Source organism: Bacillus cereus group sp. MYBK15-3, from assembly GCF_051916765.1.
In the GTDB taxonomy this organism is placed as follows: Bacteria; Bacillota; Bacilli; order Bacillales; family Bacillaceae_G; genus Bacillus_A; species Bacillus_A cereus.
In genome coordinates this window covers 461373-519043 of sequence record NZ_JBQAHG010000001.1, presented here as the reverse complement: position 1 = coordinate 519043, position 57671 = coordinate 461373, and the positions used below count along the sequence as shown (strand labels likewise).

The window sequence follows — 57671 nt, the reverse complement described above, 5'->3', positions numbered from 1 at the left end:
TAATATGCAGCAAGCGAAAAGTGTTTTATTACAATCTATCGCATCTGTAGACATTATTAAGAAAAATAATGAAAAGTTAACAGAGGCAATTCGTAATGCAATTACGATGACGCAAAACGTTGTAACGGTTTCAGCTGCTATTCAGTTAGCGTTAACAAATCAACGGAAAACAATCGATGCAGTGAATGCGACAAATGAAGCAATTGAATCGATGGTATTAAGTAATTCTCAAGCGTTAAAACAAAATACAGAAGAAACGACAAAATTGCTTGAAAACCCTGCTATTAGCATGGATAAATTACGTGAATCATTCCAAAATGTGTTCGCTGCAATTGAAGCATCTGAAAAATCGTCAGAACGTATTATCGAGTCAAGTAAGAAGTTCGTTATTGAACTAGACACATTTAATGATGAGATGAAGCAGAAACTCATTCAGCGTCCAAGGAAATAAAGGATTATTAGAGGAGGTGAACAAATGAGTTTCATTCAAACAGTATTATTACTACTCGGTACATTGCTTTTAATAGCATTTACTGTCGTTGTTTTAGTCGTATATTTCGGACGGAAGCTGTATTTTTCATGGACGAAGCCATATAAAAGAGCGCAAGATTCTTTAGACAAGTTATCAAACAAATCAATACCGTTTCTACAAGAATTTACACAACATCCACTGTTTTATCGCTGGATTCGCACTGAAGGAAAGAAAGAACAAAATACATTAAATACTCTATTTTGTGCATCAGGTCAACGTACGAGAGAACAAGTCTTCTCGATGTTACCGAAAGAAAAGCAGAAAAAAGTGCATGTAATGGCAAAAACTACGAAAAAGCTTACGAATGAAGATATTGATGTAGCTGCGATGAAAGTGAAAGATTTCTTAAGACAAGAGACACAGCAAACTGTAAAACCGACAGACTTATCATTTTACAAATTGTATTTTTATGACCGTTATCCAGACGCATTAAATACAATTCAAGCGTATAAACGCTCAATAAATCCTTCATTACAAAGAACGGTTGATGATATTACAATTTCAGTATTGAATGCACTTCCGTACTATCAAGAGCAACGCATGTTTGAACAACAACATAAACTTGAAACGTTCTTAATGAAAGATTTAACGGCCATGTTATCGTTGGTAGTACAATTACCACCTTCACAAAGACCAGAGAAAGAAGAAGAACTGAAAATCTACTTGGAAAATTTCCAAAAAGAAATGGAAGTAGTAGAGCGAGATATTCGCGACTCAATTGATCACGATTTAAATGTGAAGATGAGAGCAGCGACTGAGAAGTTTAAGAATAAATAACAAAAAGCGCCTTAAAAGCTAAGTATCACAGCTTTAGGGCGCTTTTTGTTATGAGATTTTATTTTGCACTAACGGTAGTATGACTAGAAGCCACACTTTCATTATGCAATCGATCAACTGCAGTTACGACATACGTATACGTTTCTCCAGAAATAGCGGTTTTATCTACATAAATTTCTCCAAGTGTTGTTTTTCTTACAGTAGTAAGTAAATTTTTCGGATTTTGTATATCCACTTCATTTTTCCCATTCGTGCGGTAAATAGCGTAATAAGTAGAATCATTATCTCTATTGTCAATGATACCGATTGCAATACCTTCATCTCTTGGAATGGCACCTTTTAAAGTCGGTTGTTTTGGTGGATCATGATCAAGCCAAGGCATAGGCGGAATTAATGCAGGATATTTATATATGTCTTTTGAGAGTCTATCTTTAGCTCCAAGTGGATTGTTATTAATATCTTTTAAGCTAAAATGCATACTACCTTTTATTTCAGGATATAGCCGGTTTAATGCAATTTGTCTTGGATATTCTTCTGGATCAGACCAAGCAGGGACGGAGTTATTATTAATTTTATAGGCCGCTTGACCGATGTATAGGTGAATCGGTTTGTTATTTGTTTCTTTAACCCACCAATCTACTAATATGTCATATGCAGCTGGGGTGAAACCTATATTCCAATATATTTGCGGTGTAATGTAGTCAATATATCCTTTTTGTATCCACTCACGTGTGTCAGCATAAAGGTCATCATAGTTTCTTTGGCCTGCGGTTGTGTTAGAGCCAGTCGGATCGTCAGCTATATTTCTCCATACGCCGAATGGACTAATGCCAAACTTTACATATGATTTTTCTTGTTTTATAGCAGTATTTAAATCTTTTACAAGTTCATTTACATTGTTACGTCGCCAATCTTCTATATTTGTAAATCTACCGTTATTATATGTTTCGTACGTTTTCTGATCTGGAAATTCTTCACCGGCTACTTTATATGGATAAAAATAATCATCCATATGCAGCGCATCAATATCGTAATTTTGCACGATTTCTAAAGCACCTTCTGTTATAAATTTTTTCACTTCTGGAATACCGGGATTGTAATATAACTTTCCGCCATAAGGGACAACCCAATTGGGATGTTGCCTTGCAGGGTGATTATTTGATAATCGATTTATATCGGTGTGATTCATCGTTATTCGGTATGGGTTAATCCAAGCGTGGAATTCTATATTTCTTTTATGAGTTTCTTCAATCATAAATGCAAGCGGGTCATAACCAGGATCTTTTCCTTGTGTTCCTGTAATGTATTCAGACCAAGGACCGTAATTTGAAGGATAGAAAGCATCAGCGGTTGGTTTAATTTGTACAACAACTGCATTCATACCAGTGCTTTTTACATCGTCTAATAATCTTATAAATTCTTGTTTCTGTTTTTCAATGGGTAAGCCAGTTTTTGAGGGCCAATCAATATTCAGAACAGATGCAATCCATACAGCACGTAATTCATGTTTTTTGTATGCAGTATTTACTTCAGCATAAGTAGAGTGAGGGGGAATGAAAGAGAAAGGGATGAACAAGATGACGATACAACATATCATTAATAAACGTTTAACGATCATTTATACGCCTCCCTATCATATGATTATTTAAAATAATATAGGAGGCGAGGTTGACTTTGCAATAGAGAAAATTGCATATTGAAACATTAATTTAATAGGAAAAATATTTTTAATGAAATTTACTTTCATTATAACTAAATTCATTTACTACTTCATATGCTTGTTAGTAAAGTGAAACTTCCTTTCATTTGAAGGGTAATAAATTATAAGTATAGGAGGATTAATAAATGAAAGTTTTGTTCGTCTGTTCTGGAGGAATGTCCAGTGCAATTGTTGTAAACGCTTTAAAAAAAGAAGCGGAGAAAAATGGTGTGAACATGGAAGTGCATGCAATTGGAACGAATGAGGTAGAGGAAGAAGTAAAGAATGGCTGGGATGTCGTAATGGTGGCACCTCAAATAAGACACCGATTTGACTCTGTAAAAAAATTTGCAGAGGAGGAATCTATTCCGTGTGGCATCATTCCACCGCAAGCATACACGCCACTTGGAGGCCCGACTTTATTAAAAACTGTAAATGAATTAATTAGTTAGGAGGAAGCGTTATGAATAAGTTTGTCACGTTTCTTGATAAAAACTTATCTGGCCCGATGGCAAGGCTTTCTGAGCAGAGGCATCTACAAGCAATCCGTGATGGAGTTATTTCGGCGTTACCATTTATTATAGTAGGAAGCTTTTTTTTAATAGTAGCATTTCCACCACTGCCGAAAGATAGTTTCATATCGGTTTGGGCATTAAAGAATCAAACAAGTATATTGATACCATATCGTTTAACTATGTTTATTATGTCCTTATATATAGCATTTGGAATAGGATATAATTTAGCGAAAAGTTATAAATTAGATGCTTTATCAGGAGCACAGCTTGCGGTATGTTCACTACTTTTAACATTAACGCCTGAGTTAATTGATAAAAAAGGATTCATGCTTCCGATGACAAATCTTGGAGGTCATGGATTATTTGTGACGATGATCGTCTCTATTTTATCAGTTGAGATTTTAAGGTTTTGTAAGAAGAATAACGTAACGATAAAAATGCCAGAACAAGTACCACCGTCAGTATCACGTTCATTTGAAGCACTTATACCTGCAGCATTCGTTATTATTATGATGAGTCTTATTACAGTCGTTTTTAAAGTTGATTTACATTACGTTGTAGATAAACTAGCCGCACCGTTAGTAAAAGCTGGTGATAGTTACTTTGGCGTTATTATACCTGTATTTTTAATTACGTTTTTCTGGTCTTTCGGGATACACGGAGTATCAGTTGTAGGTACTGTGGCAAGGCCACTTTGGGATGTGTATTTAGGAAAGAACGGTGAAGCTGTAGCAAGTGGAGCGAGTCATTTTCCGTTTATTGCACCAGAACCGTTTTATCAATGGTTTATTTGGATTGGTGGTTCGGGTGCAACGTTAGGGCTTGTGTTAGCTATGATTATATTTGGTCGATCAAAATATTCAAAAGCATTATCGAGAACATGTATTGTCCCTGGGATTTTTAATATAAATGAACCGGTTATATTCGGTTTGCCGATTGTATTAAATCCAATTTTAATTATTCCTTTCGTCATTACCCCGTTAGTAACAGCTACTATAGCGTATGCTGCAACCGTAATGGGATTTGTAACACCAACGCATATTATGCCGCCATGGACATTACCTGCTCCAATTGGTGCATATTTAGCAACAGGTGGAGATTGGCGTGCGATTGTATTAGTTTTTATAAATATAACAATATCGTTCCTTATTTATTTACCATTCTTTAAAATGTACGACAAAAATATGCTTGAAATCGAAAAGAATGGTGACGGAGAGTCGGTTAATCCTTAATCTACATGCTGTTATTTTGAGTGATAGACTTTTTGTCTATCACTTCTTTCACATTAAAACTAGAAAGGGGGAAATAGAATGAATATAAAATTTAGTTATAAAGGTGTGTTTTTATTACTATTTGGAGTGATTTGTGCAAATTTACTTTTTGTCCCTTTATTAGGCATGCTAAATTTATCACAAATGCATAGTATTTGGCTCGTTACAAGTATTGCGGCAAGCGTTTTGCTTACGGTAGTTGTTTCTTTCATTGATGGATCGTTTGCATCGAAAGCTCAGTTGTTTTTTAGATTTATATTGTTTTCGATTGGTTGTACGTTCGTTACTTACATGATTGTTTTTTAGTAAATAGGAGGTCATGCATGTTATGTATGTTGCAGGGGTAATGTCCGGTACTTCGTTAGACGGAATAGATGTAGCACTCGTTCATATAGATGGAAGCGGTGTAGATTCTAAAGTTGAACTCATCCATTTTACTACTGTGCCATTTTGTAATGATATGAAAAATGACATCCAGCAGGCATTATCAATAGAAAATTCAAATGTACAACTTATATGCAGTTTGAATTTTAAACTCGGTTTACGCTTCGCAAACGCTGTAAAGGAAGTTTGTAAAGAGGCCAATTTTCCTTTGAGACAATTAGATTTAATTGGTTCTCACGGACAAACGATTTATCATCAGCCACAGCAAGATGGAGGTATGATTCCTTCTACATTACAAATTGGAGAACCAGCAATTATAGCGTATGAAACGAATACGACGGTTATTTCTAATTTTCGAACGATGGACATGGCAGCTGGAGGACAAGGAGCACCACTTGTACCATATTCAGAGATTATTTTATATCGTCACCAAACTAAAAATAGACTACTACAAAATATCGGCGGGATTGGTAATGTGACTGTAATACCAAGTCAACTAAGTGAGAAAAGCGTTATAGCATTTGATACAGGTCCAGGTAATATGGTAATGGATGAAGTATGTCAAAGGTTGTTTCAGTTGTCATATGATCAAAATGGTAACATTGCAAAACAAGGAGTAGTTGTAGAAGAGGTTTTGACATATTGTATGAATCATCCATTTTTGAAAATGAATCCACCGAAATCAACTGGTAGAGAACAGTTTGGAGAAGCGTTTGTGACTGGATTATTGAATCGATTTAAAAAGCATAGTAAAGAAAATATATTGACAACTGTCACGATGTTTACAGCATGTTCAATTGTTCATCATTATAAGGTGTTTATTTTGCCGTATTATGAAATTGATGAGGTGATTTTAGGTGGTGGTGGAAGTTATAATAATACACTTGTTGAAATGTTACGGAATGGATTAAGAGAAGAGAAATGTAGCATATGTATACAAGAAGATATTGGTCACTCTTCAGCAGCGAAAGAAGCAATTGCGTTTGCTATTTTAGCAAACGAAACATATCATCGTAATTCAAGTAATGTGCCGAGCGCAACAGGTGCTAAGAATTCCGTAATTTTAGGGAATATAACATTCCCTCCATACGCAGATGAAAATGAGGCGAACATATGAAGTATATGATTGGAGTAGATGGCGGGGGAACGAAGACAGAGGCAATTGTATTTGATCAAGATGGAAATGAAGTTGTAAGAGGTACGAGCAGATTTGGAAATGTATTAATAGATTTTGATCAGGCACTTTTGCATATTATGGAAGCAATTAATCAATGCCAGAAGAGTTTAATGAATGAGCATTGCGTTTGTATTTGTTTAGGATTAGCTGGTATAAGCGGAGGGAATACAAATGAATTAATATTACGTTTAAAAAAGAAATACGGAACAAAAATTGAAATTTTTAATGATGCAATGATCGCGCATGCAGCTGCTTTAAAAGGTAAGGAGGGAATATTAACTATAGGTGGTACAGGTGCAATTTGTATAGGAAAGAAAGGGGAAGTATATCAGTATAGCGGTGGATGGGGACATATTTTAGGAGATGAGGGGAGCGGATATTGGATTGCATTACAAGCTTTAAAGAAAATGGCAATTCAGTTCGATCAAGGAATCATTCTTTGTCCATTGAGTTTGAACATTCAAAGGCAGTTTCAACTTTTGACACCGTCTCATATAAAAAGCTTAGTATATACTTCTTCTAAAGATAAAATTGCAGCAATCGCGCCATTAGTTATTCAGGAAGCGAGAAATGGCAATGATGATGCGCATGAAATTATGATGCAAGCTGGAAAGGAATTGGCAAGGATTACAGTAAGTGTTTATAACAAGTTGAACTTTAAGCACTCAACGCCAATTGCAGTAAGTGGCAGTATATTGCGTTTAGTTCCTGAAATATTTGCTGTATTTAAGAAATGCTGTGAAGATAGTATGAAAGAAATTACATTCGTATCACAAGCAGAAATGGCAGTGAAAGGAACATATTATTTAATGAGGGATATATATTTTTAAAAATAGTGTATGAGAATTTTTGTATGATTTGTAAAAATATGATGTTAAAATGTATAAAGGGATGTATGTTAAAAACGTACAATATACGTAGTAATTGAATATTGTATATGTAATCCCATGTAGAAAGTGAATGATTACATGATTAATAGTATGCAGTTTTTATATTTGGTGGCTTCTTATTTAATTGGAAACATATTGACCGCTTATATAGTAACAAAATTGAGACATAACGTTGATATTAGGGATGAAGGAAGCGGAAATCCTGGCGCAAGAAATATGGGGCGCGTATATGGAAAAGGGTATTTCATCGCTACATTTTTAGGTGATGCGATTAAAGGGGCAATCGTTGTTGCTGTAGCAAAATATCTTTTTGAAGATCCTACATTCGTAATGTTAACATTATTGGCCGTTATTATTGGACATATTTATCCAGTTTTATTTAAAGGCAAGGGCGGTAAAGGTATTTCAACATTTATAGGAGGACTAATCGCATTTGATTATTTGATAGCGCTTACCCTCTTAGGCATTTTTATTGTATTTTATTTAATATTTAAAGGGTTTACGAAGCCAGGACTAATTACAATTGCTTGTTTACCAATTTGTATGATTCTTTATTCTTATTCTATTGTTACCACTATATTAAGTGGAATGATTATTGTACTTATTCTATATGTGAATCGAGAATAAAATGAATGTTTAATAAGTGGGGATAATCTCCACTTATCATTTTTTATTAAATAGATAAAGGAGATAAGGCGTGGGGTTAATTTATAAAGTTGCTGATCAAGATTGGGAATTTGAAAGTATACATAAATTAAATTATAAAACTTTTGTGGAAGAGATACCACAACATGAAGAAACGAAAGACCGGTTTCGTATAGATCGGTTTCATAAAGAAAATACATATTTAATTTGTTTAGATGAGGATAGATTAGTAGGTATGGTCGCAGTGCGGGGAAAACGACCATTCTCGTTAGATTATAAAATCTCAAATTTAGATGTTTATTTGCAAGAGCATGGAGAAAAAATGTATGAAATTCGTTTGCTTTCAGTAGAACGTGAATATAGAAATGGAAGAGCGTTGTTAGGATTAATTCGTTTTCTACATCGTTATTTGCTTTTAAATGGATATGAATTAGCACTCATTTCTGCAACAACAGGTGAACTAGCTTTATATGAGCAAATGGGATTCAAATCTTTCCATACGTTAGTTGGTACAGAAGAAGCAGCCTTCCAGCCAATGTATGTTACCCCTGCTATGTTTGAAGAGTCGAGTGTTGGGGGGATTATGACGAAAGAATATACGTTTTTACCTGGTCCAGTAGATATTGAAGAGAACGTTCGAAAGGCATTTTCTACGCGGCCTATTTCGCATCGCTCTAAGTCATTTCAAGTGATGATGGGCAATGTAAAAAAACGGTTACTTTACATGACAAAAGCAAAACATGTACAGCTTATGTTAGGAACAGGGACGTTAGCAAATGATGCGATTGCTTTACAGTTACGTTCTTTAAAAGGGAAAGGACTAGTATTAACAAATGGGGAATTTGGTAATAGATTAGTTGGACATGCAAAACGAGCACGGTTACATTTTGATACGTATAAAAAGGAAATGGGAGATCCATTTATTTATACCGAATTAGAAGAAATCATGACAACTGGAAATTATGAATGGATTTGGTTTGTTCATCATGAAACATCTACTGGAATGTTAAACGATTTAAACGAGCTAAATACTCTTTGTAACGAGAATCAAATAAAACTATGTGTAGATTGCATAAGCTCAATTGGAGCAATACCATTATCCTTGAAGGATGTGTATTTTGCAAGTGGTGTTAGCGGTAAAGCGATTAAATCATATACAGGAATTTCTTTCGTTTTTCATAACCACATTGTAAAAATAAACGAGGCTGTGCCGGCCTATATGGACATTGGTATGTATGAAGAAAATGAAAGCATTCCATACTCACAATCATGGAATTTAATTTATGCATTACAAGAAGCGTTGAAGCGATTTGAAGATGAAAAGGTATTTGTAAAAATTAAAGAGACATACGAGTATGTTGAAGAAGTTATTACTGATATGGGCTTAAAGCTTGTTTCACCTAAAGAACATGCCGCGCCAATTATACTTACTATTGTATTAAGCGAAGACCATTCTTCTAAAGTAGTAGGCGATGCATTAGCATTACAAGGATACATCGTTCATTATGAGTCATCTTATTTACAAAAGAATAATTGGATCCAAATTGCATGTTTAAATCATTATAAAGAACGCGATATGAAAAGGATGTTAAATTGTTTGCAAATGTGTTTATTTCAGAGTGGGGTACATATATAAAGATTTTTTCTTTTCGTATAAAGGAGCTACGACTTACGAAAACTTAGAAATAGAACTTTGGAAGAGGTGTCAGTATGATAACTAGAAAACTACCATTACATATAGACGATATTAAAAAAGCTCACAAGATTCTAGATAGAAATGCTCGTAAAACGCCATTAGTAAAATCTTTTTATTTGACTAGTAAAACGGGCGGAGAAATACATTTGAAATTAGAAAATATGCAATTAACGGGTTCTTTTAAATTTCGTGGCGCATTTAATAAAATGTCACGGCTCACGGATCAAGAAAAAGAAAAAGGTGTAATCGCATGTTCAGCAGGTAATCATGCACAAGGAGTTGCATTATCTGCTCATTTACTCGGTATTAAGAGTAAAATTGTTATGCCAATTTCTGCACCGCAGGCGAAAGTTGAAGCAACTAAAGGATATGGATCTGAAGTGATTTTACATGGTGAAACCTTTGATGATGCAAAGGCAAAATGTGAAGAAATTATAAGAGAAACAGGTGAAACATACTTACATCCATATGATGATGTAGAGGTAATGGCTGGTCAAGGTACAATTGGATTAGATATTCTTGATGATATGTGGGATGTAGATACTGTCATTGTACCAATTGGTGGAGGCGGAATTATTTCTGGCATTGCTGTAGCATTGAAATCTTTTAATCCATCCATTAATATAATTGGTGTCCAAGCAGATAATGTTCATGGAATGAAGGCATCTTACGATAAAGGAGCAATCGTAGAACACTATGAGGCGCCTACTATTGCAGATGGTTGCGCAGTTAAAATACCAGGTGAATTAACATTTGAAATTGTAAAAGAATTAGTAGATGATATTGTAACTGTATCAGAAAAAGAGCTGGAAGTAGCGATGAAAGATTTATTACAACGTGGGAAAGCTGTTGTAGAAGGTGCAGGTGCATTAGCAACTGCTGCACTTCTTGCAGGAAAAGTTGATAGTTATATAAAAGGGAAAAAAGTAGTGGCTGTTATATCTGGTGGGAACGTGGACTTACAGCGCATATCAAGTGTATGTGAGCACTTTTTTGTCGCTAATGAAGTGAAATAGTTTTATGAAAGAAGAGCTAAGAGAAATAGTCTTAGCTCTTACTTTTTGTCTACTGTTTACTGTAAGTAGCAATAAACTTGCAAAATTTGCTGTTTAAAAATTATTTTATTTAAGCGCCTATTTTTACACATATCTTTAATGTTACAATAATTATTTCAATATTGTCGAAACATAAGCAGAAATTTAATATAATAGTTTTAATGTGCTAATGAGCGGTGAGGAGGGCAGATCATGAATAAAGAAGAACAGGTCATGAACGGTTTCAGGGAATTATATAATAAGCTGGTTTGGCTTAATAAAGATAAGATGGAAGAAGGTCTTAAAGGTTTTAAGTCTTCTGAAGTCCACTGCATTGAATATATTGAAAACAATGCAAATTCTAACGTGACGCAACTCGCAGAGGCTTTTTATGTGACTCGCGGTGCTATAAGTAGAATGACTAAGAAGCTCATACAAAAAGGCCTTGTTGAAAGCTACCAAAAGTCAGAAAATAAGAAAGAAATTTATTTTAAGCTTACCGAACAAGGGAAAGAAATTTATAAAATCCATGAAGATCTGCACAAAGAGTTTCAAGAGCGGGATAAAGCTGTATTTGAGCAAGTAACTGAAGAAGAATTCGACAGTATAATTAGCTTTGTGGAAAAGTATAGTAGACATTTGGATGCAGAAATAAAGAAACAAGGTATACATATTAAATCGTAATACATTTTAATAATAAAATGGCAGCCTTACTCTAATATGAGAATAGGCTGCTTTTTTATTATTTTATCTTTGTTGACTAATCAACAAAACAGGGTTATCATTTTGTTGACAAAGCAACAAAATATTTTAAGGAGAGAAGTTAAATGTCTATATTTAGATCACAAAATGAAAGGGAAACTGAAAAAAGCATAGATAAACATGCTTTACTATTCGGACTTATTTCTGTATTTCTTTGTGGTATAGGTTTCAGTATCATCATGCCTGTAGTCCCATTCTTAGTACAGCCATATACAAGTAATCCGGAAGAACAAGCATTAGTTGTTACACTACTAACTTCCGTATATGCGGCCTCCGTGTTTTTAGCTGCTCCAGCACTCGGGGCTTTAAGCGATAAGTATGGCCGTCGTCCATTACTTTTAATATGCTTATTTGGTTCTGCAATTGGGTACTTAGTTTTTGGCATAGGAGGAGCTTTATGGGTATTATTTGCTGGACGCATAATAGAAGGTATAACAGGTGGGAGCATAAGTACTATCTTCGCATATTTTGCAGACATCATTCCGAAAGAGCAGAGAACGAAATACTTTGGATGGGTGAGTGCAGTTGTAGGTGTGGGAACTATTATTGGACCCACTCTTGGGGGCTTACTTGCAAAGTTTGGTCATTCTGTACCTTTATACTTTGGAGCGTTCATAACTTTATTAAATGTTTTATATGGTATGAAATACATGCCTGAGAGCCTTGACAAAAATAACAGGTTAAAAGAGATTACTTTTGTAAGGTTAAATCCTTTTGCACAGCTAGCAAATATACTTTCCATGAAAAATTTAAAATGGTTACTTATCTCAGCGTTTTTACTTTGGATACCTAACGGATCTTTACAAGCAATTTTCACGCAATTTACAATGGATACTTTCAGTTGGAAACCTGCATTAATCGGACTTATGTTTTCAATTTTGGGCTTTCAAGACATTGTTTCACAAAGTTTTATAATGCCAAAGCTTTTAATCAAACTTAGTGATAAACAAATAGCAATTCTTGGGATGGTTTCGGAGATTATAGGATACAGTTTTATTGCAGCATCAGCTGTATTTTCACTCTCTCCACTACTTATCGTTGGAATGCTAATGTTTGGTTTTGGGGATTCAATTTTCGGGCCTTCATTCAACGGGATGCTTTCAAAGTCTGTCAGTTCTAATGAACAAGGAAGGATTCAAGGTGGAAGCCAATCTATTCAAGCTTTAGCAAGAATGATTGGTCCGATTATTGGAGGACAAATCTATGTATCACTTGGTCATGCCGCACCTGCTTTTATGGGTATGATTCTTATAGTAGCGGCAATAGCAGTTTTGTATAAGGGAACGTATGAAACTGTATAACAGATAGATATAAGAACAAATAAAAGGGAGTCAGAACTTAAGAACAAGTGCTGATTCCCTATTTGTTTACGGTTTGAGAGCTAAGAGAAATGCTTTTGTTTAGGAATTTATTCTGCTATGCTCTCATGGTGAAGGGTAATATTCAGTGAGGTGGAACTATCATTAATTACAGTTAGCTTTATTTGAAAGTAAAAAGGTAGGTAAATGACTAGATAATTTCATTATGCTTGTGCTGAAGTAAATAATGACTCCATCTTTACTTTGCTCTTTTCTCGAATTTCAGCATCTGCGTGTCTCATAACGTATTTATGCGCTACAGCGATTGCTAAAACATCATCTAATAACCCAATCCCAATAATAGCAGCTATATCTGGAATGAAATCGATTGTTAATACGTAATAAGATAAAGCGGCTAATATTATGAATTTCGCCTTAGTAGGTAATTCTTTCTTTTTCATTGTGTAGAATAAAATAATACTTTCATATACGCTAGATTTACCGAGGTTTACAGAGCTTTTTTTGAACTTTTTCCAAAGTGTCTGTTTCTCCATATAAACACTCCTTTTACAAAACATAGATTTTTTAAAAGGATGGACAAAGAAGTGAGAGATTAATCAATTTTATTGTTTTTCTTAATTATATATTTCCATAAAAATAGGGGATTACCTGTTTAAAATAATATAATGTGGATTATGTAACGATTCATAGTGTTCCGTTACATAGTATATATATTGTAAAATGTATGTGGATGATTTAGTTATTATTATGCATTTTATAAGCGGTATGGGGGAAGCAAAATGAAAATAATAGAACTACCAATTGAATTCGAATTTAACGGGCAAAAACAATGTATTTATCCAAGTTTAATTATATTACATAATGAATTAACGTTAGTCGATACAGGATATCCAAGTTTTTTACCTTTAATTGAAAATGCAATATTAAAACATGGATATGAGATGAAAAACTTAAAAAATATAATTATTACTCATTATGATGATGATCATCTAGGGTCTGTATACGATTTTAAAGTGAAATATCCTCAAATTAATGTTATTGCTAGTGAAATTGAATCTAACTATATTAGTGGTGATATAAAATCAGAGAGGTTAGTTCAAGCTGAAGAAATGTTAGAACGTATGCCAAATGAAGAAAAAGAATTTGGTAAATGGTTTATACAACAGTTAAAAAATATAAAACATATTTCCGTCGATGAAAAAGTGCATGATGGTCAAATGATTTTGGATAATGAATGTCAAATAGTAGCGACGCCAGGACATACTTCGGGGCATATTTCATTATATTTTCCGAATTTAGATTGTGTAATTACGGGAGATGCGGCTGTTCAAGAGAATCGTGAGTTAGTAATAGCTAATCCGAATTTTTGTTTGGATATAGAAAAAGCGAAACAGTCTTTAAACAGGATTAAAAGTTTTAAAGCAGCAGAGTATTATTGCTATCATGGAGGAAAGCTTACTGTATAAATTAATGAAAACCGGTCTTTCCTAAATCGAAAAGATCGGTTTTTTAGTTCATATATTTTGCGATTTCAACCAAATCAGTAACATTATATTTCGGTAAAATTGAAATATATATGTAAAGAAGAATATATATAATTTGAGCAAGGGTATAGGGGGGAGAAGATGGGTTCGTTATTTGATGTAATAGCAAAATTAAGAAGTTCATTTTGTCTTCTACTAACATGGAAGCATTAATAAAATCTGAGAAAAAGCAAAAAGATTTTGTTCATCTAGTACAGGATGAATATAAAAAAAGAAGATAAGAATTTTTTTATTTTTCATATTTGGCGAAACAAATGGTACAATGAAAGCTAATGTGAAAAATAAGGAAAAGAAGTGGTCTATTTGAAAAACTTTTTAGAATTAGGAATTAGTGAAACTTTTAATCATACATTACGTGAAAATGGAATTACAGAAGCAACACCAATTCAAGAGCAGGCAATTCCTGTTATTATGTCTGGTAAAGATATTATTGGGCAGGCAAAAACAGGTACGGGTAAAACGTTAGCATTCGTGTTACCGATTTTAGAAAAAATCGATCCAGAGTCTAGTGATGTTCAGGCCTTAATTGTTGCACCAACAAGGGAACTAGCTCTGCAAATTACAACTGAAATTAAAAAAATGCTTGTTCAAAGAGAAGATATTAATGTACTAGCGATTTATGGTGGGCAAGATGTAGCACAACAATTGAGAAAATTAAAAGGTAATACACATATTGTTGTTGCAACACCAGGACGATTATTAGATCATATACGACGTGAAACAATTGATTTAAGTAATCTTTCAACGATTGTACTAGATGAAGCGGATCAAATGCTTTATTTCGGTTTCTTATATGATATTGAAGATATTTTAGATGAGACACCTGATAGTAAACAAACGATGTTATTCTCAGCAACGATGCCAAAAGATATTAAAAAATTGGCGAAACGTTATATGGATGAGCCGCAAATGATTCAAGTACAAAGTGAAGAAGTAACGGTTGATACAATTGAGCAGCGTGTCATTGAGACGACAGACCGTGCAAAACCAGATGCACTTCGTTTTATTATGGATCGTGATCAGCCATTTTTAGCTGTTATTTTCTGTCGTACAAAGGTTAGAGCAAGTAAGCTTTATGATAATTTAAAAGGATTAGGTTATAATTGTGCTGAACTTCATGGTGATATACCTCAAGCGAAACGTGAAAGAGTTATGAAGAGTTTCCGCGAAGCTAAAATTCAGTACTTAATCGCAACGGATGTAGCAGCTCGTGGACTTGATGTAGATGGTGTAACGCACGTATTTAACTATGATATCCCTGAAGATGTAGAAAGTTACATTCACCGCATTGGCCGAACAGGACGTGCAGGTGGATCAGGTCTTGCAATTACGTTCGTTGCAGCGAAAGATGAAAAACATTTAGAAGAAATTGAAAAAACGCTTGGTGCACCAATACAAAGAGAAATAATCGAACAACCGAAGATAAAACGTGTAGATGAAAATGGAAAACCGGTACCAAAGCCGGCTCCGAAGAAATCAGGTCAAAATCGTCAAAGAGATAGCCGCGAAGGTTCAAGAAGTGATTCAAGACGTGATTCCAGAAATAGCTCAAGAAGTGATTTAAGAAATAGTTCGAGAAATGAAAATAACCGATCATTTAATAAGCCAAGTAATAAAAAAGGTAGTACAAAGCAAGGTCAGCAAAGACGTGGTCGTTAAATGGTTATAATTGTAAAAGAGTCGCAAAATATTGTGGCTCTTTTTTTGTTTGTATACAACAAGGATGATGGCAAGAAAAAACAAAAATTTCATTCACCGTATTTGAAATTTATAAAGGAAATTTTATAGTCCAAAACCATTAGAGCAAGGGTATTACTATCATTCAGCAGAACACTTTGATTAAAAGAAAAGGTATTGAAGCGAGCGAGTATTTTCATTACACATTCCGCAATTATCGAAATAGAACAAGAGAAGTTTATGAAGGATTAAACTCGTATTGGTGTACGATCGTTGGAAACTGGAAAACTAATTTGTTAGTTTTGATCAATGAGGAACTCGAGAAGCACCACTGCCATCCTTATGGGGAAATTGCTTATGACGATGAAGGTAATGTAGTGATAATATGCGAAATAAGAAAAAAGGACTAGCAGTCGTACCTGCCGTCCTTTAATAGGAGAAAAAGTAATCTTGTTTAGAACTACGCATAAACAGAAAATCTGCTTGTAATTAGTTTTACCCTAAATATACATGTCTATACAAAAAAGGGATAAGTAAAAGATACTTATCCCCGGAAGGGAAATCCCAAGCACCAAAATGGCTCGTATTGGTCTGCAGGTTCAAAAGTAGTATATGTAAAACGAAAAATCTCATACAAAAAGCAGACAACGATTTTGGTTGTCTGCCAGTGAGCTCAATGAGTTAGCTAATTGTGATAATTTGCATCCCCATTGCGAGAAGAGTGAAGCTGCTAGTTCAAACAGCTTGTTGGTATTATTTTCGATTTCTTAAAAAATATACAGAGAAAGCAGATAAGTGAAGAGCCTACCTGCTTTTGCTGTAACAAAAGATAAGAGGTATTAGCCGTGGACACGGCGGCTTGAAAATAGTATGTATTTTTATTTGAAAAATATTCAAGGGGTGAAGAAACATGGAATGTTTAATAAAGTTGTTTGTTTTATTAATCAGTTAATTAATAAAACAAAATAGTTATTTGGGAGAAAGGGAAAATGAATATGAGATGAATTGAAGCTGTTGAAGAATTACTTGAAGTGATGAAAGAATGCTTTTGGAACGGAACATCTTTAAAGGGTGAAGCTAATGATTTTAATATTGTATCTTGGCTGATTGAAAAAGCGACGCGTAAAACAAAATAAAGATTTCATTTTGTAGCAATGGAGAATAGATATGTGTACTTATTGGGGGAAAGTAGATAAAGAGTTCTTTAAAAGGCAAGAACCGGAACAAAATAAAAGAGCGGCTAGCAAAAGCTAACTGCTCAATACAAGGAGATACAGAGAAGACTACTTTAAATGAATGTTGGCATACAGCCTACATACAGTATTGACCGAATATTTATTTTAAATTCAATTTATTTAAAGTAAACATCCCAACAGATAAAATGGTTGCGCCTGCTACAGAACCTAGCCAGTCTCTCCAGCCTAATGTATTTAAAGATGCATCTGTTAAATCCGTAATTAAGAAGATAGCAAACATTAATACACCAAATGCTAAGCATCCCCAAAATGTTTGCAAATATTTAATCATCTTCTTTCGGAACTTGCTCATATAAATCACCCTTATTAATAATTTATATTTTTATAAATAAATTATCACATATACAAAAATTAAAAGTGCGAAATATACAATATTACATATTGGAACTCAACAAAATACTCCATTGATAAGTACATAGATCGAACGGAGGCATCGTTCTTTTCCTAAAATGAAAGGTGACGATAAGAAACATGAGATACGTTTTAAACAAATTGAGCGGACGTTAAAAAATAAAAATTTATAAAGGAAATAGAAAGTATGGTGTTGTATATGTACGATAATAGGAAACTTTTTGCAAACTAAACATATAATTTTAATAGACCGACAGTCGGTCTGATGGGAAGGAGAACTTGAATGCGAATTGTAAAGGAGTATGAGGAGCGTAGAAAGGAAATTTTAGAAACAGCTGAGCGTTTGTTTCTTACGAAAGGTTATACGAAAACAACCGTGAATGATATTTTAAAAGAAATTGGTATAGCAAAGGGGACGTTTTATCATTATTTTAAGTCGAAGGAGGAAGTAATGGATGAAATCATTATGAGGATTATTAAAGAGGATGTCACTAAGGCGAAAAGGATTGTCTCCAATCCCGATATCCGCGTTTTAGATAAGTTATTTAAAATTTTAATGGAACAATCACCAAAATCAGGAGATGTCAAAGAAAAAATGATTGAACAATTCCATCAACCAAATAATGCAGAAATGCATCAGAAAAGTTTAGTGCAATCCATTATACATTTATCTCCTGTATTAACGGAAGTTTTAGAGCAAGGAATAGAAGAAGGCATATTTTCTACTCCATACCCACAAGAAACAATTGAATTATTACTCTCTTCAGCACAAGTCATATTTGATGATGGTTTATTCCAGTGGAAACCGGAAGAAATGATGAGAAGAGCTAAGGCTTATATTAAAATGATGGAAGTATCTGTTGGAGCGAAAGAAGGGTCCTTTGATTATATGATCGAGGTTTTAATGAAACAGAAATAGCTTTTTTCTGTTTGAGTGTTATAGACCGGCAGTCGGTCTAGACTAAATGAAGGATGTGATGAAGATGCCAGCAAGTATTCAATCTTCCTTGAAAGATTTTCACTTAATGGTAAGTGGTCAAATTATTACTATTTTAGGTTCAACACTATTACGTTTTGCACTGTCTTTATATGTGCTAGATATAACAGGACGTGCCGATATATTTGCAGGGTTATATGCCATAACGAGTATCCCGTTTTTGTTAGCTCCTCTTGGCGGAGCGATAGCAGATCGTTTCAACCGCCGTAATGTAATGGTCATTTTGGATTTTATAAACGCTGCTATTGTATTAAGTTTTATAGTTTTGTTATTAACTGAATCGGTATCTATTTTATTGATTGGAGCAATTATGTTTTTACTAGCAGTCATTAGTGCAATGTACTCACCAGTTGTTATGGCAAGTATTCCGCAATTAGTTCCAGAGAAAAAGTTAGAACAAGCAAACGGTATCATAAATGGTGTGCAAGCATTATCTAATATAGTTGCACCTGTACTAGGAGGAATATTATATGGCATAATTGGTTTGAAAATGCTCGTAATAACAAGTTGTCTTGCTTTCTTTTTATCTGCAATTTTAGAAATGTTTATTACAATACCTTTTATAAAAAGAGCGCAAGAAAGCCATATCATACCGGCAATTGTAAAAGATATGAAAAAAGGTTTTCTTTATGTTTTAAAGCAACCTTTTATTTTGAAGGCTATGTTACTTGCAGCTTTACTAAACTTAATTTTGACACCGTTATTTGTTGTTGGAGGACCTATTATGTTACGAGTAACTATGCAGAGTAGCGATACGATGTATGGAATTGGAATGGGATTAATTGATTTTGCAACCATATTAGGGGCATTGTCAATCGGTTTCTTTGCTAAAAAGTTACAGATGAAAACATTATATAATTGGATGCTTATCATAGCTTTATTAGTAATGCCAGTGGCACTATCAGTTACACCGTTTATTCTTAATTTAGGATACTATCCACCATTTATCCTCTTTATACTTTCTTCTCTTCTAATCGCAATGATTATGACAATTGTATCCATTTATGTGATTACTGTAGTCCAAAAGAAAACACCAAATGAAAATCTAGGAAAAGTGATGGCATTTATAACAGCGGTATCTCAATGTATGGCACCAATTGGGCAAGTCGTATATGGTTTTATGTTTGAAGGATTCAGTACGAAAATTTATTTACCTATATTTGCTATTAGTTTCATAATGATATTAATAGCTATAGTGACGAAGAAAATATTAAGAAATGAAGGGAACTAGCTTCATATGATTAGGAGAATGTTAAAAAGAGATTTCTCTAAAAATAAAATGATAATTATCATTTTATTTATGTTTATCAAGTTATCAAGTTTTTAATGGCTAGTGCTTCAAGTAACGTTATAAATCTATGATCGATTGTTTAAAGTATCAAGCGCACCGCACGTCGTACAGATTCATACCGGAGAAATAAATCAAAAGTCAATGGATTCATTTGTAGAAAAAACTCCTTTTGTAAAAAAGTAGCAAACGGCAGAGATGATCCAAGTACAAGTAAACGGGTATAACATTTTTATACAAAATAAAAATAAGGCGAACATAATAGCGTAATAGATATTAGTTCCGTGAAACAAAACGCTAATTTTAATTTTTTATTAGATTTAAATAATAAAGTGATACAGATTAGTAAAGGGGAAATAGGTGTACCGATTTATTTTATGCAAAAATACAATCTGCATATTGGAGATGAAATATGGATTATAAAAAATAATATAGAACAAGAATTTACGATATCAGCATGTGTTCGTGATGTTCAAATGAATCCATCAATCGTTAGTTCAAAGCGATTTGTAATAAGCAATGAAGACTTAGAAAGATTAAAACGAAATTTGGGAGAAAGAGAATATCTTATTGAATTTCAGTTAACAGATGTAAATTAGATAAATGAATTTGAAGATTTATACCAGTCATCGAACTTACCTCAAAAAGGTCCCTCTATTACTTATCCTCTTTTTAAAACACTTAATTCATTAACTGATGGAAGAATACTATCGGGAAATTAGTGTTATGAAAGCTATCGGCATTACAAGTAAAGATATTCAAAAACTATATGTAACAAAATATGTTGTTATTTCAGCTGGCGGATGTATATGTGGATATATTCTTTCACGATTTGTTACAAAAGTATTCACCTCAAATATCGCTCTTTATATGGGGGCAGGAAAAAGTGATATACGGATAGATTTACAGCAATCTGAAAATATAGAGCAACGATTTAAGGGCGTTATATCAAGAATATAAGATGATAGGTCAAACAAACCTTGATATGACAACGTTTTTTTGACTTTTTTTGATGAAATGCAAACATTTTGCAAACATAGGTTATCCAAAGATACTTTTACCGAAGTTTTTAACTGCTTCTTCTTGCATATTCGGTAAAACATGAGGTTACCGTATCGTTTAATTGGTTACTGGTTAGGATTGCAAATGGCAATTGAGCAATTAGAGAAAAATAAACCTACAGCAGAAGCAGTTACTTTATAACAAAATAGTTATTTTAATCAAAAAGAGCACCATTTGCCCTAAGGGTGCTCTTCGACCAAGAACTATATTTTTTATAGTCCGTATAAGTATATGTTGTTGCTAATAAATAGTGCGATAAAAGAAACGCATACTGTACAAATTAACTTGTGGGTTAAGGAAAGAAAATCACATACCAAATTGATAATAATGCAATCTATCCAATAGTAAGGGATATGTATTTTAAAATTTTCATAAATGCTCCTTTTAGATATAGGGTGCACCAAGCTAGAGAATGTTATTAATTTTTAAACAAAATTCTTATTTAACAACAAATAAAAAGAGCGCTGATGGAGAGCGCTCCTTATACCTCATTATAACGAAAGTGACAAACTCACATTATGCAGAAAGGTAGTATTAAAGTATGTAAAAGTATGAAATTGGTGAATGGGTTCAACAAAAATTTTTATTTAGTTAAAAAGAGGCCCTAGGAAACTAGGACCAAAATCGAAGTATCATCTTTAAAGTGAAAGTAAAAAGATTGATATGTGCTTATTCTATCACAAATCGAAATTTTAAAAAATTAAACGATTAAAAAGTGACTTATAAGGATAAAGTATAGTTGCTTTATAAATGATTACTCTTTAACCTAAGTAATTACCCTACCTGAAAAATACTTATACTTGCAGATACATTTGTTAAAGAGCCCCCATCATTATTAGATAGGGTGATAGTACCTGCTGAAGAAGTATTATTTATTAAAGTTAATGTTGAAGGAACAGTTGTTACTGTGAAAGCAACAGTACCTTGATTTATAGAATGTGGAGACCCAGTTCCATAACGACCGCCAGGAATCGGTGTACCGTTTAGTGCAAAGGAAAATTGGTTTTCACGAGCAGCTTCTAACTGGAATTCTGCTACATATGTTCCTCTGGTGTTAATTGTAATATTTCCAGTGCCCGCTATATGGGTAAAAGCGCTACCTATTATAGGTCCATTGGTATTAAAAGTGACACTGCCACCTACTACAATTGACTGATTGGTAGTATCAAAAATATATAGATAGTTTGTTAAACCTACACCAGCAGGACCAGTAACACCAGTCGGTCCAGTAATGCCAGTAGATCCAGTGTCACCAGTCGGTCCAGTAACACCAGTTGGTCCAGTAACACCAGTCTTTCCAGTAACGCCAGTCGGTCCAGTAACACCAGTCCTTCCAGTAACGCCAGTCGGCCCAGTAATACCAGTCCTTCCAGTAACACCAGTCGGTCCAGTTGGATGGTGGGGGATGATAATAGGTTTAATATCTGAAAAAGAAAATGTATTGAATATATCTTTATTTTTATATTCTATCAAAATCACCTCATCTTTGTGTTTAGAAAAATAGTAGCATAATCTTTTTTATTAATGTTTCATTTATATATTATTAGTTTAATTAATTTTGGAATCAGCAAATAACTACCTTTGCACTTTTGTTTTAATAACATTGTTATTTCGTGTTAATGAAAAGAAAGGTAGATTACTATGAGTGGATGCCTCTATACAATAACATATGCTTGTCCAGTTAAAAGGTGAATAGATAAAAGAACCCGTTTGTTTTAAACGGATTCTTCCCACAAGGTTTGCAAGAAATTCAAGGCAACTAGACCGGAGCACTTATTGAATTTCTTGTGATAATATTGTATGCAAGGGAATTAATAAGGTTAAAGAAATTTAAACAAAATCCTTATTTGAAAACAAGAAGCCCTAGATTTAGGGCTCTAGGGCTTCTTGTTTTGGTATTCTCACATGGTTTTTCAAAAAGAATAGAACATATTGAAGATAACATGTGAATGTTTCATAAATGTATCAAAAAAGTGAACAAAATCGTTATTTTATTAAACAAAAATTGTGTATGTATAAGAAAAAGCTATGTTTTGTCTATTTAAATATATGCTTAGTTTATATAAATCGTAAGTATGTTTGAACAAAAGGGTTATTTATTTCAAATATAAAGAGCGCCATCCAAGGCACTCACGGATAAAAACTAATATTGAAAAAGAATACCACATGATATCGTATGTATGCTTCTAAGGGGTGTGCGGATTTAAAATAAAATAGTCATTGGAATGAAATGAAGAGTAAACAACGGATTATTAATGAATATATAGTGAGTGGAGTCAAGGTTGAGGGGCAGATTATGGTGATTTCAAATATGAAAAGAGAGCTAGAATGCTCTCTTTAATAGTTATTGAATTCGCCAGTAAACGAAAATCTTTAAATACATTAATATATTAAAAATTTTGTGAACATGAAGTGCAAGGTCCACCAGTAGGTTGGAATACAACATTATCAACAAAAGCTGTTGCGCCTTCTCCACCCGTAGCTAAGTTTTGGAAACTAATACATGCTGTAGTTACATCAGCAGGTATACACACAACAAGGGTATAATGTTGGAAGCCAGCTTGTTGTTGATTTGCAACAGGTACAATGTGCGGAATGTTTAATGGTCCAAGTGTTGTAGGGTTAGGAGGACATCCTTGACCAAGTTCTGGAAACGATACAGAAGCAACAAGGAGTGCTCCATCTCTTATATCCCCAGCAAAAGAAAGGGTAAAGCAACAACCTGCGCCCACATCAACAGATTGGGTCATAATTCCTCCAGGTCCAATAGAAACAGCTAAAGCACTCAAGATTCCATTTGGAAGAAAACGACCGCTGTGCGCATTTGGAAATCCTACTTCTGAAACATTTCCCGTTACAATCCATCCTGGAACTGGAGTACCTGGTGTTGCAGGTTCATCGAATCCAGGGTTATCAAGAACATTCGTACATGGGCAACATGCCGTAGCAGCTGGTCCCGTAGGTCCTGTAACTCCTGTAGCCCCGGTTGGTCCGGTCGGCCCAGTCGCTCCGGTCGGCCCAGTCGGTCCAACTTGAGGTGGAGGTACAGGGGGGAGAAAACAATCACATGGAATATGAAATTTCTTTTTAAATTCACTCATTTTTACACCATCCTTATCATTCACCCACTTACACACTACAACTTATGAATTGGTTAACAAACAAGTATAAGAAAAAGGCCCTTGAAAATTAAAATAAATAAAAAAATAAGCCCTTATGTCACAAATATAAACCCATTCCATAATATATAAGGAACATGGGTTCACTCCAAAAAGCTTTTAATATATAAGGAAGTCCGCTTCCTAAATCAATACCGTTGAACCTGTTGCTCCTGTTGCTTCTGCTGGTAAAGTGAATGATGAAAAATAGATAGGAGTATTGAATCGATTAAACTTGATTTAATAGCAGTACCATGTAAAACAATATTTTCTTCATTCATACCTTTACCTCTTATGATTGCTCGTCATAGGAGGTAAAGGTAGCAAAAAGCAATTATATAGAAGTGTAAGGATTGTTAAGGCGAATTAAAGAATATATCGAAGTGAATGGAAAATGTAAGAAGAATTATACGATTATAGTAGTTAGATAATATTCAATGGTGAATGGGTTGAAGTGGACAAGCATTTTTATTTTAAAACCAAAAAAGAGCACTTAGTAAAGTGCTCTCGTGACGAGTCTCATTTTATAACGACTATTTTATAGAGAAAGGAACTCAGAATATTATATGTGAGTCCAGTTAATTGAGTGCTTCTTACAAGTAAAAAGCAGCTAGCAAAAGCTAACTGTTAGGTTCTCCAAGGGGGAACAAGGAGAAAATCTGATTTCAAATATAGTATTGACGTAATATTTAGTTTTATTCACAAGGAATGACGTTTAACTTAATGCATAGCCAATGATCAAAGTTAGTGTTAAAAACACTGATAATAAAAGTGTTAGTAGAACTGTCGCTATGCTTCTAAGCATAGCAACCCAATTATCTATTTTAGAAAATCCTTTCATACCAGCAAAAAAAGTTCCTATTGTTAAAACTAGTAAAAAAAATAAAGGATGGATAGGTAGCGAATTCATAATAAACAATTTCGTTTCAGATGAGGCTATCGAACCAATTTCAAGATATAAGAGGAATAAACCAATGCAAATAAAAGAAAAAATAAAGGACCATAGATTAATGTTATGTTTCATTGCTTTCTCCTATGTAATTAAAATATTTACATTTGATTTTACTGGAAAATTAAAGAAAAAGATAGCGATTATAAATTGAAATGAATTTTTTAATAAAATAATCCTTTTGTTTATAAAAAAACAAGTTACCACGTTTCATTACATTCCTATCAACTTAAGAATTCAGGATTACCCCAAAACCAAAAAATAAGCTATTTTGTTACAAGCTAGCACAAAAATTCGTTTTTGGGTTACTAAAAAATTTTAACTTGATAACTATGTGGTGAGGGGCTACCTCCAGCATTTCGGAACCCCTCACGCTAAGCAAAAAATACAATAAGTCGCAATTCAATGTATCTAGAAATTTATAAAAATGCTTTCCAGATTGCTTAACTGGAGGGCTTTTTTTATTCTCATGATTCTCGATATAGAAAGTCAATAAATAGGATCTACTTAACATTAGCTCCCGTTATCAGTTATTGGATAACTACTTAAAACCAAAAAGGAATTTGCCAATTTTTTTGCAAAACTCAATGGTGGTTCAATAGATTGGATATGAATATACATAATCAATGGTTTCATATATAACCAATGATTATGTAAGGCGCTAACAATAATCCCTTGTTGAACAATTGATTGCATAAATAAAGGAATTTCTTCTTGTAAAATAGCGATTTCTCCAAGGTTCAACGCATTGCCATTTTGATCTAGCGATTCAAAAGATATCCCAACCGGTATCACTGAGGTGCTTGGTCGTCCTTGAACCAGCACTTTAATATTACGACGCAAGGAGACAGAACAAACACCTTGATTTATGTTGCTTTTTCCATTAAGAATTTTAGCAAATTGTTCACAAAGAAAATTAAGGTTGTTCATAAATCTTATACCCCTTTCTTATCAGATAAAAGTTACTATATAAGTATTAATACTCGTCCATTAGCTTTTATATAAGTAATTTAAGTAACTCTATCATTATATTTCCTCTTACATTCATGTCTCTTTTTAGTTCTTGAGAAACTTGACAACAGAACCGAGATTAATTCATCTACAAGAACTATTTAATGTCATTGAACAAAATATATTCTTTTACAATGATACATACTATCCTTATGTAAATCGTTATAATACTAACACGCAATCTTAAGAGGAGGAGCTACTTATGTCTGAACATATAGAGATTATTTTGAGAACACTGTTATCTTTCTCGATTTTATTTATCGGAGCTAAAATATTAGGAAAGCAGATTATCGCTGAAATGAATACCTTTGATTTTATTGGTGCTATCTCTATCGGAAGTATTATTGCAAATTTAGCATTTAATTTAAATGTAAAAACTCATCATGCAGTTATAGCTTTTCTTATTTTAGTATTTGTCATTTTAATGGTTAGCTATATATCCATGAAAAGTCGGATAGGCAGAAAGGTATTTGCTGGAAATCCAACAGTCATTATGGAAAACGGAAAAATTTTAGAAAATAATATGCGGAAAATGCGCTATTCTCTAGATTATTTAAACCAACAATTAAGAGAGAATGGTATTTTTAATATTGAAGAAGTTCTTTATGTCGTAGTTGAAACAAATGGAAAAATATCTGTTTTGAAAAAACCTGAATATCGTACTGTTACACAACAAGATTTAAATATACCAACAAAAAAAGAGTGTAAACTTCCCATCGAGCTAATTATGGATGGAGAAATTATGACAGAAAACCTAAGGCAAAACAATCACACGGAGTTAGAATTACAATGTGAGCTAAAAAAACGTAACCTTAGCTACAAAGATGTTACGTATGCTGTACTTGCAGCAAATGGAAACATTTATATTGACACATATAAAGATAATATTACTTCCCCAATGGACCAAGAATAGGCTATTTCTTAAAAACACAGGTGAACATATATTAGCTTATCTCCAAGTAATAAAATCTCTCCATAACAAAAATTCTATGCAGTATTGACTACTGATAACGATAATTATGTAAATAAGCTGTCCACATGGGCAGTTTATTTTATTTTTGTCTTAGCTTGTTTTTCAAAATGTTAGTGGTATCTCTATACGGTTACTCATAATTTTCGCACTGTGTAACTCAAAAGAGAAAGTGAAATGAAATCAATGATATCAAGGGATTCAACGAAGAGTTCAGTTACACACAATATAAGATATGGGTAAGTCATAGAGAACTTGAAATAATATATTAATTACTTAGTGAAAATAGTATGGATTAAGAAGATAATGATTTCAGATCGTCAAAGTAGAGAAAAAGATACGAATGATTAAATTTAAATGTGGGTTATAAAATTATTAATATAAATATAACGATTTTAAAAATGGTCAATGACATTTTCCTCAAAAATGGAAAAGTTGATATAAAAGCACATAACCGTTTACAGCCCAAGACATATAGTGTCAGTGTAGTGATAAGCAAGTACAACATGACTGCAATGAAAAATTATTTTTCTGTTAGCTTGTTTTCATTACGAGTTAAATTAATAGAACTTCTGTTAGTTATTATGAAACGCATCTTTGTTATAGGATCGGGGGGGAATATCTTGGCTGCAGAAAAAGGATATAGAAGTGGTTGTGGTTATGGCGGAGGATTTGCATTACTAGTCGTATTGTTTATCTTGCTTATTATCGTTGGCGCTGCTTGTTTTTGCTAGTTTATGAACTTCATTTTTTTCTAGAGAGGAGGAGTGTATCTTGGCTGCAGAAAAAGGATATGGAAGTGGTTGTGGTGGTTATGGCGGAGGATTTGCATTACTAATCGTATTGTTTATCTTGCTTATTATCGTTGGTGCAACTTGTTTTTGCTAGTTTATGAACTTCATTTTTTTCTAGAGAGGAGGAGTGTATCTTGGCTGCAGAAAAAGGATATGGAAGTGGTTGTGGTGGTTATGGCGGAGGATTTGCATTACTAATCGTATTGTTTATCTTGCTTATTATCGTTGGTGCAAGCTGGTGCGGATATGGTGGTTTTTAAGTAACAACCTTCTTATATCACCAAGAATAAATAAAGGGTTGCTTCACGTAGTGTGAAGTAATCCTTCATTGATATAGTTTAATATATGTTTAGAATATATAATGTGTTCGTTATGAAAGGAGAAAAAAATGGGATCTAGCCCATATTTTAATAAAAATGTTTCGTATCAAACTTCATCTATTCCAATAACCGAAGTAACTCAGAAGAAAAGTCGAATAATAGCGGCCGAAGCTGTTACACTTTCCAAAACGAATAATGAAACAACCAATGAAGCAATCAATGGAACGACTGATGAAACATTAAAAAAACAGAAAAATAATTCATCTGATTATTCGCCATTCCAAATTAATATTCCTTATTTTAATATAAAAATAACTTCGACAGAGATATTAGGTGTTGCTAAATCCGTATTTATGCAAGCTCTTATTCAAAAGGTTCAAGATCCGGTATTTTTAATGAATCTTTTGAATAGTGAAGGTGGAAAGAAACTACTTAATTTAGCAGGTGATTTTTTTAAAGATACTGCTACGAAATCAGAAAATGATAAAGATGAAAACTAACATCAGCCTTTATTGATATACATCTCTTTGATAGCTCTAATTTCATAAATACTACAATCACAAAAGATAGGGATTAAAAATAATCCCTTCTTTTGTGAGCATAATTGCATTTTTCATTGTAATTATATGTAAATCAGATAATAAAAAGTGAAAGGGTTATGGCCGTTTTTTGGCAGGAAATGTGCCGGTCTTTTTGGAGTTAACGTGATATATTTGTATTGTGAGAAGTGGCGGAAAACACAACTCATAATATACCTTTATAATCTATAAAATCAATTAATGGATAATATGAGCCGTATGATGGCTACTTCCGCAAGCCAATTAGGAGGATTAAAGACCGTCATGAGTGGTGTATATGGAAGTATGTCAAACAGTAGACAAGCCATGACAAATAGTGTATCAAATCAAGTCATTAATAATTCTTTCGGATCATCTGGCGGTGGAGTTATTCCAATGCTTGGTGGAGATTTATTGAAGTACCCGTAAATTTAGAAGGAAGAGACGTGGCACGCGGTACTTATCGGCTATACAACCGAGTATCAAGAAAGAGAAGAAAAGAGAAACTCAGCCTTTTAGGTTTGGGTTTCTTTTATTTTATAAAAAAACGGAGTGTCAAAATGAGCTCTTTTACATTCAACAATCAACGAAAAGAATATATCCAACTAGAAAGAGGATGGAGCCCGCCAACATGGGAACCTCTAAAACGTAAATTCTTAAACACGCCTGGATATCCAGGCGCAAGATTATTAGGAATGGAAACAGATCCTCGTCGACTTTCTGTCCCTGTGGGAATTATCGTTCCAGATGGAACAGATTTAGAAACGTTAAAAGAAGAAATAGCGACATGGTTAATTACTGAACAAGCAACCGAGCTAACTTTTGATACAAAACTAGATAGAACATATATAGCTGTTATTGATGAAGATTTTAATGTTGATAATTTTATGAGTTTAGGAAAAGGCACCTTAAAATTCATTTGTCCAATGCCTTATAAACTAGGCCCAAGGAGAAAAATAGATTTCAAATTACAAGGAAGTAGATTAATTACAAATATATCGAATAATGAGAGTAAATATTCTGATCCTACGTTCATAGTTAAGGTAGAAACTCCCTCTACTTTTATTGATATTTCACGAAAAAAGGAAGAAGAAATTCAACATTTTCGTATGGGATACCCTGTTTCTGTGGAAGAACGAACAGTCGAGAAAGAACAGCTTGTTATGCACGATGAAATGAAAACAATGGTTGGTTGGAATCAAAATGGTCCAAACACTAACGAAGGTGAAAACACAGGAACTCTAAAGTCAGATAGTGAGCGCTTTGTTATAGATAACTTTGGTGCAGGTAGTACATGGCATGGCGGAGTGGCTAGGAAAAGTTTAAAAGAACCGCTACAGGATTTTACTGTTGAAGCAAACGAAGAAACAGGTGAGTATCTAACTTTTGAAAAGATTAACGGTGGGAAGTTATACGTCGCTGATGCAGATGCCTTACAACGTTGGACAGAAGATGGTTCACACAAATATGACATCTATAGTCCACAAACAGAAGATCAAAATATGTCAGCCGAAAGATTAAAACAACTAACGGAAGCGGAACTAAAGAAACGTATTAATAGCACTGTACAGTATGAAGTAACTCCAATTGCATTAGAAAAGATATTTGGTTTATCTCATGAAAAAGTAAATAAGGGCGATATTGTCCATTTCAAAGATACAAAATTTACGCCACCTTTGTTTTTAGAAGCACGTCTTATCGCAGCGGATGAATGTGATACAAATGCGGCAAATGATAAATATTATTTTGGTGATTTTAAAGAAGTAGAAGATACGAGAAGTCTGTTAGATCACATGTATGCCCAAGTTATGGGCAGTCTAGCTGGAAAAGCAAATAAAGGCTTGTTAGATAAGTTGGAAGAACTTGTGAAAGAGACAAATGAACAAGTTGATGTTGTGAAAAAGGAATCAGAAGCAGCAAAAAAGTTAGCAGAAAAAGTACAAGAAAACCTTAAAAATTATCAAACAAAAATTATTGAAAGCGCAAAACCACCGACAATCGGTTTAGAAAATGGAAAAACCTTATGGTTAGATATTTCAAACGGCAAGCCTGGCATCCTCAAATTATGGAAGAATGGCAATTGGGAGTCGGTTGTTCCTGATATGGACAAAGTAAAGGAAGATACCTTAGAGCAAGTCAACAAAGATATTGAAACCACAAAAACAGAGTTGAATAAAAAAGTTCAAGAAGCACAAAATCAAGCAACAGGACAATTTAATGAAGTGAATGAAAGATGTTGAAGATTACGTTGGTGGAATTGGTAACCAAACGGTTTTACACAATGTCTTGTAGAAGAACGACACGAAATATTGGCAATTAACTTCAAACGCAGTAAGAGATACACAAGTCACTTATAAGAGGTGCAATTCACTTAGTGTTATTACTACAGGTAATATGACTTATTCTTTATCCTGTTTCTTTCTTAGTTGTATCTAGCGCGTTTTTATAATTCTTTATTTAATTCCTAATTTAAAGAACAAACTATCCAAAATAACATGATTTATATGACTATGTATACTCTTTTTGAAAAATATTGTAATTAATTAACATTTGAAACTATAACACAAATTATTTAAATAATATATCTAAATTTATCGTTATCACAATGGTGCTTGTCTTTAAATTTTCAGCAATCATTATTCCAGGAAATCTTTTATGCCTCCCTTCAATTAGGGTCAGTATTATTCTATGTTTTAGTAAAAAAACTGCTTGTTTATTAACCTATTATTATACTTTTATATGATAGAGAGCTTTCTACTAGATATAGAATTCATAAAAACTATGCTAATTTTTAAGGGAGAGTGGATAGAACTACTGATTATGAAATTAATCAACACACATTTATCAAAGAAAATATTCTAATTTAAAATAATTTCTTATTTTGGAGTATACTGTTTTGAATGTATATTTCAAAATTGAATAGGTAAAAGATTTTATGTAACAACAAATAAAACTTCAGTATATGTAAAGCGATTTTTTACGAATATATAGCTTGATAAAAATAAAAATCATCATTTGGTAACCATGTTCATATCGTGATATCCAAAATTAAATTCAAGATAACTCATGTAATAAAGACTTCATAATTTTACCGAATATGCGAGATACGTTGAAAACAGAATTTGTATTCCTCTAAAAATATTAATTTTCAGAATTTTCAATAAAAATGATTAGATTATACTAACTTAATGATAATGATTAAAAAGGCTACTATAGAACCCAAACATTAGTAGAAGAAAGACATATACAAGTATTATGAGTTTGAAAATTTCATAAACTCTAAAATCTTATAAAAAGAGGAGCATAAAACATGAGCGAACAATGTCCAATTAATGTACCATGTCAGGTAGCGGGACAAACCCAAACACCATTAAGTGATGAGACTGCAACACCAATTGTTACTCCAGGAGCACCTATTGTAAAGATTCCAGTTGTATTAGCTGAAAGAACGCTTCAAATTGTTGTAGAGTCCGATATTTCATTAGAGCCTCCAGCAGTCGAAATTAAACGCATCTTAAAAAACGTATTTTTAACACAATGTAAGTTAGTGCCTGTAGCATTCGTACCAGTACCAGGTACACCTTACCGACGAGTTACAAGAGCGAAATTATTTGTACAAGGCTATATTCGTAAAAATATTGAATATGCAAATGACGAGTGTAATGGAGTTCTATATGATCGTATTGCAAATGTTCCATTTTCTGGTTTTGCAGATCTGACAGAAGGTGATTTTCTATCATTAGCTTTAGTAGCTTCTTCTTCGGACACTACTTCTCATTTTATAAATCCTAAAAACGGTGATTTACCACGTCTAGACAAATATTTCTTTGAAAATGCAGTTTTTTATAACGAACAACCATATTGTGAATTAGTAAGCGCTCAATTTTTTGAATTAGACTTTTCACCTTGTCCTACAAACCTAAACGAACCATTTGATACGCTTCGTGAAAAAATTGTACTAGATCTTACTTTAAAAGTTTTACAAGTACAACAAGTACAAGTAGCACTATAAAAATAAAAAGAAATTGTCTTTGTTAAAAAGACAATTTCTTTTTTATTTTTATACAACATATATAATGATGAAATGGTCACATACAAAAAACAAATTTTTTGAATTTCATCAGACGGGGGGATGGTGATGAAAAATCCATGGATTGGTAAGGGGATATGGGATGAAATTTACAAGTATAAAAAACTGAATATACAAGATAATTTACACGAAAAAAGAGGGGGAAAAGAAGAAATACCACATGAATTAAAGGGAGAATATGTAGCATCAAAATTAGAGAAAGAAGGTAAAGCGTCTGGATCACAAATAGGGCCTTTAATACGCTCACTGGTGGTCAAAACTCCATTTTCTATTTTTTCAGAAGTAACTAGTTTTAAAATATTTCCAAAAATAAATGTTAAAAATCAAGAAGCATTTGTATTTAGGAATGAAAAAGGTGTAGAAGGGCGTGAATTAGATTGTAAGTTATTAACTACAGTGCAACAATATTATTCGGATAGTTATTGTAAATTAGTTTCTTTAAATCTTCATGAGAAGAGAATTCATTTTGAATTATATAACCAAAAAAATAAAGGGAATAAAGAAGAGAATAAGGTAGAGGCATCTTCATGGATTCCTATTCACAGTATAATATTAGAGAGTGAAAATGGGGGAGACGTAAATAATTTTATTACAGCGAAACTACCAATAGAAATAGGAAGATATAAAGGTGAAATTAGTTTACGAGAAAAGGTTGTATTTAAAGAAAAAGTCATAGGAATAAAAGAGGTTGAACAGGAGATTATTTTGACAAAAACCGAATTTTTAATACCAAAGGTAAAAAAGAATGAGCAAAATACACTTACAGTTGAAAAAGGGAGCTTATTGGTAGAAGGGTATATATATCAATGTATTGAATACATATCAGAACAAAGTAAACTTCATGATAATGAGCATCAGTTAATACAAAATATTGTATTGGAGTTAATCATTCAAGTAATACAAGAACAAGAAGTACAAGTGCGAATTAAATAAAAATAATTATATTCCCTCGATTAGCTGATTATTTTTATTCGTAGTGTATCGATGGGTATTCTTTTGTAAATCATTCAGTGCTGCAAACTATTTGTTAAATGGTTTATCCTTGATAAATTCAATTTTACATTGTTACTAAATTGTATGAATCTCCTCTGGTTTAAGTTTTAAAAAAGTGCTAACAAGTTTGCAAGCGATCTTGCTAACACTTATACAGAATAGACATAAATTATCGCTGATATGTCGTTTTTAAAAATAGTCTTAATCAGTTAAATCACACTTATACGAAATGCTTATAAAAACCGTCTTAGTATCAAGAATATAACATGTTAGGTCAAACAAACCTTGATATAACAATGTTTGTTTAACTTGAATTTGTAAAACATTTACATTTTATAAATGCAAGTTATCCAAATCAACGTAATTATAAACATAAACATGATTAACACCAATCGGTTTACGTGACATTCGTATATTTTAAGTCTTTGATAAATAATACAATTTAAATTTTGCAGATCAGTAGAATGAGGAAATATGCTTAGAGTATTAGCGAAACCCAACCCTAATCAATTCTTCATCATTTATTTCAATTACGAATCTATATTCTTTGTCTAATAGCCAGTAATAAAAACTGACTGCATCAACGTCAACTAGTGATTGGAATACTTTATCAAGATTTGTACTTACTACAGGGATTTCATAGTTATCCCATATTATAAAAATCTGTTCGTCAAAATCTAGTTGGTTTGCTCTAATAAGGGAAATTATTTGTTCTTTGTTCGAAGCTATGAATTGGTTATCTATCTGTTCCCAATCTATTCTTCCCGAGACAGTTATAGGAAATGAATTCATTAAAATAGTAGCAATCTGCTGGCTTTTTTCTTGGGAGAAAATGAGAGTTTCGTTTCCTAGGGATTCAAGGCATTCATTAAACAAAGGGTTTGTATCATTTCTGTTTTTTGTTTTCAGTGCTCTTAACTTTTGTCGCAATTTCCATTGTCTTGACGATCTATCATCCATTTTTAACATTCCTTATACAATTATTTAAGAATGAGTATAGCATATAAGGGAAGTCTTTATGAAAAGGAACTTTTTAAATATAAATTAAACAAAAGTGTTATTTGAAAAAAGGGCCTTTTACGGAAAGATAAGAGGCCCTCAAAAAATATAACAACATAAAAATTTTATATTATGTATATACAATTTGAAAAGTTTACTGGAAATAATAAAATGTATAAAATTCTTATAAAAAAAGCCCTAGGATTAGGGGGGCTAGGGCTTACTTTGTTGGTATATCTCACAAGATATTATAAAAAGAAAAAGAACTTAATGAAGATAACACATGAATGTTTCGTAAATGTATCAAAAAAGTGAACAAAAGCGTTATTTTAAGGACCATGATATATTATCAAGGGCTGTATAAATATAACTATACATTAGGTAAAAGAGATATTTCGGATTGTATTTTTGTTTCCAGTTCATAATAATCACCTCTCATACAAATAGTTTAATTATATTATAAGGTTATTAAAGAGAATGTTAAGAAAACTTGCTATGAATTAAGGTGAATTTAAACAAACTAGTAATTGTCATTAAAAAGCAGTTAGCTTTTGCTAGCTGTTTCACTCACTGGAAGTTTTTTTATGTAATTTAGATAAAGAAACTAGCCATTAAAAATATTGCTCCTATCAAAATTAGAGAATCAACTAAAATCAAGAACTGTTTTTTCTGTGGCTTTTGAAATTCCTTTATTAATCTAAAAACTGAACTTACTCCGAAACAAATGTATAACAAAATCATTATTATTTTTAGCATTACTAACACTTCTAATATATTAATTATGTATTGGAGAATATATCCATATAAGTTTTTAATAAAATTCTTATTTAAATAGAAAATGCCAGCTGAAATGTCAAGGGCGTATCAGCTGGTACTGAAATAGATATTAACTTTTAATATTAGGTTTTTTAGTTCCTACTTTTGCTCTTATTTTTAGAAGAGATTGTACCAAATATTGCTCCGGACATTGCTCCAATCAAAGTCATAAAAATTGCACTCCATGCTGCAAATGACATAATTACACCTCCTAATAATAAAATGCTACAACTATATTAATTATTATATATGAATTTAATAATTTAAAGTGGGGGAAAAGTTAGAAAATTATACAAAAGTGTTAATTCAATTGAAAAAAGAGCCCCACTATAATGGCTGCAAGGCTTCATAAGGTCGAGTTGTGTCGTACTCACAAGGGATTTTAACATGAATGTTGTGGTAAACATACTAAATGTATCTAATTTATTTAGAGCAGTTATTTTAAACAAAAACAATATTTGGTAAGTATATTATTTTTAACAAAAATTTAATTTTATGGAAATTAAAACCCTAGTTTCCTAGGGTAATGGTATAACAGCCAAATATATTTTATTCTTATATATCTTAACTTAATATTACGCTAAAAACATCAGGTAAGTGTAACCAATTGCAGAAAATAAAAGAGCAGCTAGCAAACGCTAACTGCTCGGTTCTCCAAGGGGGAACAAGGAGAAAATCTAATGTCATATACAGTATTAACGGAATATTGAGTTTTATTCTATTTAAATCAAAAAAATGAATTTAATAATTACGATGCGATTAAAGATACTAAAAACACACTATTAATATTAAGTACAAAAGTAAGAACAATGTAAGTGGGATTGTAATTATACTTCTAATCGTTGTTTTCGCAGTAGTTGGCGTATTCATTCCTATAAGGCCACCAATAAAGGTCCAAGCTGTTAATATCAGTAAAAAAATTATTGGGTCGGTAGAACTCCAATTCATCGCTGTATTAATAGATTCATTTTCAAAGTATAGGATAAGTAAGTCAATACAAATAGTAGGAGTTTTTCCTTTGTTTGAAAGTTCAAAAAGATATATAATAATTTTCTGACTATTAATTTGTGGAGGGGTATTAATGAAAAATGAAACGTTACACACACAAGAAGACATTTTAAAAATGCTTGATTCATTATTAAGACCTGCAGAACCATTTTGGAATGAATTTTATGAGAATAGAGAAAAGGATGTTCCATTTTTTGAAAATGTTCCAGATGAGAACCTAGTTTCGTATATACAAAAAGAGAGAGTTTCAAAAGGGAAAGTATTAGAACTTGGGTGTGGTCCAGGTAGAAATGCCATTTATTTAGCGACTCAAGGATTTGATGTAACAGCAGTGGATTTATCTGTAGAAGGCATTAATTGGGCTAAAGAAAGGGCATTGGCAAAAGAGGTAGCAATTCATTTTATTTGTGATTCAATTTTTAATTTAGAGGTTCAAAACGAGTTTGATTTTGTATACGATTCGGGCTGTTTGCATCACATTCCACCGCATAGAAGAATAAATTATGTGGATTTAATTAAAAACTCATTAAAATCGGGTGGTTATTTCGGATTAACATGTTTTGCGGCAGGCGATTTAGATGAGCGAAATGGATCAGAAATAACAGATTGGGATGTATATAGAGGGTGGAGTCTACAAGGTGGTCTTGCATACTCGGAAGAAAAGTTAAGAGAGATATTTAAAGAATTTGAGGTAATTGAGATTAGAAGGATGAAACAAATGAAACAACCGAATGAAATGTTTGGAGAATCATTTCTTTGGACAGCATTATTTAAGAAGAAATAATAAAGTAGATAATTGACAAACTCATCGTTTTTATAGACAATATATTAAAAGGAACGTACGTTTGGTTTTGTTGACGTATGTTTTACATAAATACATAACAAGGGGCTGTCTCCATATGAGTAACACAAATCAAAAAATTACTACGTTTTTAATGTTTGAAGGCAAAGCTGAGGAAGCAATGAATTTTTATACGTCGCTATTTGATCAATCGGAAATTGTAAGTATTTCTCGCTACGATGAAAATGGACCTGGTAAAGAGGGAACTGTAATTCATGCAACTTTTACGCTAAATGGCCAAGAGTTTATGTGTATTGATAGTTATGTAAATCATAATTTTACATTCACTCCAGCTATGTCTCTTTATGTAACTTGTGAGACAGAAGAAGAAATTGATACGGTCTTTCATAAACTAGCGCAGGATGGAGCAATTCTTATGCCTTTAGGTTCCTATCCGTTTAGTAAAAAGTTTGGCTGGTTAAATGATAAGTATGGTGTATCTTGGCAGTTAACTCTTGCTGAATAAAAAAGAAAAAGCGTAGCTTATTTGTTTGTAAAAGATGTTCATCTTGTATGGAATGAAGTTTCTAGGGTTTTAAAGAATAAAGGTGTTCTTATTGCTGGATTTACAAATCCGTTACTATGGATTTTTGATGATAACCAAGAGCAAAAAGGTATTCTGGATGTTAAACATTCAATTCCTTCATCAACATTGGATTATTTACCACAGGATGAAGTTCAAGATTACATCGATTCAAATCAAACAATAGAATATGCGCATACTTTAGAAGACCAAATCCAAGGCCAAATTGATGCTGGTTTTGCTATAACAGGTTTTTATGAGGATGATTTTGGTGGAACAAGGATATTGGATAAGCATATTAAAACATTTATTGCGACAAAAGCTATAAAATTAAAGATGGATTAAGAATTTTTGCTTGTCGCACGGGGCGTTAGTCGAAGAAGGCTCTTAAAATAGAAAAGGATGGTACTTTCCATCCTTTTCCTTATGTATTTTGAGTGTCGAAACTATTCTCAAAACAAGTTTTACACTACTAGTTGTATAATTAGGTTATGCTTTTATATTAAGAATTTTGCTGACCGAATCTTTTCCCGAGTTTAGCTAACAATTCAGGTTGATCGCTTTGGCTCATTATAACTTCAATAAAGATAAGTTGATTCTTATTAAAAGTTATATTTGTTAAGACTTCTGCTAATTCTGCTTCATTTTCTACTTTAAATGTTAGACTTTTTTCTTCGGATCCAAATACCATTGATAGTTTATTGTAATCCCACATCTGTATGTCATTATAAAGTTGGTTTTGGCCGTGAATGGCACGTTCAACAGTGTATCCGTTGTTATTGATTAAAAATATAATCGGTTTTAAATTTTGACGTAGTATAGTTGATAACTCTTGGGCAGTTACTTGGAAAGAACCATCACCAATAATTAAAATGTTGCGCCGTGATAAATTGGCGAGCTGTGTACCAAGTAGAGCGGGCAGTGTATATCCGATAGATCCCCATAACGGTTGACCTACATATGCAGTGTTATTAGGTAGAGGGATAGCGGCACTACCAAAGAAAGGTGTTCCTTGCTCTACAACTAAGACGTCGTTTTCTTGTAAGAAATGGTACATTTGCTGCCAAAAACGTTTTTGTGTGACCATTTGTGCTTTTGGATTGAACTCTTCAGTAAAAGGTGATGATTCTAAAATAAATGGCTTAACGTCAAGGGTATCTTTATTACGATGCTCAATTGAATCACTTAAATGTTGTAAAACATCCTGCATTACAACTGGACCGTATTTTTTATCTATAATTTTCACAGTGTAGGGATGGATTTCTATAACTTGTTCTTTTGTAAAACCTTGTGTGAAGCCGCCTGTAATAGTATCAGTTAACTTCACACCAATACTAATAATACAATCAGATTCATCAATTCTTTTTCGCAAGTACGGCGAACTTACATCACCAGTATAAACACCTATAAATTGAGGGTGTTTTTCTGGGAATATTCCTTTTCCCATACTGAACGTCGCGATGGGAAACCCAGTTTTTTCTACGAATTGATGTAAACTTTCTTTAGCATGAAATCGATCTACTTCAAAATCAGCTAAAATAACAGGTTTTTTGGCACTATTTATTTTTGAAATGGCATGTAGAAGCATTTTATTTAATGCTTCTTTATTACTTAAAATAGGTTTATTTATAATAGGTTCTGTCGGTTTATTAATTGGTTTATTATACACATCAATCGGCAAATTAATATGAACAGGGCGTTTTTCATTCCAACATGCACGTAAAACACGGTCAATTTCCTCAGCAGCATGCTCAGGTGTTACATTTGTTTGTGCTATAGTGATTTCTCGATACATATTGGAAAAGTGATCGAACTTTCCATCTCCTAACGTATGATGGACGATTGCTCCATTTTCCATTACTTTTGTTGGTGGTGTACCTGTAATTTTTATAACTGGCACGTTTTCCGCATATGAGCCAGCAATACCGTTAATAGCGCTTAATTCTCCAACACCGAAAGTAGTAATAAGAGCGGCGATTCCTTTTATGCGAGCGTACCCATCTGCTGCATATGCAGCATTTAATTCATTACAATTGCCAATCCACTTTAAATTTTTATGTGCTACCACATCATCTAAAAAGGCAAGATTATAATCACCAGGAACCCCAAATATATGTTCAATTCCTAATTCGTGTAGTCTATCCAATAAATATGTACTTACAGTATATTGTTTTTTCAAATGAATCATCTCCTAATTATGCAATGAATGTTTCAATAGACTGAACAAGTTCTAATGCGTTGATTAAAATATTCATTACTAGATTGTGGTATAATTTACATACAGGGGGAAAGTAGATGACACAACATAAAGAAGAACAGATGAATGAGGCATTAGCATTATTTTATTTTGCATATAAAACATTTACTGAAAAGCCAGATGAAATTATAAAAGAATATGGCATTCAACGAGTACATCATCGAATTTTATTTTTTATCGCACGTTTTCCAGGGATAAGTGTAAATGAGTTATTATCACTATTAGAAATAAGTAAGCAAGCGCTCCACGGACCGCTACGTCAACTTGTGGAAAAGGGCTTAATTGAGAGTAATGAAGCTATGCATGATCGACGTGTGAAACAGTTGTCTTTAACAGAAAAAGGTACAGATTTAGAGAAAAAACTGAGTGATGTACAAAGACAACAAATGGGTGCTATTTTTTCAAAATTTGGTGAATCATGTGAGGACAATTGGCACCAAGTTATGAATGAAATGGCAAATAGCCGATCAGGTTTTGATGCTTGGATATCGAAACGTGAAATACCAGTCGATCAAAAATAATGAAAAAACTTCTGTTTTTATCGTTTGAAAAAGAACAAATTTTATCCATACATTTGGCAACTATCGATTGGTCATAGAGTGAATGGATAAAAAGATACATTACTAGATACTTTATACGTGTACGTAATGGAACAATAAAATTCACATTTCCGAAAGGGGAATTATAATGATAAAACTTGTACTTATTCGTCACGGACAAAGTTTATGGAATCTTGAAAATCGCTTTACTGGATGGACAGATGTTGATCTATCAGAGAATGGATTAAGTGAAGCGAGAGAAGCAGGAGCAATATTAAAGAAAAACGGATATACTTTTGATGTGGCTTATACATCTGTATTAAAACGCGCAATTCGGACGTTATGGATTGTACTTCATGAGATGGATCTTACTTGGGTCCCAATACATAAATCTTGGAAGCTAAATGAAAGACATTATGGTGCATTGCAAGGGTTGAATAAAGATGAAACTGCTCAAAAATATGGTGAGGAGCAAGTTCATATTTGGAGAAGAAGTGTTGATGTAAGACCACCGGCTCTTACTGAAGACGATCCTCGATATGAAGCGACCGATCCAAGATATAAAACACTCAAAAAAGGTGAATTTCCATTTACTGAATGTTTAGAGGATACGGAGAAGAGAGTACTTGCTTATTGGCATTCAGAAATTGCGCCGACATTAAAAAGTGGTAATAAAGTAATTATTTCATCACACGGTAACACAATTCGCTCGCTAGTAAAATATTTAGACAACCTTTCAAGTGATGGTGTAGTTTCATTAAATATTCCAACTAGCATTCCGCTTGTTTATGAATTAGACGAAAACTTACGTCCGATTCGTCATTATTATTTAAGTATGGATGGAGAAGTACCTGAAGGGGAAATTCCGAAACATATTTCTTTTTAATACGAAAATTTGAAATGAATGCTTGTCTACATATACAATATAGACTCATGGTAAAGTGAAATTTTAATCAGTGGGGTCTTACTGCCCACAAATAGCAGGATAAAAGACGTGGTACCTTCTAATATATATGCGATGTAGCTAATTTTAGAAGCTTGTCCACGTCTTTTGTCATAAAGAGAGCAGCTTGCGCATGTAATGATATCGTGAGTAGTTTTTGAATGGAGGGTGATGTGATTAATGATCTCTAACATTCGAATTGGCTTATTTGTTTTAGCGATTGTCTTTGTAGTCCTTGTTTTCTTTTATTGGAAAAATGAAGAGTTGTACGAGGAGAAGAAGCAACGTATTAGAAAGACTTGGTATGGTTTGTTTATCATATCTGTCACCGTGTATTTCATGATAAAAGGAATCGATTTAACCCTCTGGAAAAATCTTTTAATGTTTACTGCAATGGTTATTTTTGTTGATATTGCGTTCATTTTAACGCCTAATATTTCAGAAATATGGGGTGCAAAATTTAGCGATATTGGCAAGACAGTTCAATCCATAAAACGATCATTAATTGCATCTAAAGCAAGAGGAGAAATATACACGACAATTATTCAAAATGTTAATCCAGCAGTATTCGGTACGATGGAATGGCATACGGAAGAGGAATATACAAAGAGCTTAAATGCATTTTTAGATTCATATGGGGAAAAGATTGGCGCGAAAATTGTTGTTTTTGAAGCTGCGAAGGAATTAAATACAAACTTTCGTGGTATTCGCTCACAATTTAGTATTATCGTCCCGTTAGAACATATCGAGCAATTGAATGAGCAGAAAGCGGTGCAAGTAGAAAATGTCGGGATTATACCAGCAAAAATAGTAAGTGACGTTTTCATTGTTATTGATGGAAAGAAAAATAACCTGCAAGATCGGGATTTTGAAAATGTATATAATTTAACAATACATCATAGTTATTTTAGTAAATAAGGACAGAATCTTTTTCTGTCCTTTTCTTCTATACATAAATTAAAAACAAAATCCGACAAAGTTGAATAAAATTGGACAATCATTCCTACACTAGCATGTAGAGGTGATTGTAGTGGTAAAAGATTATGACAATGATTTTTTTAAAGAAGATAACGAAGATACAACAGATTTCTCTTTAATAAAAGGGGATACGTTGCAGCAAGTAGAAGAATTAGAAGAAGAATTAAAAAGAAAATCATAAGTGTACACTCTTTCTACATTTGCTATATAATATAAATAAAAGGTTGTATCTTTTTGAAAAGGGGGAGAAGAGATGGCTGAAGTCAATGTACAAAAGTCTTCGTTTTTTAAAGAAAAAAAAGAAGAATCCAATACAGATTTCTCTCTTGTAAAAGGTGCATTAACGGAGAATATAAATCGGTTAGAGAAACTGATGAATAATAGTAGTTCAAAATATATACAGGTGAAAAGAACAAAAGAAAATGCATAGAGCATTTTCTTTTGTTTTTTATTTAATAGTAAACTTATCTTTTACTTTTTTAGGTAAATCTGTTTTCTGAATCTCTTCATAGGACTTTACTTCAATTGATGATATTTCATTGTTGCTATTATCATCTTGATCTACATAAAGGCGTAAAAACGCGTCTTCATTTAATTTATGATTGTTTTCTTTTTTTGTACTTCTAAATGTAATTTGTTTTTTGACGCCATCTTCATCATATGCGGACAGCGTATAGTTTCGTAAGTTTCTATGATCTACTTTTTCGATAGTTCCTTCGCCTTTTATCTGCATGTAATATACATCTTTACCAATTCTATTTAGTGACGCTCTCTCACAGCCAATAGTAAAACTAAAAAATAATAAACATAGTGTAATAATTGCTAAAAACTTTTTCATTTTCTTTATCTCCTTTAATGTGTTTCTTTAAAAAGTATACGACTATTATTAAATGAGAAAAATCGATGTAGATTACAACGCCCTTACAATGTTGTAAGAGTGTTGTACATAAAATGAACAATAAAAGTTAAAAGAAAGATAAAATAATGAATCATGGTATAATGATATGAGACTTACATATTATTTTTTCATTTTGAGAGGAGCTTGAAAAATGTATTCTACTTTAGAACAATTAACAAAGCACCCTGTATTTTTTCATTTTGCAGAAATTTCAAAGATTCCTAGAGGATCAGGTAATGAAAAGGAAATTAGTGATTATTTAGTGGGCTTTGCAAAAGAGCGTAACTTAGAAGTCATTCAAGATGAAGCATTAAATGTCATTATTAAAAAAGAAGCAACAGCTGGTTATGAAAATGTACCAGCTATTATTATTCAAGGTCATATGGATATGGTTTGCGAAAAAAATCAAGCAACAGTACATGATTTTGAAAAAGATCCAATTGAATTACGAATCATTGGGGACATGTTATATGCAAATCAAACAACTTTAGGTGCTGATAATGGTATTGCAGTTGCGTATGCATTAGCTTTATTAGATTCAAAAGAAATTCCGCATCCAGCACTTGAAGTCGTTATCACTACTGAAGAAGAAACGACAATGGGCGGAGCTTTTGCTATTGATCCAAATCATTTTGAAGGAAAGATATTTATAAATATTGATTCTGAAGAAGATCATAAATTACTTGTAAGTAGTGCAGGTGGTGCGAAAGCTGTTGAAACAATTCAAGTAATTTGGGATGAAACGCCAGCGAATATGGATGCATACCGTATATATGTTGGTGGTCTAAAAGGCGGCCATTCTGGTATGGAAATTGATAAACAACGCGGTAATGCGAACAAAGTATTAGGACGAGTATTACGTGATTTATCAGTACATACGGAGTTTTACATAAGTGAAGTTCACGGCGGATTAAAAACGAATGCAATTCCGCGTGAAAGTGTAGCTACAATTTTAATTCGTACAGAAGATGTAGGACAAGTAGAAGAAAAACTAGAATCATGGACACGTGTATTACAAGAAGAAATGCGTGCTGTTGATCCAGATGTTCATGTTACACTGACAAAATTGGATGAAAAAGTTGAAAAAGTATTTGCTAAAGAGACACAAAAGCAGCTTATTTCATCATTATTCTTAATTCCAAATGGCATTCAAAGTATGAGCATGGATATTAAAGGTCTTGTAGAAAGTTCAACAAATTTAGGCGTTATTGAAACGTTGCAAGATGAAATTAAATTACGTAACGAAGTGCGAAGTTCTGTAAGTAGTTTAAAACAACATGTTGCAGAAGAAATCAAATATATTGCTGAATTAGTTGGTGCTACATTTGAAATAGAGTCAGAGTATCCAGAATGGCCATACAATCCAAACTCACAAATTCGTAATTTATTTGAAAAAGTACATCAAGAAAAATACAATAAAGAAATTGAAATCTTCGCTGTACATGCGGGGATTGAGTGTAGTGCATTCGTTCAAAAGATGCCTGAATTAGATGCAATTTCATTCGGACCAGACATTTTCAACGTCCACACTCCAGATGAACATATCAGTATCTCTTCTGTAGTGAATAACTGGGGATTCTTCATTGATGTAATGAAGGGTACGAAAGAATTAGCTAAGTAATAACGACGAAATAAAAAGGAGTCTATAAAAATTTATAGGCTCCTTTTTTATATTGGAATTTATCCCACTATTTGCCGGGCAGCACGATTGGTTCAACTAATAATCAGTGGGGGATGAATAAAACCACTACTGATTAAAGTTTCACTTTATGAGAAGTCATTTTTCGTTAGTATGTAATATTAAGCTTGAACAATTAATAAGGATGAATTGTTGATGTTTTTTAGTACTGATAAAGAGGTGGAGAAATGAAGGGAAGAAATCATTTTATTGTTTGTATGTTTTTATTGTTTTTCACATTTAGTTTTATTGGTGTTCAGAAAATAATAGCAGAAGAAGTTGAATTTTCAGGAACAACAGCTCCATTGAATGTAAATGTTAGAGAGGCAAAAAGTTTAAATGCAAATATTGTAGATGTGATTCCCGGAAATACAAAAGTATCTTTTAAAGGATGGGAGTATGGTGAAGCGGTTAAAGATTACTGGACAGGAAATTTAGATAATCGTTGGTTTTATTATTTTAAAGATGAAAAAAAAGTATATGTAACGTCAGCGTATATTAATGGAAATCCCCCAAGTACACCAACAGACCGTAAATTATCTGTACCTAACATATTACAAGAAAGATCAAATTGGTGTTGGGCAGGCACTTCGGTTTCAGTTTTAAATTATTTTGGGAAAACTCCTTCACAAGATCAGTACGTTAGGTATGTTAAAGGTGGATCATATAATAATCCTGCAACTTCACGTGAAATACAATATGGATTATCGGGATATGGTGTTAGCTCAGCTATAAGTTCTGGAGCAAAATCTTATGATTGGTTCAAAAGTCAAATTAATAGTAATCAGCCGATGATTGCACTCATTATGTGGCAAAATGGAGCTAACATCGGACACTTTCTAGTACTTGATGGATTTTATAAAGGGACAAATGGAACAGATTATATAACATACATGGACCCTTGGTATGGTGATCATTATAATCATAATTTCAGTACGTTCCATAACAATAATAATTTTTGGTGGAGTGAAACTGTTTATAATATCCATGCAAACTAATAATATTAAAAGCGGGGGTTCATAAATGGGAAAACTACTTAAGCTTGTGATACTGTGCATGTGCTTAATGACCGTTATTATTTTCGCTAGTAAAATTAGTTATGCATCAAAAAATAAAAGTGAATCAGTACAATCGATCGCATTAAAAGATTATCAATATAGTAAGGGAAGTTCTTCTGAAAATTTAAGTTTTGAAAAAATAACAACATCTCCATTTTCGTTACCAATCTATGAAACAATTCCAGCACAGCAAATTTTAAATAGCTCTGAATTTAAGAATTTACTATTACCAACAAATGAAAAGCTGTGGTTTATTATGAAGGGTGAGCAGCCAGAAGGACTAATTGTTGCGAATGATACTGAACCGATTCGAACGGGCGGAGAAAATAGAAGTAAAGATTTATATGGATTATATAAAGCAATAAAAAATAATACAAATGAAACAAAAGATATTAGTTATTTCGAATTTGAAGGGCAAGGAATATTGGTAGTAAATCAAAATAATGATCAAGAAATATACCTTAGTAAAGGTGCCGCTGCCATATTAAAACTTCCTGCTGGTCAAAAAGTATTGAGCAGTGAAGTAATACAGAAAATGAAAGAGAGAATTGTAACTGGTTTTGAATAGTGGTAATATCTGATTTTTTTTGTTTATACAAGGTTGAATAGGGAACAGGATCAATGGTAGCATTAGGGCATCTTTACTGTTTGAAACCTAATAGTGTATATAAAAAGGTTAGAGAAGTTAATTCTCTAACCTTTTTATATTAATGTCTGAAATTTAAAAAGTGATGGAGTAAACCAAATAATAAAAGTTTGTCTGCTCTTCTATTTTTATTTGCAATTTAAACTCGTTATATTCCGCTATCTATTGTACAACCTTTTTACATATCTGAATTTTTTTATTTGAAAATAAGGGTGCATCTATAAAACCATAATGATAAACTAAAATACCTAATTCCACTCTAGAATTAATATGCCATTTTTCTTTAATATGATTAATTATCGCTGAAATTCTTCGAGGGGTAACATATATTTTTTGGGAAATTTCTGCATCTGTATATCCTTTTGCTACATAAATAGCCACTTCTAACTCTCTTTCGGTCAACATTCTTTTCATAAAATACGCTCCTTCGAAATTATTTATATAAATATCAAAAGAAACTATTAAAAGAAATAAAGGTGAAAAATCATATTTATTTTAATCCGGCTATTTGCGGGTAGTAAGACTCCCACCTCAAAATCTAGATGTGGCAAAGAAGTCGGACTCCCTGTAAACGCCTGCCTGGGATGGACTAATAATCAGTGGGGGTGAATAAAACGCACATTGATTATTAGTGAACCATATTTTAATAATTTCTCGTATTGTGGTACAAGTTTGTAAAAGAAACTATAAATCCATATAATTAGTAATTGTAACTATATCAATTTTACATTACATTAAAAGTTGGAAAATATTCTTATACTCATAAAGTGTTACATTTGAGGGAGGAAAGATGGAATTCTACAATCTTGGTATTATTATTAAAGAACTTAGAAAGAAAAAAAACATGTCACAATCTGAATTATGTCATGGAATATGTTCACAAAGTCAAATTAGTAAGATAGAAAAAGGTATTATTTATCCATCTAGCATATTGTTGTATCAATTATCTGAAAGACTTGGTATTGATCCAAATTATATATTCGCACTAACCAAAAATAAAAAAATAAAATATATTGAAAATGTAAAATGTGTAATGAGAGATTGTGTAAAACAAAAACAATATAATGAGCTTTACGAAATAGTAAAAAAAGAGAAAAATGATGATAATTTCCAATCAAAAGAAGATAAACAATTTCTATTATGGCATGAAGCGATTGCTATATATTATGTAAATGGAGCAACAAGTAATGCTTTTGACATTTTAAATAGAGCACTAAAACAAACCTTAAGTAGTACTAACTTTTTATCAGAAAAAGAAATAAGCATAATGAATTCAATTGCTATAATACATGCAGAAAATGAAGAGTATGAGAAAAGTATAAATATATTAAAACAAAGTTTAATTAATTTTAATAAGATAGAATTTCCTAGAGAAAAAGAAATCAAATTAAGACTCATTCATACGTTAACAAAATGTTTACACCTTGCAAATCAATATGAAGAAGCAATAAAGTATAGTGAAATAGGCATAAAATTAGCCATAAATATGAATACTTTATACTTATTAGGTGAATTGTTTTTTGAAAAAGGTGCAATTTTATTGAAAGTTCAGCACTCTAATGAAGTTGGTTTAACAGACATAAAAAAAGCATTATTTATATTTGAACTAACTGAAAGAAAACAATATATAAAAATGATCAAGGAAAAATATATTAAAAATCAAGAATAAACAAGAAAGAATTTTAACATAAACTATTCCTAATTGTTATTTATTTCTAAAAAAAGTACTGTAATACGAACTATTCCTAATTGTTGTTTATTGCTAAAATGAATACCGTAATATTAGATAAATATAAAGGGTGGCATTTTATGAAATCAAGAGGAATTACTCGTAAAGCAGATAGTATGGGGCGTATTGTTATTCCAATGGAAATAAGACGGAGTTTAGGAATTGTAGAAAAAGATTCTCTTGAAATGTTTATAGAAGAGGATCAGATTATTTTACGAAAATATCAATCTCCAAGAGCTTGTGCACTTACAGGAGATATTTCAGACAGCAATATTTCGTTAGCGAATGGGAAGATTATTGTAAGTCCAAACGGGATGGAACTGTTAATAAAGAAGTTACAGCAATATCTTTTAAAGTAAAAGGTAAGTAAGAACTTTAAAATAGAATATACTTGGAAAAAGTCCTCTATCATTTAGGGGGCTTTTTTATTGTTATCAATAAAATTGAGGGGCCGTAGTTGGTTCAATGGAATACGAATTACCTTGTAAATAGTCTGACTATTTTTTATAAAAAAACTATTCATTTACATTTTTTGGTTTCGTGTTATATTTTTAGTGTTAACATAGTTGTATTGATAATTCTGATTTTAAAATTAGGAAAACTTTAGAAAATGAAATACTCTTACTTGAATTGAAAATCATATAAACATAGTTTGAAAGTAAAGTATGAAAATGAATCAGATTTTTAAATTAAATTTGTCAATTCAATAGAGGTTCGTGGGGGAAATGTAACTAAGAAGAAATCTCTTATACTCCATGTTTTTTATTTGTAAATCGGTAATTCTAATAGCTCTGACGAAAAGTAAAGGAGTAAAAAAGAAGTGGATAGTTTGTTTAATAGAAGATAGGGTGTAAAAAATAAAACAACGGAGGTTTTATAATGAATAAAGGAATACTGCAGATTACAGAAATTGAAGAAATTACTATTCCGAATCTATTGAAGGATAAAATGAAGAATCTGATAGAAAATGAATTAAAAACTCATAATCCTTATACTTGTGATCAAGAAATAGCAGCATATTTTTCAAAAGAGTGGCTTAATTGTTTGATTGACTATTCAAAGAAAACTCCGAATTCAGACATGAAAAATCTACTACATATGATAAAAATAGCGAATTGTGGTGGGAACGTACCGCCTATTCTTATTAAAAATACTCCATGTGATCCTATAGAAACACTATTACCTGGGGAAAATCGCAGAGGTTTTAATTATGGTGAAGACGAACACGATAGAATGAAAAAATATTTTTATGCAGAATGGGTCACCTGGTTTTTTGCCACACTTTTTAATTATGATGCTTTAATTCACCCATCCGAACATGCAGGGAAAAATAGATTTCATCTCATTTCCCCTTTAAATAACGATGAAGTTTTGCGAAATGTCGGTGCAAGCACCGGTGGCGGGAATTTTTATCAACATAACGATGCCACAGTGTATACAGGTATGAAAGACCAGTCAGATATTGAAGCGAGATTGAATACATTCAATACAAATTTAAAAATTGTATCAAATAGACTTAATAAATCCGTGGAACGAATAGTGTCTGAAATTACTTGTGGCAAATTTACTAGAGTTGATGCTCTTTTATTAAAAGGAGTGTTAAATTTAAAAACTCAAACTCATATTGGAACGCCAAAATTACTTCAAAAGCATCTTGAAGAAAATTTCTTCAGTAAAGATGACATATTGGCGATAAGTAAAATGCCTATTGCTCATATCGCAGGAATGGCTGATGGTGAAATATCGGGATTTGTAGGGGAAATAAACCAAATTATATTTTTAGATGATAATGGTGATATTATTGCAACTTGTTTAAATGGAGCAGAGAATAGATTGATTTATGTAGGAGAAAGTGAAGAAGAAAAATTGAAATTTGACATGTTTTTAGAACTCTTACGAACAACGCCTACTTATAAGGTTCCACTTACATCTGAAGATTTATTAATTATCCCAAATTCATACTATGGTAAACAAACAAATGTAACTCATGGTAGAGAAAGGTTATCTGAGGAAGAATATAAAATCCCGATTGGAAATAATAAATACGGAAGAAGAATTGTTTGCAGGCAATACGTTTCCAGCCGATTACGTGATCAGAAAGAAAGTTACTTTAAAGATTTAATTAACTAGTTTAAAGAGAGGAGGGAAGATGGGGAGGTTTGGGGTATAATAGCTCAAGCCTTCCCATATTCTTTGTATGGATTTTACTATTGAATTACTCATACTACTATTTTTAGTAGCTGTATTAGCAGGATGGATAGATACGATTGCTGGAGGCGGTGGTATGATAACTATCCCGATAATGTTATTAGTAGGTATGTCTCCTTCTGTAGCGATAGCAACTAATAAACTGCAAGGGAGTAGCGGAACTCTCATGGCAACAGTGTTTTTTATTAAGAAGAAAGAAATTAATCTTAAAGAAATGCGTTTGTCCATCTTAATGACCTTTTTTGGATCAGTTTTCGGTGGATGGCTTGTTTTACAGATACGAGCAGAATATCTAATTATGATATTACCTTTTTTACTTGTTTTTATTGGCATTTATTTTCTATTATCTCCAAATATAGCAAACGAAGATCGACCGAGAAAAATAAGTATGTTGTTGTTTGCGTTAACAGTGGCTCCGTTACTGGGATTTTATGATGGTTTCTTCGGCCCAGGAACAGGTAGTTTAATTGCTTTAGCATTCATTCTTTTATGTGGATATAGTGCTACACGGGCGACTGCAAATGCTAAGATTTTGAACTTTACAAGTAATTTCGCTGCTTTGTTGTATTTTATTATTTTTGGCCAAATCGATTGGACAATTGGATTGATTATGATGCTTGGTCAAATAATAGGATCATATATTGGGGCGAAGATGGTGCTTACAAAAGGGACGGCATTAATACGACCAATAGTGGTTATTGTTTGCTTTGTCATGGCAATTAAGATTTTTTTACAAAATATGAACTAAATGTAATCAATATATTATTTGTATCAAAGTTAGAGTGTTTTCATGTTCCTATTGCAGTATTACGCTGTTTAAGATGTGTTCAAAATTACACAATTTGACTAGTGTAATGTATTGCGTTATGCTTTTTTATAGTATAAAAGAAAGGCTTGAAGATAATGATTCGTCGTTTGAGAAAGCTAAAAAATGTAGCAGTCGTAGTAAGCTTCTAAGTAAATAGCAATATATATAATACTTAGAAGCGAGGAATAAAGTTATGAAGCATCCATTATTTAATCATTGGTCAGAAACAAAGTATATAAAAGATATAGTAACAAATCCACTCATTGAAGTAGGAGAGTACTCCTATTATTCAGGCTATTATAGTCATCAAAATTTTGAAGATGGCTGTGTAAGGTATTTGTGGGGAGATGCTAAGTCCCAAGCACTGTTCAATCCAATTGAACAGATGGGATGGCACCTTGACAAACTCATTATTGGGAATTATGTTTGCATAGCAAGCGGGGTAGTCATTTTAATGGGTGGTAATCATAATCATCACTCAGAATGGATTACAGTATATCCATTCGCTGAGCAAATTAAACAATCATATGAACCTAAGGGAGATACAGTCATTAAAAGTGATGCTTGGATTGGAATGAATGCTATAATAATGCCTGGCGTTACTATTGGTGAAGGTGCAATTGTTGCTGCAGGATCAGTCGTAAGTAAAGATGTTCCGCCGTATACAATAGTTGGTGGAAATCCTGCTAAGGAAATAAAGAAACGATTCACTGATACAGAAATAAACATGTTAATGGAAATGCGTTGGTTTGATTGGGATAGGAAATTGATTGAGAAGGCAATTCCGCTGTTATCTAGTCCATCCATCGAACCATTATTTGCTTTTTATAAAAATGAAGTGAAAAATAAATAAATCAGTTAGAAAAACTACATCCAGTATAGGGTGTAGTTTTTATTTTTTGTAAATGTGGAACAAATGTATTATTTAGATTGTCTATTAACTGTAATCCTAAAAAAATATGAAAGTGTGAATCATTTTGAAAAATATAAGGGGATTAAAAATAAGGATATGTGTGGGAATACAAAGTATTAGCGCACCTGAAAATGTCGGATGAGATGGTCTATATGAAAGCGATTCTAACGTTTTATATGTATATACAATTTGAGAACACTTTCTATTTTTTTGCGGGATTATGTTAGAATAACGCTTTTTTTAAGTACAAAGAAATTGGAGGTAACAGAAGTGAAAGGTATGTTTTGCAATAGAGTTATTGCAATAGTAACAGTGCTTACAATATTTTGTAGCATGGTCGTTACAATTGGAAAAGCAGCAGCGGAAACAGATCCTGCTATAGACGTTGAAGCAGGGTCAGCAATTTTAATAGAAGCAAATTCTGGAAAAATTTTATATGAAAAAAATGCAGATGAATCATTGGCAATTGCTAGTATGACAAAAATGATGAGCGAATACTTAGTTCATGAAGCGGTGGATAAAGGAAAACTTAAATGGGATCAAAAAGTTAAAATCTCTGAATATGCACATAAGATTTCGCAAGATCGTTCACTATCAAATGTTCCATTAGAAAATGGTGGCTCTTATACGGTAAAAGAGTTATATGAGGCAATGGCAATTTACTCTGCAAATGGTGCAACAATTGCTTTAGTTGAACAGATTGCTGGTAAAGAGGTCAATTTTGTAAAAATGATGAACGATAAGTCAAAAGAGTTTGGTATGAAAGACTATAAGTTTGTAAACTCTACCGGCTTAACAAATCAAGATTTAAAAGGATATCACCTAGAAGGGACAACTCTAGACGAGAAAAATAAAATGTCTGCAAGGGATTGTGCAATTTTAGCACAACGTCTTATTCAAGATTTTCCCCAAATATTAAATACAGCAAAAATTCCTAAAAAAACATTCCAAGAGGGTGGTAAATATCCAATTGATATGGCGAACTTTAACTGGATGTTAAAAGGTTTAATTAAGCAATATGAAGGTGTAGATGGTTTGAAAACAGGAACGACTCCAGAAGCGGGAGATTGTTTCACTGGTACAGTAGAAAGAAATGGTATGCGCCTAATTTCTGTAGTGATAAAAGCAAAATCTCATACGGCACGTTTTGATGAAACAAAGAAATTATACGATTATGGATTTGCGAATTTTGAAGTGAAGAATGTCTACGGAAAAGATTCAGTAATAAAAGGACATGAAACAGTTCGAGTGGCAAATGCAAAAGACAAAGATGTAGTAGTTCAAACGAAGCAAGCTGTTTCACTTCCAATGCCGAACGGCAATAAAGACATTTATAAAAAAGAATTTAAAGTATCGAATACGGAACAAGAAGCGCCTATTAAAAAAGGTGTAACAATTAGTAAAATGATTATCTCGTCTAAAGATAATACAGATCCTGGGTTCTTATCAGGTAATTCATTACAAATAGACCTTGTAACAAAATCTGATGTGGAACAAGCAAATTGGCTTACACGTTTTATACGTAAAACAGGATCTTTTTTTAGTGGTATGTGGGATCGTACGATTGATATAGTAAAAAGCTAATTTTATAGGATACAACTAAATATTAGTTTGAAACAAAAGGTTTCAAAGCACTATAGATTCTTATGTGGATAGCTTGGAATGTCAGGGTGTAATTTTTTCTTCTTACTTTGTGCATTGCAATGACACTACTTTTTTCTATAGTTTCGTATCATGTAATCGAAAAGAAATGTATCAACTGGGCAAAACAAAGAACAACAAATTTTTTGAAAAAAGTATAAGTCCTAGAGGGATTTTATTTCTTTAGTAAATATACGAATATGACCGATTCCTTAGTATACTTGGGAATCGGTCAATTTTGGATTCTAAATGTAAATATAGTAAAGTGGAATATAATTGAAATCGAAAACCACTTAGAAATAACAATTACGGTGTGAGCTATTGTATAGTATAGATATGTTTAAAAATAAAGGGGGAATACATATGTGGAAGCGATTTGTAGCAATTGGTGATAGTTTTACAGAGGGGATAGGGGATGAAGTTGAGGGAATTGCATTAAAAAGCTGGGTAGATCATTTTGTTCAACTGTGTGAAAAAGATATAGAATATGCCAATTTTGCAAAGCGTGGGTTAGTAACTGAAGAAATTCGCTTGCAGCAATTGGAAAAGGCGTTAACTTTTAATCCAGATTTGGTTAGTCTCATTGCAGGGGCAAACGATGTTTTAAAAGGACGTTGGAATCATGATGTATATAAGAACGATATGGAATTTATGATAGATACATTAAGTAAAGCAGGGGCTGATATTATTATAGCAAACCTTCCTGATTTTACAGTTAGGCTTCCTTTTGCTTCTGAAAAAAAACAAGAAATAAAAGAACAATTATTAGAGGCAAATGAAGTTATACATTCACTGAGCAGAGAGTATAAGCTTCATCATGTTGATTTTTGGAATCATCATTTAGTTAATGACAATACGCTTTGGTCTAAGGATTTAATTCATCCAAACTCAAAAGGATATGTAAAAGTTGCTGAATTGATTTTTAGTAGTTTGCCTGTACAGAAGACAAAATAATAGTTTGCAATGTAACGAATATGATATTAAGTGTATGAAGCTATGTTTTTTAGTAAATGGAAAGAACTAAACATTTAGCAAACAAAGCGTTTCTACGATATATTTCTACAGTAGTGCACAAATACAGAATCACAAAGAAAGATCACTTATGGAAATAGGTGGTCTTTAAATGTTTTTATAACTAAATTAGTATATACTGTATTACTAACAATTTCGTACTACATAAAAATTAAGTTCTCTTATAGAAAAACTGATTTTATATTATCTTAAAATATAATAACATGTTCAAATGATATTTTGGGTATGTATCCTAATTGTAAATGATGTGTAATTTTTTTTGAAGTATAAATATCCAATAAATAAAATAGGTAGTAGGTGCAGAAGTATTAATACTATATTATTCAATTCTTGTTATGAGTACATTAGTGATTGGTAATATTATATTTTTATTATCAACTTTAGTTATTGGAATTAATTTGCATAGAAAATATGTAGGATAAGAAAAAATAAATATACTTTATTGTATATTTATTTTTTTGTTTAGTAGGATTTATAGTCTCTATAAACTATTATGTTAATAAAATTAAAAAACTTAATTCTTGATATCCTTATGGCTAAGGCTATCTATAAAATGACAATATAACTAAATAATTGTTTGGTATGATTTGTGGATTTAGTTTTTTATCCGAATTTTCTGATTCAAATATTTCAACTTTATGAATATAGTAGGTGAAATATTTGTGTGATAGTATTTGAGATAGAAAAAAGCCAACTTTAAAAAGGATGTGAATTGAATGTGCAAACGACTGTAAAGGGTTATATTAAGGAAACGTTTAGCTGTTATTAGTGTAAGGTAAAGATATATTTTGTAACAGTTGATATAAAAATGAAGAAATAGGTACGCTTTCGTTTGTCTGACTATTTTAAATATATGAAAAACAAGAGTGGTTTGAGTTTTGACGAAGTTAAATTCTAGGTGAGATGTCAATAATGATTAATTAAGTTTAATAAAGAGGTACCTTATACGCAAAAGCGTTTATATTAGTAACCTAAGGAGCTTGCTTTTATGAAAACTACTGATTCAAAAGGCCTATTAGGAAATAGGGTTTATTTACAAGTTTTCTCTGCCTATTCATTGCTTATGCTTGGTGTTTTTATTGATATGTTAGCGATTATGACTATAGTTGGGTTTGAATGGGAAGTAGATCCTACTATGATTGGATTGATTCCTGTTGCATATGCACTTCCTGGAATTATTTTTGGCTCATGGGCAGGTGTTATTGCAGATCGTTTTAGAAAAATTCCAATTATGATGTTCTGTAATCTAATGGTTGGTTTAATAACAATTGCTCTTTTATTTGTACAAGATATCCACTGGCTCTTAGTGGCATTAATGATTCGTTCCATTTTTATTGTTTTCTATTATCCTGCACAGCAAACACTAACAAGACAGATTGTATCCCCGGACTTGCTTACTAAAGCAGTAAGTATCAACGGAATAGTAGAGCAGGGTACAAAGATAGTAGGCCCACTTATAGGGGGCATGTTGCTGAGTTGGTTTCAACCAGAGTTCTGCCTCATTATAAGAGCTATAAGTTGTTTATTAGCTACCTTAGTTCTCATACCCACAATAAAATTTAAAGAAACTATATCGAAAGAATTTGTTGAAAAGCAAAAACAAAGTACTTGGACCGCTTGGGTACAAGGGTGGGGTTATGTGTTATCTAATCGGATAATATTATCAACCATGATTTTCGTTACAATAGCCATGGCAGTATTACAATTAGTAGACTCACAATTCCCAACTTTATTTAAGAGCTTATTCCCACATGATAAAAGTAAAATGGGATATATCATTTCTATTATTGGTCTTGGCGGAATACTTGGTGCATTACTAACTCAGAAATTAAAACAATTTCAATATGGCTGGGTAGTATGTGGAGGTATGGTTTTAATGGGAATTGGTTTTGGGGGGATTGGTTTGATAACGCCCGGTACGGTCTTCGTTTTAGCCTATTTAATTAGTTTTATCGCTGGTATTGGAAGTGGGCTGATGCTTGTATCTAATCAAGTCATATTACAAATAGAATCCGATCAAGATCAAGTAGGAAGAGTATTTGGTATACAAAGCAGTTTAACAAACGCAGTTTTAATTATTTCCCCTGCTATGAGTGGCCCATTAGTGCATTTATTTGGAGTAACTCAACTCTATGTTTATGGAGGGATTGGGCTTGTTATTATTGGAGTAATTGGAGTTTCACTGCAGAAATATTTATGGGCTAAACATAAACACGAACCTATAAGAGCAAATAATTTTTGAAGGGAAGATTTTTATGACCAATGAGGAATGTTATCCATTAAGCCACCCGCAGCGAAGAATATGGTATACAGAAGTTGTTCATTCTGATAAAGGAATATGTAATTTAAGATTTTTATTTAAACTTCATCGAAAAATGAACTATTCAAATTTAAACCAAGTTGTGAATCGCGTTATCAGTGAAAATGACGGTCTGTGC

54 protein-coding genes and 5 pseudogenes (2 of these 59 cut by a window edge) are annotated in these 57671 nt (G+C 32.5%); 47 read left to right on the top strand and 12 right to left on the bottom strand.

What is annotated here, in order from left to right:
* Together ACTFR8_RS02615 and ACTFR8_RS02610 are read left to right on the top strand one after the other, a co-directional pair.
* Window positions 1–451, top strand: the 3' portion of a protein-coding gene (locus tag ACTFR8_RS02615) for a toxic anion resistance protein (protein WP_000137396.1). It extends 662 nt beyond the left edge of the window; only the last 451 of its 1113 coding nucleotides appear in the window; the start codon falls outside the window, past its left edge; it ends in the stop codon at window positions 449–451.
* A 24-nt stretch (window positions 452–475) separates the two neighbouring features.
* Entirely contained in the window at window positions 476–1309 is an 834-nt protein-coding gene (locus ACTFR8_RS02610; RefSeq protein ID WP_000008378.1) for a DUF3974 domain-containing protein, read from the top strand.
* A 58-nt stretch (window positions 1310–1367) separates the two neighbouring features.
* On the opposite strand, the gene ACTFR8_RS02605 is transcribed toward ACTFR8_RS02610, so the two are convergent.
* Window positions 1368–2927 carry a glycoside hydrolase family 10 protein gene (locus tag ACTFR8_RS02605; RefSeq protein WP_252209974.1) on the bottom strand — a complete coding sequence of 520 codons (1560 nt, stop codon included), beginning with the start codon at window positions 2925–2927 and terminating at the stop codon, window positions 1368–1370.
* A gap of 227 nt (window positions 2928–3154) precedes the next feature.
* On the opposite strand from ACTFR8_RS02605, the gene ACTFR8_RS02600 reads away from it, so the two are divergent.
* From ACTFR8_RS02600 to ACTFR8_RS02555, 10 genes are all read left to right on the top strand, one after another.
* Window positions 3155–3460: a PTS sugar transporter subunit IIB gene (locus tag ACTFR8_RS02600; protein ID WP_000865907.1), complete on the top strand. Its 306-nt coding sequence runs from the start codon at window positions 3155–3157 to the stop codon at window positions 3458–3460.
* Between the two features lie 11 nt (window positions 3461–3471).
* Window positions 3472–4755 carry a PTS sugar transporter subunit IIC gene (locus ACTFR8_RS02595; RefSeq protein ID WP_252209978.1) on the top strand — a complete coding sequence of 428 codons (1284 nt, stop codon included), beginning with the start codon at window positions 3472–3474 and terminating at the stop codon, window positions 4753–4755.
* A 78-nt stretch (window positions 4756–4833) separates the two neighbouring features.
* The gene (locus ACTFR8_RS02590; RefSeq protein WP_001021963.1) at window positions 4834–5100 is read left to right on the top strand and encodes a hypothetical protein; all 267 of its coding nucleotides are present in this window, start codon (window positions 4834–4836) and stop codon (window positions 5098–5100) included.
* A 22-nt stretch (window positions 5101–5122) separates the two neighbouring features.
* Window positions 5123–6295, top strand: coding sequence for an anhydro-N-acetylmuramic acid kinase AnmK (gene anmK, locus ACTFR8_RS02585; RefSeq protein WP_252209979.1), 1173 nt, complete (start codon window positions 5123–5125; stop codon window positions 6293–6295).
* A complete protein-coding gene (locus ACTFR8_RS02580; RefSeq protein ID WP_440026918.1) occupies window positions 6292–7185 on the top strand; it encodes a BadF/BadG/BcrA/BcrD ATPase family protein in 894 nt (297 codons plus the stop codon). The genes anmK and ACTFR8_RS02580 overlap by 4 nt, the downstream gene beginning before the upstream one ends.
* A 138-nt stretch (window positions 7186–7323) precedes the next feature.
* Window positions 7324–7872 (top strand): glycerol-3-phosphate 1-O-acyltransferase PlsY, encoded by a 549-nt coding sequence (gene plsY, locus ACTFR8_RS02575; RefSeq protein WP_000610871.1) that lies wholly within the window; start codon window positions 7324–7326, stop codon window positions 7870–7872.
* 70 nt (window positions 7873–7942) lie between these two features.
* The gene (locus tag ACTFR8_RS02570; protein ID WP_252209980.1) at window positions 7943–9526 is read left to right on the top strand and encodes an aminotransferase class V-fold PLP-dependent enzyme; all 1584 of its coding nucleotides are present in this window, start codon (window positions 7943–7945) and stop codon (window positions 9524–9526) included.
* Window positions 9527–9600: 74 nt separating this feature from the next.
* Window positions 9601–10602 carry a bifunctional threonine ammonia-lyase/L-serine ammonia-lyase TdcB gene (gene tdcB / locus ACTFR8_RS02565; protein ID WP_000632952.1) on the top strand — a complete coding sequence of 334 codons (1002 nt, stop codon included), beginning with the start codon at window positions 9601–9603 and terminating at the stop codon, window positions 10600–10602.
* Between the two features lie 231 nt (window positions 10603–10833).
* Window positions 10834–11304, top strand: a complete 471-nt coding sequence (locus ACTFR8_RS02560; RefSeq protein ID WP_001030906.1) for a MarR family transcriptional regulator — start codon at window positions 10834–10836, stop codon at window positions 11302–11304.
* Window positions 11305–11447: 143 nt separating this feature from the next.
* Window positions 11448–12683 (top strand): MFS transporter, encoded by a 1236-nt coding sequence (locus tag ACTFR8_RS02555; protein ID WP_000021825.1) that lies wholly within the window; start codon window positions 11448–11450, stop codon window positions 12681–12683.
* Window positions 12684–12904: 221 nt separating this feature from the next.
* Here ACTFR8_RS02555 and ACTFR8_RS02550 read toward each other — a convergent pair whose 3' ends face one another.
* Window positions 12905–13234 (bottom strand): YkvA family protein, encoded by a 330-nt coding sequence (locus ACTFR8_RS02550; RefSeq protein WP_000415089.1) that lies wholly within the window; start codon window positions 13232–13234, stop codon window positions 12905–12907.
* Window positions 13235–13480: 246 nt separating this feature from the next.
* Between ACTFR8_RS02550 and ACTFR8_RS02545 the strand changes: the two genes are divergently transcribed.
* Window positions 13481–14167 carry an MBL fold metallo-hydrolase gene (locus ACTFR8_RS02545; RefSeq protein ID WP_098272342.1) on the top strand — a complete coding sequence of 229 codons (687 nt, stop codon included), beginning with the start codon at window positions 13481–13483 and terminating at the stop codon, window positions 14165–14167.
* 372 nt (window positions 14168–14539) lie between these two features.
* Entirely contained in the window at window positions 14540–15904 is a 1365-nt protein-coding gene (locus ACTFR8_RS02540; RefSeq protein ID WP_030025603.1) for a DEAD/DEAH box helicase, read from the top strand.
* A 1353-nt stretch (window positions 15905–17257) separates the two neighbouring features.
* On the opposite strand, the gene ACTFR8_RS02535 is transcribed toward ACTFR8_RS02540, so the two are convergent.
* Entirely contained in the window at window positions 17258–17470 is a 213-nt protein-coding gene (locus ACTFR8_RS02535) for a hypothetical protein (protein WP_000033159.1), read from the bottom strand.
* 342 nt (window positions 17471–17812) lie between these two features.
* Here ACTFR8_RS02535 and ACTFR8_RS02530 point away from each other — a divergent pair, with 342 nt between their 5' ends.
* The 3 genes and pseudogenes from ACTFR8_RS02530 to ACTFR8_RS02520 form a co-directional block, all read left to right on the top strand.
* Window positions 17813–18448: a TetR/AcrR family transcriptional regulator gene (locus ACTFR8_RS02530; RefSeq protein WP_097918593.1), complete on the top strand. Its 636-nt coding sequence runs from the start codon at window positions 17813–17815 to the stop codon at window positions 18446–18448.
* Window positions 18449–18512: 64 nt separating this feature from the next.
* Window positions 18513–19757, top strand: a complete 1245-nt coding sequence (locus ACTFR8_RS02525; protein WP_001111712.1) for an MFS transporter — start codon at window positions 18513–18515, stop codon at window positions 19755–19757.
* A 6-nt stretch (window positions 19758–19763) separates the two neighbouring features.
* Window positions 19764–20708 (top strand): annotated as a pseudogene (locus ACTFR8_RS02520) (ABC transporter permease); the annotation flags it as partial.
* Window positions 20709–20855: 147 nt separating this feature from the next.
* Here the strand turns inward: ACTFR8_RS02520 and ACTFR8_RS02515 are convergent.
* The 5 genes and pseudogenes from ACTFR8_RS02515 to ACTFR8_RS02495 form a co-directional block, all read right to left on the bottom strand.
* A pseudogene (locus ACTFR8_RS02515) lies at window positions 20856–20918 on the bottom strand (transposase); the annotation flags it as partial.
* A gap of 732 nt (window positions 20919–21650) precedes the next feature.
* On the bottom strand, window positions 21651–22355 hold the full coding sequence (locus ACTFR8_RS02510; protein ID WP_043328318.1) for a collagen-like triple helix repeat-containing protein: 705 nt from the start codon (window positions 22353–22355) through the stop codon (window positions 21651–21653).
* Between the two features lie 911 nt (window positions 22356–23266).
* A complete protein-coding gene (locus tag ACTFR8_RS02505) occupies window positions 23267–23977 on the bottom strand; it encodes a hypothetical protein (RefSeq protein WP_001288632.1) in 711 nt (236 codons plus the stop codon).
* A gap of 772 nt (window positions 23978–24749) precedes the next feature.
* A complete protein-coding gene (locus ACTFR8_RS02500) occupies window positions 24750–25058 on the bottom strand; it encodes a hypothetical protein (RefSeq protein WP_043310152.1) in 309 nt (102 codons plus the stop codon).
* Window positions 25059–25496: 438 nt separating this feature from the next.
* Window positions 25497–25913: a DUF1259 domain-containing protein gene (locus ACTFR8_RS02495; protein WP_001061495.1), complete on the bottom strand. Its 417-nt coding sequence runs from the start codon at window positions 25911–25913 to the stop codon at window positions 25497–25499.
* Window positions 25914–26196: 283 nt separating this feature from the next.
* Here ACTFR8_RS02495 and ACTFR8_RS02490 point away from each other — a divergent pair, with 283 nt between their 5' ends.
* From ACTFR8_RS02490 to ACTFR8_RS02450, 9 genes and pseudogenes are all read left to right on the top strand, one after another.
* Entirely contained in the window at window positions 26197–26907 is a 711-nt protein-coding gene (locus ACTFR8_RS02490; RefSeq protein ID WP_001289211.1) for a DUF421 domain-containing protein, read from the top strand.
* Between the two features lie 680 nt (window positions 26908–27587).
* Window positions 27588–27698, top strand: a complete 111-nt coding sequence (locus tag ACTFR8_RS02485; RefSeq protein WP_000718602.1) for a YjcZ family sporulation protein — start codon at window positions 27588–27590, stop codon at window positions 27696–27698.
* Window positions 27699–27738: 40 nt separating this feature from the next.
* Window positions 27739–27852, top strand: a complete 114-nt coding sequence (locus ACTFR8_RS02480; protein WP_000718600.1) for a YjcZ family sporulation protein — start codon at window positions 27739–27741, stop codon at window positions 27850–27852.
* 40 nt (window positions 27853–27892) lie between these two features.
* Window positions 27893–28018, top strand: coding sequence for a YjcZ family sporulation protein (locus ACTFR8_RS02475; RefSeq protein WP_000718599.1), 126 nt, complete (start codon window positions 27893–27895; stop codon window positions 28016–28018).
* A gap of 128 nt (window positions 28019–28146) precedes the next feature.
* Window positions 28147–28578 (top strand): hypothetical protein, encoded by a 432-nt coding sequence (locus ACTFR8_RS02470; protein ID WP_000535863.1) that lies wholly within the window; start codon window positions 28147–28149, stop codon window positions 28576–28578.
* A gap of 270 nt (window positions 28579–28848) precedes the next feature.
* A pseudogene (locus ACTFR8_RS02465) lies at window positions 28849–29154 on the top strand (phage tail tape measure protein); the annotation flags it as partial.
* A 41-nt stretch (window positions 29155–29195) separates the two neighbouring features.
* Window positions 29196–30875 carry a distal tail protein Dit gene (locus tag ACTFR8_RS02460; protein WP_002098405.1) on the top strand — a complete coding sequence of 560 codons (1680 nt, stop codon included), beginning with the start codon at window positions 29196–29198 and terminating at the stop codon, window positions 30873–30875.
* Between the two features lie 1070 nt (window positions 30876–31945).
* A complete protein-coding gene (locus ACTFR8_RS02455; protein ID WP_001294982.1) occupies window positions 31946–32647 on the top strand; it encodes a CsxC family protein in 702 nt (233 codons plus the stop codon).
* A gap of 126 nt (window positions 32648–32773) precedes the next feature.
* On the top strand, window positions 32774–33658 hold the full coding sequence (locus ACTFR8_RS02450; protein ID WP_000795502.1) for a BC_2427 family protein: 885 nt from the start codon (window positions 32774–32776) through the stop codon (window positions 33656–33658).
* 546 nt (window positions 33659–34204) lie between these two features.
* Here the strand turns inward: ACTFR8_RS02450 and ACTFR8_RS02445 are convergent.
* Window positions 34205–34678, bottom strand: a complete 474-nt coding sequence (locus tag ACTFR8_RS02445; protein WP_000342732.1) for a CDI toxin immunity protein — start codon at window positions 34676–34678, stop codon at window positions 34205–34207.
* Window positions 34679–36614: 1936 nt separating this feature from the next.
* Here ACTFR8_RS02445 and ACTFR8_RS02440 point away from each other — a divergent pair.
* The 3 genes and pseudogenes from ACTFR8_RS02440 to ACTFR8_RS02430 form a co-directional block, all read left to right on the top strand.
* Entirely contained in the window at window positions 36615–37325 is a 711-nt protein-coding gene (locus tag ACTFR8_RS02440) for a class I SAM-dependent methyltransferase (protein WP_025966196.1), read from the top strand.
* Window positions 37326–37440: 115 nt separating this feature from the next.
* Window positions 37441–37848: a VOC family protein gene (locus ACTFR8_RS02435; protein WP_000072493.1), complete on the top strand. Its 408-nt coding sequence runs from the start codon at window positions 37441–37443 to the stop codon at window positions 37846–37848.
* A gap of 12 nt (window positions 37849–37860) precedes the next feature.
* Window positions 37861–38250: pseudogene (locus ACTFR8_RS02430) on the top strand (SAM-dependent methyltransferase); the annotation flags it as partial.
* A 157-nt stretch (window positions 38251–38407) separates the two neighbouring features.
* Here the strand turns inward: ACTFR8_RS02430 and ACTFR8_RS02425 are convergent.
* Window positions 38408–40093 (bottom strand): alpha-keto acid decarboxylase family protein, encoded by a 1686-nt coding sequence (locus ACTFR8_RS02425; protein ID WP_033689678.1) that lies wholly within the window; start codon window positions 40091–40093, stop codon window positions 38408–38410.
* A 107-nt stretch (window positions 40094–40200) separates the two neighbouring features.
* Here ACTFR8_RS02425 and ACTFR8_RS02420 point away from each other — a divergent pair, with 107 nt between their 5' ends.
* The 5 genes from ACTFR8_RS02420 to spoIISB all read left to right on the top strand — a co-directional run bounded on the left by ACTFR8_RS02420 (window position 40201) and on the right by spoIISB (window position 43052).
* Window positions 40201–40683, top strand: a complete 483-nt coding sequence (locus ACTFR8_RS02420) for a MarR family winged helix-turn-helix transcriptional regulator (protein ID WP_000191888.1) — start codon at window positions 40201–40203, stop codon at window positions 40681–40683.
* 166 nt (window positions 40684–40849) lie between these two features.
* Window positions 40850–41587 carry a 2,3-diphosphoglycerate-dependent phosphoglycerate mutase gene (gene gpmA, locus ACTFR8_RS02415; RefSeq protein WP_000594150.1) on the top strand — a complete coding sequence of 246 codons (738 nt, stop codon included), beginning with the start codon at window positions 40850–40852 and terminating at the stop codon, window positions 41585–41587.
* A 237-nt stretch (window positions 41588–41824) separates the two neighbouring features.
* Entirely contained in the window at window positions 41825–42562 is a 738-nt protein-coding gene (locus tag ACTFR8_RS02410; protein ID WP_000624977.1) for a type II toxin-antitoxin system SpoIISA family toxin, read from the top strand.
* Between the two features lie 112 nt (window positions 42563–42674).
* Window positions 42675–42803, top strand: a complete 129-nt coding sequence (locus ACTFR8_RS02405) for a hypothetical protein (protein WP_000237818.1) — start codon at window positions 42675–42677, stop codon at window positions 42801–42803.
* Between the two features lie 72 nt (window positions 42804–42875).
* Entirely contained in the window at window positions 42876–43052 is a 177-nt protein-coding gene (spoIISB, locus tag ACTFR8_RS02400; RefSeq protein WP_000852629.1) for a stage II sporulation protein SB, read from the top strand.
* An 18-nt stretch (window positions 43053–43070) separates the two neighbouring features.
* Here the strand turns inward: spoIISB and ACTFR8_RS02395 are convergent, their stop codons facing one another.
* On the bottom strand, window positions 43071–43460 hold the full coding sequence (locus ACTFR8_RS02395) for a YxeA family protein (protein WP_000713866.1): 390 nt from the start codon (window positions 43458–43460) through the stop codon (window positions 43071–43073).
* Window positions 43461–43671: 211 nt separating this feature from the next.
* Here ACTFR8_RS02395 and pepD point away from each other — a divergent pair, with 211 nt between their 5' ends.
* From pepD to ACTFR8_RS02380, 3 genes are all read left to right on the top strand, one after another.
* Window positions 43672–45141, top strand: coding sequence for a beta-Ala-His dipeptidase (gene pepD / locus ACTFR8_RS02390; RefSeq protein ID WP_000287515.1), 1470 nt, complete (start codon window positions 43672–43674; stop codon window positions 45139–45141).
* Window positions 45142–45386: 245 nt separating this feature from the next.
* Window positions 45387–46196, top strand: a complete 810-nt coding sequence (locus ACTFR8_RS02385; protein ID WP_044584465.1) for a papain-like cysteine protease family protein — start codon at window positions 45387–45389, stop codon at window positions 46194–46196.
* A 25-nt stretch (window positions 46197–46221) separates the two neighbouring features.
* The gene (locus tag ACTFR8_RS02380) at window positions 46222–46824 is read left to right on the top strand and encodes a hypothetical protein (RefSeq protein WP_000517260.1); all 603 of its coding nucleotides are present in this window, start codon (window positions 46222–46224) and stop codon (window positions 46822–46824) included.
* 240 nt (window positions 46825–47064) lie between these two features.
* Here ACTFR8_RS02380 and ACTFR8_RS02375 read toward each other — a convergent pair whose 3' ends face one another.
* Complete coding sequence (locus ACTFR8_RS02375; protein ID WP_030025648.1) at window positions 47065–47316, bottom strand: response regulator transcription factor; 252 nt, start codon at window positions 47314–47316, stop codon at window positions 47065–47067.
* A gap of 376 nt (window positions 47317–47692) precedes the next feature.
* Here ACTFR8_RS02375 and ACTFR8_RS02370 point away from each other — a divergent pair, with 376 nt between their 5' ends.
* The 10 genes and pseudogenes from ACTFR8_RS02370 to ACTFR8_RS02325 all read left to right on the top strand — a co-directional run.
* Window positions 47693–48571 (top strand): helix-turn-helix domain-containing protein, encoded by an 879-nt coding sequence (locus ACTFR8_RS02370; protein WP_000397983.1) that lies wholly within the window; start codon window positions 47693–47695, stop codon window positions 48569–48571.
* 140 nt (window positions 48572–48711) lie between these two features.
* Window positions 48712–48990, top strand: coding sequence for an AbrB/MazE/SpoVT family DNA-binding domain-containing protein (locus tag ACTFR8_RS02365; RefSeq protein WP_000842216.1), 279 nt, complete (start codon window positions 48712–48714; stop codon window positions 48988–48990).
* Window positions 48991–49510: 520 nt separating this feature from the next.
* Window positions 49511–50761, top strand: a complete 1251-nt coding sequence (locus ACTFR8_RS02360; protein WP_074595795.1) for a hypothetical protein — start codon at window positions 49511–49513, stop codon at window positions 50759–50761.
* A 67-nt stretch (window positions 50762–50828) separates the two neighbouring features.
* Window positions 50829–51587: a TSUP family transporter gene (locus ACTFR8_RS02355; RefSeq protein ID WP_000347986.1), complete on the top strand. Its 759-nt coding sequence runs from the start codon at window positions 50829–50831 to the stop codon at window positions 51585–51587.
* 253 nt (window positions 51588–51840) lie between these two features.
* The gene (locus ACTFR8_RS02350) at window positions 51841–52500 is read left to right on the top strand and encodes a CatB-related O-acetyltransferase (protein WP_000682538.1); all 660 of its coding nucleotides are present in this window, start codon (window positions 51841–51843) and stop codon (window positions 52498–52500) included.
* A 330-nt stretch (window positions 52501–52830) separates the two neighbouring features.
* Window positions 52831–54144 (top strand): D-alanyl-D-alanine carboxypeptidase family protein, encoded by a 1314-nt coding sequence (locus ACTFR8_RS02345; RefSeq protein ID WP_069604943.1) that lies wholly within the window; start codon window positions 52831–52833, stop codon window positions 54142–54144.
* 92 nt (window positions 54145–54236) lie between these two features.
* A pseudogene (locus ACTFR8_RS02340) lies at window positions 54237–54362 on the top strand (acyltransferase family protein); the annotation flags it as partial.
* Between the two features lie 202 nt (window positions 54363–54564).
* Window positions 54565–55155, top strand: coding sequence for an SGNH/GDSL hydrolase family protein (locus tag ACTFR8_RS02335; RefSeq protein WP_003313192.1), 591 nt, complete (start codon window positions 54565–54567; stop codon window positions 55153–55155).
* Window positions 55156–56221: 1066 nt separating this feature from the next.
* On the top strand, window positions 56222–57475 hold the full coding sequence (locus ACTFR8_RS02330; RefSeq protein WP_000858613.1) for an MFS transporter: 1254 nt from the start codon (window positions 56222–56224) through the stop codon (window positions 57473–57475).
* A gap of 13 nt (window positions 57476–57488) precedes the next feature.
* Window positions 57489–57671 carry the beginning of a non-ribosomal peptide synthetase gene (locus ACTFR8_RS02325; RefSeq protein ID WP_252209981.1) on the top strand. It continues 4374 nt past the right edge of the window, so only the first 183 of its 4557 coding nucleotides appear in the window; its start codon is at window positions 57489–57491; its stop codon lies off the right edge, out of view.

Coding starts and splice junctions, on each gene's coding strand:
- ACTFR8_RS02610 (WP_000008378.1), top strand. CDS start 476: ATGAGTTTCATTCAAACAGTATTATTACTACTCGGTACATTGCTTTTA.
- ACTFR8_RS02605 (WP_252209974.1), bottom strand. CDS start 2,927: ATGATCGTTAAACGTTTATTAATGATATGTTGTATCGTCATCTTGTTC.
- ACTFR8_RS02600 (WP_000865907.1), top strand. CDS start 3,155: ATGAAAGTTTTGTTCGTCTGTTCTGGAGGAATGTCCAGTGCAATTGTT.
- ACTFR8_RS02595 (WP_252209978.1), top strand. CDS start 3,472: ATGAATAAGTTTGTCACGTTTCTTGATAAAAACTTATCTGGCCCGATG.
- ACTFR8_RS02590 (WP_001021963.1), top strand. CDS start 4,834: ATGAATATAAAATTTAGTTATAAAGGTGTGTTTTTATTACTATTTGGA.
- anmK (WP_252209979.1), top strand. CDS start 5,123: ATGTATGTTGCAGGGGTAATGTCCGGTACTTCGTTAGACGGAATAGAT.
- ACTFR8_RS02580 (WP_440026918.1), top strand. CDS start 6,292: ATGAAGTATATGATTGGAGTAGATGGCGGGGGAACGAAGACAGAGGCA.
- plsY (WP_000610871.1), top strand. CDS start 7,324: ATGATTAATAGTATGCAGTTTTTATATTTGGTGGCTTCTTATTTAATT.
- tdcB (WP_000632952.1), top strand. CDS start 9,601: ATGATAACTAGAAAACTACCATTACATATAGACGATATTAAAAAAGCT.
- ACTFR8_RS02560 (WP_001030906.1), top strand. CDS start 10,834: ATGAATAAAGAAGAACAGGTCATGAACGGTTTCAGGGAATTATATAAT.
- ACTFR8_RS02555 (WP_000021825.1), top strand. CDS start 11,448: ATGTCTATATTTAGATCACAAAATGAAAGGGAAACTGAAAAAAGCATA.
- ACTFR8_RS02550 (WP_000415089.1), bottom strand. CDS start 13,234: ATGGAGAAACAGACACTTTGGAAAAAGTTCAAAAAAAGCTCTGTAAAC.
- ACTFR8_RS02545 (WP_098272342.1), top strand. CDS start 13,481: ATGAAAATAATAGAACTACCAATTGAATTCGAATTTAACGGGCAAAAA.
- ACTFR8_RS02535 (WP_000033159.1), bottom strand. CDS start 17,470: ATGAGCAAGTTCCGAAAGAAGATGATTAAATATTTGCAAACATTTTGG.
- ACTFR8_RS02530 (WP_097918593.1), top strand. CDS start 17,813: ATGCGAATTGTAAAGGAGTATGAGGAGCGTAGAAAGGAAATTTTAGAA.
- ACTFR8_RS02525 (WP_001111712.1), top strand. CDS start 18,513: ATGCCAGCAAGTATTCAATCTTCCTTGAAAGATTTTCACTTAATGGTA.
- ACTFR8_RS02505 (WP_001288632.1), bottom strand. CDS start 23,977: ATGAGTGAATTTAAAAAGAAATTTCATATTCCATGTGATTGTTTTCTC.
- ACTFR8_RS02500 (WP_043310152.1), bottom strand. CDS start 25,058: ATGAAACATAACATTAATCTATGGTCCTTTATTTTTTCTTTTATTTGC.
- ACTFR8_RS02495 (WP_001061495.1), bottom strand. CDS start 25,913: ATGAACAACCTTAATTTTCTTTGTGAACAATTTGCTAAAATTCTTAAT.
- ACTFR8_RS02490 (WP_001289211.1), top strand. CDS start 26,197: ATGTCTGAACATATAGAGATTATTTTGAGAACACTGTTATCTTTCTCG.
- ACTFR8_RS02470 (WP_000535863.1), top strand. CDS start 28,147: ATGGGATCTAGCCCATATTTTAATAAAAATGTTTCGTATCAAACTTCA.
- ACTFR8_RS02460 (WP_002098405.1), top strand. CDS start 29,196: ATGAGCTCTTTTACATTCAACAATCAACGAAAAGAATATATCCAACTA.
- ACTFR8_RS02455 (WP_001294982.1), top strand. CDS start 31,946: ATGAGCGAACAATGTCCAATTAATGTACCATGTCAGGTAGCGGGACAA.
- ACTFR8_RS02450 (WP_000795502.1), top strand. CDS start 32,774: ATGAAAAATCCATGGATTGGTAAGGGGATATGGGATGAAATTTACAAG.
- ACTFR8_RS02445 (WP_000342732.1), bottom strand. CDS start 34,678: ATGGATGATAGATCGTCAAGACAATGGAAATTGCGACAAAAGTTAAGA.
- ACTFR8_RS02440 (WP_025966196.1), top strand. CDS start 36,615: ATGAAAAATGAAACGTTACACACACAAGAAGACATTTTAAAAATGCTT.
- ACTFR8_RS02435 (WP_000072493.1), top strand. CDS start 37,441: ATGAGTAACACAAATCAAAAAATTACTACGTTTTTAATGTTTGAAGGC.
- ACTFR8_RS02425 (WP_033689678.1), bottom strand. CDS start 40,093: ATGATTCATTTGAAAAAACAATATACTGTAAGTACATATTTATTGGAT.
- ACTFR8_RS02420 (WP_000191888.1), top strand. CDS start 40,201: ATGACACAACATAAAGAAGAACAGATGAATGAGGCATTAGCATTATTT.
- gpmA (WP_000594150.1), top strand. CDS start 40,850: ATGATAAAACTTGTACTTATTCGTCACGGACAAAGTTTATGGAATCTT.
- ACTFR8_RS02410 (WP_000624977.1), top strand. CDS start 41,825: ATGATCTCTAACATTCGAATTGGCTTATTTGTTTTAGCGATTGTCTTT.
- spoIISB (WP_000852629.1), top strand. CDS start 42,876: ATGGCTGAAGTCAATGTACAAAAGTCTTCGTTTTTTAAAGAAAAAAAA.
- ACTFR8_RS02395 (WP_000713866.1), bottom strand. CDS start 43,460: ATGAAAAAGTTTTTAGCAATTATTACACTATGTTTATTATTTTTTAGT.
- pepD (WP_000287515.1), top strand. CDS start 43,672: ATGTATTCTACTTTAGAACAATTAACAAAGCACCCTGTATTTTTTCAT.
- ACTFR8_RS02385 (WP_044584465.1), top strand. CDS start 45,387: ATGAAGGGAAGAAATCATTTTATTGTTTGTATGTTTTTATTGTTTTTC.
- ACTFR8_RS02380 (WP_000517260.1), top strand. CDS start 46,222: ATGGGAAAACTACTTAAGCTTGTGATACTGTGCATGTGCTTAATGACC.
- ACTFR8_RS02375 (WP_030025648.1), bottom strand. CDS start 47,316: ATGAAAAGAATGTTGACCGAAAGAGAGTTAGAAGTGGCTATTTATGTA.
- ACTFR8_RS02370 (WP_000397983.1), top strand. CDS start 47,693: ATGGAATTCTACAATCTTGGTATTATTATTAAAGAACTTAGAAAGAAA.
- ACTFR8_RS02365 (WP_000842216.1), top strand. CDS start 48,712: ATGAAATCAAGAGGAATTACTCGTAAAGCAGATAGTATGGGGCGTATT.
- ACTFR8_RS02360 (WP_074595795.1), top strand. CDS start 49,511: ATGAATAAAGGAATACTGCAGATTACAGAAATTGAAGAAATTACTATT.
- ACTFR8_RS02355 (WP_000347986.1), top strand. CDS start 50,829: ATGGATTTTACTATTGAATTACTCATACTACTATTTTTAGTAGCTGTA.
- ACTFR8_RS02350 (WP_000682538.1), top strand. CDS start 51,841: ATGAAGCATCCATTATTTAATCATTGGTCAGAAACAAAGTATATAAAA.
- ACTFR8_RS02335 (WP_003313192.1), top strand. CDS start 54,565: ATGTGGAAGCGATTTGTAGCAATTGGTGATAGTTTTACAGAGGGGATA.
- ACTFR8_RS02330 (WP_000858613.1), top strand. CDS start 56,222: ATGAAAACTACTGATTCAAAAGGCCTATTAGGAAATAGGGTTTATTTA.